Raw genomic sequence first — 56,743 nt, 5'->3', positions numbered from 1 at the left:
GGAACCACCGGCGGTGTACGACGGCTCGCGCGGGTTGCGGGCGACGCCGTCCGGATCGTCGCTGGTCGGGAAGGTGCACAGCTCGGGTACCCGCGTCAGCCCGACGATCACCGCGCCGGCCGCGCGCAGCCGGGTCGCGATGAGGCCGTCACTCGGAGCCGGGGTGCGTGGTCCCGCGGCCGAACCCCAGCCTGCGTACTCGCCCGCGACCTCGGTGACGTCCTTGACCGCCACCGGCACTCCGGCCAGCGGCAGTGATCCGAGGTCCGGGCGCGCGGCAACCTCAGCCGCCTCCGCCCTCGCCTCTTCGGCCCGCACCCGGCGGAACGCGCCCACGATGCCGTCCGCTGCCGCGATCCGGGCGAGCGCCTCTTCGGTGACCTGCACCGGGTCCAGTTCGCCGTCCCGCACTCCGCGGGCGATCTCCACCGCCGTCTGTGCCATGAATCAGGACCCTAGCCGGTTGATCAGATGGCGCCGGCTCGCAACGCGTAGGCGACCGCGTGGGCCCGGTTGTTCAGACCACAGCGCGTCATCAGGCCGTACAGCACGTTCTTCACGGTGCGCTCCGAGTAGCAGAGCTTCGTGGCGATCTCTTCCGTGCCGTAGCCCTCGGCGACCAGGCGCAGCACGTCGCACTCGCGCGAGGCGAGGCCGGACAGCGTGAGCCCGTTCGGCTCCAGCACGTCCCGGCGCATCCGCTGGACCTGGGCGAGCAGCGCGCCCTGCAGCCGCGGCGGCAGCGTGGCCGTGCCGTCCCCCGCCGCCAGCACGGCCGACACCAGTTCGGCGCCGCCGGTCTCGCGGCGCGGCAGGATCGCGACGACCCCGCATTCGACCGCGCTCATCAGGTCGCTCTCGCGGAAGTGGTCGACGACGATCACCAGATGCGGCCCGGCCGGACGCTCCGACTGCCTGCCGACGTCCCGGACCTGCGACAGCACCCGGTCGGTGACGTGCTCCTCCATCACCAGGACCACGTCGGCCTGCGCGGCCGCGTCCTGGGCGAGCAGTACCAGCTCCGGACGCGTGCCCAGCAGGCTCGACGCACCGGCCCTGGTGATCGGGTCCGATGCGAGCACTGCGACCTTGACCAGCTTCACGACTACTCCTACCGCCACTTCACGTTGCCGCGGCAAGTGTGCCGACCGAGACTTCACGTTTTCTCCCCGGCTTCCGCGCGGATCGCGACCGTCGTGAAGAACGTCGACGTCTGTGCAGGTCAGTGGCCTCTATCCGACTCCTCGGCAGCAATGTCGCAAAAAGCTTGCCGCGCTCGTTCGAGACATTCGGGCATCCGATGTACCGCGGCCGTCCACTCGTGCTTGGCCGCCCGGTAACGCGCTTTCGCGTCCGCCGGCCAGTGCTCGACGTCGGGTTCCACTGTGGACTCCAGCTCGGCCAGCACGGCGCCGATGTCGCTGGTGGTCTCCCGGATGCGGCCGAGGATTTCGTCGGCCTGCCGGAAATCGGGATCGCGGGTCATCGGGCACAAGTGCAGTCTTGCTCATTTGAGCGCTCACCTGAGCCGCCGGTGACCCGCAGCAGGTCGGTCAGGCTGCCCAGAATGCGGTCGAACTGCTGCTCCCAGTCGTTCATCGCCTGCCCGAAGCGCGCCGACGCCTCACCGCGCCACGAGGCCTGCAGTGCGGCCATTTCGGTGTTCACCTGGCCGAGACAGGCGTTCGCGGAATCGATCGCGTCCTCGAACCGGCCTGCCGCCTCGTGCGGATCGACGGATACCGAATCCACGGCTGCTCCTCACCGATGTTCCCCAGCCCGCGCGTGGGTTCCCGATCCGAGGCTGCCCCACCGGAATCCCCCGCGGGAACCGGGAATCGGGGCGGATGCCCCTTTTTCGTCGAGGACTGCCTGCGGACCCACGAGGCCCGGTTTCCCCGCCGTTCACGATTAGGCCGGACGGCCGAAAGGTGTCCACCGGACAACTCCCAGGACAAGACCGGCAAAAGCAACCTGGGGCGGCCCCCCGGCGTCACCTTTTCGGCGTAAGCTCACGAGTGGCATCCGGCGTGTGACGATCTGTCAGCGCGTGAAGGGAGACCGATGTCGGCATCCGGCGGCGTCACCACGCCGGAAATCCAGCTGCTCGGACCGGTGCGGGCTTGGCTCGGCGACCGGCAGCTCGACCTCGGCTCCGCTCATCGGCGCACCGTGTTCGCGCTGCTCGCGTTCGCCGCGAACCACACGGTCTCCCGCGAAGTGCTCATCGACGCAGTCTGGGGCGACGCGCCCCCGCCCAGCGCGCAGGGGAGCATCTACACCTACATCTCCGGCCTGCGCCGGGTCCTCGAGCCCGGACGGCCGAAGGGCGCCGGGTCGCGGCTGATCGCGTCCACCGGCTCCGGGTACTCGCTGTGCCTCGACCCCGAGCACATCGATCTGCACCGCTTCGAGGCCCTGCGCGAACAAGGCCACCGCCTGCTCAGCGAAGGGCGCCACAGCGAGGCGCGCGGCCGGTTCGACGAGGCGCTCGCCGGGTGGAAAGGCATGCCGCTGCAATGCCTGTCCGGACATTACGCCGTCGCGCAGCGGGCCCGGCTGGATGAAATTTGGCTGGCCACTGTCGAACGCCGAGCTGAACTTTCGATGGACACCGGGCATCACGCCGGCCTCGTCGCGCAGCTCACCGAGCTCGCCGCGGACAACCCGTTCCGCGAGCCGCTGCACGGCCTGCTCATGCGAGCACTCGACCACGCGGGGCGCCCGCACGAGGCCCTCACCGTGTACACCGAGCTGCGCGAACGGCTCATCGAAGCATCCGGCACCGAGCCAGGGCCGACGCTGCGCGAACGGTTCGAACAGCTGGTCGCCGGGCGCGCGGCGGATGTCGTGCTGGCCGCCCCGCCCGAGCCCGCCGCCCGGGTTCCCCGGTTCCCGCTGCCGGTGCTGCCGCCGCGGCCGGAGTCGTTCGCCGGGCGGGAGGACGAGCTGCGACTGCTGCGGGAGGCGGTCAGCACGCTCGGTGCCGGGCCGGGCCGTTCGGTGTGGGTCGAGGGCGAGCCGGGGATCGGGCGGACCGCGCTGCTCGCGGAAACCGTGGCGATCGCGCACGAAGCCGGGTACGCCGCGGTATTCGCCGCCGCCGACGCGCTCGACCAGGGTTTCGCGCTGCGTCCACTGCTGGACGCGCTGGGCGTGCACCCGCGGGCGTCGGACCTGCGGCGCGCGGAGCTGGCCGTGGCGCTGGCCGAAGACCCGGACCTGGATCCCGTCGACGGCGTGCTCGGACTGGTCCGGCAGCTGTGCGCGGACGGTCCGCTCGTGCTCGTGCTCGACGACCTGCAGTGGGCCGACGACACCACGCTGCAGGTGTGGCGGCACCTCGTCCGCGAAACGCGGCGGCTGCCGTTGCTGCTGGTCGGCGCCTGCCGCCCGATCCCGCGGCCGGTCGCGCTCGAAGCACTGCGCGCGGAACTCGCCGCCACCACCGTGCTGGAGCTGGAACCGTTGCCGGAGAGCGACCTCCGCCGGCTTGCGGCCGATCTCACCGGTGCCCCGCCGGACCGCATGTTCTCGACGCTGATCTCGTATGCGGCCGGAAATCCGCGCTACGCCAAGGAAATCGTCGAGACCCTGCTGGCCAATTCGATGATCCTGCTCGACGGTGCGCACGCGATCGTCGAAGCCAGCTCGTGCCGCACGATTCCGTCGCCGCTCGGGTCGCGGCTCACGCTGTACCTGATCTTCCTCTCCAGCGGAACGCGTGACCTGCTGCGCTGGGCGGCGTTGCTGGGCAAGGAATTCTCGCTGTCGGACATCGCGATCGCCACCGAACGGACCCCGACCGCGCTGGTCGGCGCGGTCGAGGAGGCGCTCGCCGCCGGGGTGCTCACCGAGTCCGGCGACCAGCTCACGTTCCGGCATCCGCTGCTGCGCCGCGTGCTGTACGAAAAGACGCCGGCCGCGATGCGGGTCGCGCTGCATCGGCAGCTGGCCGAAGCCCTGGACGGTGCCGGGGCGTCCGCGGAACGCGTCGCCGAGCAGCTGGCCGCCGCGCCGGCGCAGGTCGACCCGTGGGTGGCCGGCTGGCTGGTCGAGCACATCGGCACGGTCGCCGCGCAGTCGCCGCGGATGGCAGTGGACGTGCTCAAGCAGGTGGTCAAGCAGGCCGCACTGCCCGCCGACGCGCGGGAACCGCTCACCGCAACGCTCGCCCGGCTGCTCTTCTGGCTCGGCCGCGAGCCGGAGGCGGAAGCGCGTTCGGTGGTCGCGCGTACCGAAGACAGCAGGCAGGCCGCGGAAATGCGGTGGATTCTCGCGTACATCTACTACCGCCGTGGGGAATTCGCCGAAGCAAGCGCGGAAGTCCGGCGCACGCTGGCGGATCCGCACGTACCGGAGATGTGGCGGGGGCGGCACGAAACGCTGCGCGCCACCATCGAACGGCTCCGCCACGAGGCGGCCGAACCGGACCTGTCCGAGCTGGGCGTGCTGGACGGTCTCGACGACGACGCCGAGCTCAGCACCGCCCGCCGGCTCGCCGCCACCCGGGCGGTACCCGGGGAAATGCATCTCGCCGGTGCGGTGCACTACTACTGGCGCGGCCGCTGGACCGAAGCACTGTCCGAATTGGACACAGTGATCCGGGGCGGCGCGGAGACGGCGTCGTATGTGTTGCGCAGCCCCGGATCAGCGTTGCTGGTACACGGGGTCGGCGCGTTGATCGCGAGCCACCGGGACGAGCCGGAGGAGGCCCGCGGGCACCTCGACGCGGCGGCCCGGCACCAGTTCCCGCGCGGGCTGGAGCCCAACGGGGGCGACTACCTGCTCGCCGCCCGCGCCCAGCTCGCCGAGCTCGACGGCAAGCCGGAGGCCGCCCTGGCCGCGCTGCTGCCGCTGCTGGAGCAGAACTACCCGCCGTCGGCGCGGCAGCAATGGCTGCCCGAGCTCGCCCGGCTGGCCATGCAGATCGGCGACCAGCCGCACGCGTTCCAGGCGCTTCGGCTGATGGGCGACGCCGGCCGGTACGACACCCCGCCCGCGCACACCGCGGCGTCGGCGCACTGCCGCGGGCTGGTCACCGCGGACCCGGACGCGATCCTGGGTGCCGCCACGCACTACGAGGCCGCCGGCCGGATGCTCAAACACGCGCGGGCCAGCGAGGACGCGGCAATCCTGCTCGCCGAGTACCGCCGCCTCGACGAGGCCCGGTCGGCCTTCCTCGCCGCACTCACCAGCTACACGTCGCTCGGCGCGGCCTGGGACGTGCGGAGGGCCGAAACGCGGATGCAGCCGTACGGCATCCGGCGGGCCAGCCCCGTCCGGGCGCGAGCCGCGGGCGAGTGAACGGGACGAACCGGGCGGCTGCGGGATCCGGCGACCGTGATCAGCCCGGTAAGCTCGGCGGATCGGACGGGTACGTCGAACGGAACGGCATGCCAGGGGACTTGCGGGTGAACGTGCTCGGTCCGCTGCGGGCGTGGCGCGGGTCGGCCGAGATCTCCCTCGGACCTGCACGGCAGCGGGCCGTCTTCGCCATGCTCGCGGTCGCCGCCGGACGTCCGGTGCCGCGGGCCGAGCTGATTGCCGGGGTGTGGGGTGATTCGCCGCCGGCCAGCGTCGAAGGCAGTGTGCACACGTACATTTCCGGGTTGCGCCGCGCGCTCGAACCCGAACGCACCCGCTGGGCCGCGTCCACCGTGCTCGTGTCCGGTCCGGCGGGGTACTCGCTCGACCTGGCGCCGGACGCCCTCGACGCGGCGGAGTTCGAGCAGCATCGCGAAGCCGCCCGCCGCGCAGCCGACGCCGGAGCGCACGACCGGGCGGTCACCGAGCTTTCGGCCGCGATGGCGCTGTGGCACGGCGAAGCGCTGTCCGGGGTACCGGGCCAATTCGCCGAACGGCATCGTGCGCACCTGGCAGAACTGCAGCTGGACACGTACGAACGGGCCGCCCGCAGCGTCCTCGAGCTCGGCGGGCACCAGAGCGTCATCGCGGAGCTGACCGCGCTCACCGCCGACCACCCGCTGCGTGAATCGTTGCGGGAATCGCTGATGCTCGCGCTTTACCGCAGTGGCCGGCATTCCGACGCGCTGGATGTGTACCGCGACGCGCGCCGGACGATCCGCGCCGAGCTGGGCGTCGAACCCGGGCCTCGGCTGCGGGAGCTGCACCAGCGCGTGCTGGCCGAGGACCCGGCGCTCGATCTGCCGCGTGCCGAACCCGAGCCGGGCGCGCGCGCCCCGCGAACGCAGGTGACGCAGCTTCTCGGCAGGCAGAGCGAGGTCGGGCAGCTGCGTGACCTGCTCGGCCAGGTCCGCGAAGGCCGTGGCCGGGCGGTGTGGATCGAGGGCGAGGCCGGGATCGGGAAGTCGGAGCTGCTGGCGCAGGCGTTCGGCGAGGTCACCGGGGCGCAGCTGGCCTGGGTCGCGGCCGACGAGATGAGCATGCGGTTCCCGTTGCAGGTGATGCACGAGTGTCTCGCGATCGAACCGCATTCGCCCGATCCGCGCCGGGCCAGGGTCGCGCTGAGCGCCGACGAGCCGGTCCGCCGCATCGGCGGGATCAGCGATCCGGTGCTGGACTCGGTCGACCGGCTGCTGGCGCTCGTCGACGAGCTGTGTGCCGAATCGCCGCTGGTCCTCGTGGTCGACGACCTGCAGTGGGCCGACGAGTCGAGTGTGCTGGTGTGGCACCGGTTGTGCGCGGCCACGCGGCAGCTGCCGCTGTTGCTGGTGGCCGCCACGCGCCCGGTGGCGGACCGCGCGGAGGTCACCCAGCTGCGCCGCGGGGTCGAGGCCCGCGGCGGGCTTGTCCTGGACCTCGGGCCGCTCGAGGACGTGGACGTGATCCGGCTGGTGGAACGGCAGGTCGGCGCGGGTTCCGGGCCGGGGCTGCGCGACCTGACCGCGCGCGCCGGGGGAAATCCCTTGTACCTCAAGGAAATGCTGGACGCGCTCCTGCAGTCGGGCGCGGTCGAGCTGGAGGGCGGAATTGCCGACGTCCCCGATCCGCTGCGCTTCGAGCTGCCGGACTCGCTGGTCGCGGCGGTGAACCGGCGGCTGGAGTTCCTGCCTGACGAGACGCGGGACGTGCTCAGCGGCGGCGCGCTGCTCGGCATGGAGTTCGCGGTGGGCGACATCGCGGCGGTGCTCGGGCGGCGGCCGTCGGACCTGCTCGGCCCGCTCGAAGCCGCGGTGGCGGGGAACGTCCTGGTCGACACCGGTACCCAGCTCGCGTTCCGGCATCCCTTGCTGCGGCAGGCGTTGTACCACCGGCTCACGCCGGAGATGCGCGCGGCGAAGCACCGGCAGGCGGCCGAGGCGCTGGCCGGGATCGGGGCGCCGGTGAAGCGGGTCGCCGAGCAGCTCGTGGCCGTGCCCGCGACGGTGGACCCGTGGGTGCTGGACTGGCTGGTCGAGCACCAGAGCGCGGTGTCGAACCGGGCGCCGCTGATCGCGGTGGAACTCCTGGAACGGGCGCTGGCCGGGATCGAGCCGGGGGATTCGCGGCACGAGGCACTGCTGATCGCGCTGGTGCGGGTGTTGTTCCGGCTCGAGCGGAGGCCGGAAAAGCTTGCCCTGCAAGCACTCGAGCTGGCCGAGGACCCGCACAACGCCGCGGAGATGCGGCATCTGGTCGCGGCGCTGCGGTTCCGGCGGGGCGATGTGCAGCAAGCCGTCGAGACGCTCGGGGATTCGGCGGAGGACCCGGCGATGCCGGAGCTGTGGCGAGTACGGGGCAGGCACCTGCTCGCGAACTTCCGCCGCGGCGGCCTCGACGACCTCGACGTCGCCGAGGCGAATGCGCACGGAGCGCGCGCTTCGGCGAACGGCGACCGGTACCTGACGGCGCACGCTTTGCAGACCCTGTGGCTGGTCGATTCCGTCCGACGGCACCACCAAAGCGCGCTGTCCCACGTGGACGAGGCAATCGCGGCGGTCGGCGACGAGCACGAACTGGCTGACCTGCACCTCGACCTGCTGGACAACCGCGTCTTCACCTTGCAGAACCTCGATCTGCTCGACGAGGCGAACCACACCCTGCGGGTGGCAGGCGAGGTCACACGACGGCACAGTATGCCGATCGGGTTGCAGGTTTCCGTTGCAGTGCACCGGTATTGGGAAGGCCGGTGGGACGAAGCGCTGGTAGAGCTGGATACGGTTACCGAGGACGGACCGGCGATCACCTTTTTCGGGTTGCGCGAGCCGGGTGCTGCGGCGTTGCTGCTGCACGGGGTCTCGGCGCTCATCGCTGCGCGGCGAGGCGATCACGCGCAAGCGGCGTCGCTGCTGGACTCGGCCGAGGAGCACGCACCGGCGACCGGCGCGGAGCGGGAAAGTTTCGATTTTCTCCTTGCCGCCCATGCGTTGGTCGTGTACCAGCGGGGTGACCTGCCGGAGGCGATCCGGGTCCTGGAGCCGATCCTGAACCCGACGTACGCACAGATGATGTTGCGGCACCAGTGGTTGCCGCAGTTCGTGCAGATCGCCTTGGAGGCGGACGACCGAGCAGCGGCGGAGCGCGCGCTGGCGGTGTGCGAGGAGGAAGCAGCGAAGGAACTCAAGCCGGCGCGTGCTTTTGCGGCGGCGGAGTGGTGCCGGGGTCTGCTGTTCGAGGAACCCGCGCCGGTGCTGCGGACGGCGGAACATTTCCGGTCGGTCGGGCGGAAGCCTGAGCTGGCCAGTGCGTTGGAGGATGCTTCAGTGCTGCTCGCGCGGGTCGGCCGGTTGGATGCGGCGCACGCGGCTTTCGATGAGGCGGCTTCGCTGTACACGGATCTGGCGGCTGCTTGGAGCCTGGAGCGAGCGGAGTCGCGGCTGCGTGCGCTGGGGGTCCGTCGGGGGGCTTCGTTCTTGGCGCCGCGTCCGGAGCGTGGCTGGGAATCGTTGTCTACGCTGGAAGTGCAGATCGCAACGCTGGTCGCGTCGGGGCGGTCGAACCCGGAGATTGCCACGGAGTTGTGCCTCCCGCGCCGGACGGTGCAGGCGCATGTGGCTCGATTGCTGGGTAAGCTGGATGCGCCTTCGCGGAGCGAGTTGGCGGTTACGGTGGCGCGCCGGACCGGGTGAGAGTTGGGTTTCGGGTGGCGGCCGGCGCATGAAACTCATGCATAACCGTGAAACGGTGGCCGAGCAACTGCGCGACCTGCTGCCCCGGCGACGAGGATGAAATCGTTCCCTGCCCGGTATTCCGCTTCCGGCGCTGAAACCCACGCATGATCCGGAAGTCGGCCGAGCGGCCCTCGACGTGACGCAGGGCGGCGCCGCGGCAGAAGACGAAGCGGCCAAAGGACTCCACGGCAGCCGCAAACCAAACAACCTGACATCACCCACACCGGAGACTGAGGTTCGCCCGAGCAGTCCTCACCGAACCCGGCGCATCACTATAGTTGCGGATATGCGAAAGACTCACCTCGTCGGCACCTGGCCGGGCCTCTCCGCCCCCAATGCCATTGCCACGGCTCTCCAGCGGGTCGGCGCGCACCTTCTGCGCATGACCGACGGCGAGACCGGCGATCGATCATTGTGGGCTTCGCGCACCAGAGAATGGCTCCGGGTCAACCCGGATGTCGAACTGGTGCACGATGGCGTTTACACGGGTTACGGGACAGGACCGTTATTCCGCGTGCGGGACGGGCAAACATTGGACCCGGCGAATCTGCATCTCAACTATTTTCCCACGTTCGCAGAGAGCTTCCCGGCCTTCAAGTACCTGCGCGACCGGGCAGGCCATTCCGACATCCGGTTCCAGGTCGGCCTGCCTGCTCCGTTCGACCTGACCATGTTGTCCTTCGGGCTGGACGTCGCCACGTCCGACCGAGCCATCTCGGAGGCATGGGCCCAGGCGACTGTCGATCAGGTCAACCGCATTGTCCGCGAAGCGGACGAGCCGGTCGTGTTCCAGATCGAGACGCCCGCCAGCCTGGTGGCGATGGCCAGGGCACCCGAGGAGGCCAGGAAGGCGCTGGCAGAGCGGTTGGCGCAAGCCCTGCACGAGGTGGTGGCAGGCACACCCGACGGCACTCATTTCGGCGTCCATCTCTGCCTGGGCGATCTCAAACACCAGGCGCTGGCCGAACTATCCGATACACAGCCCCTGGTGCTGCTGGCCAATGCCGTGGCCACCGGCTTCCCACCGGGACGGATTCTGGACTACATCCATGCGCCGTTCGCCGCGGCGGAGAAACCAGGGTCGTTTGACGAGGGCTGGTACCGGCCGCTCGAAGCACTTGCGTTGCCCTCCGATGTGCGTTTCGTCGCGGGCTTCATTCACGAGAGCCTCACAATCGACGACCATCGCCGCCTGCTGGACATGATCGAGCGGTTCGCCCGGCGTGAAGTGGACGTGGCGGCTGCCTGCGGGCTGGGCCGGCGTCCCGATCCCGCACAGGCGTGGGACGCCATGGACAAGGCGGTCGCGCTGATCACCGGTACTTGACCTGCGGCTGAAACCACAGCCCCGCGACCCTCACCCGTGCATGAGGCCGCTCGACATGCTGCGCACCAGGTTTCGCCCCAGCAGCAGGAACAGCGCGATCACCGGGACCACCCCCAGGGTGGCGCCGGTCAGCATCAGGGCGTAGTCCGTGTAATAGCCGCTCGCCAGCTGGGACAGGACGACCTGCACCGTGGGCGTCGTCGTGGAGTCCAGGGCTACCAGGGGCCAGAAGTAGTCGTTCCAGGCGCCAAGGAAGGTCACCATGCCAAGGACTGCGGCTTGCGGGCGGACGGCCGGGACGGCGACATGCCAGAAGGTGCGTACCACCGACGCACCGTCCACAGTGGCCGCGTCCACCAGGTCCTGCTCGATGGCTCCTTCACACGCCTGCCGCATCCAGAATACCCCGAAAGCGCTCACCAGAGCGGGCACGATCACCGCTTCGAGACGGCCGTACCAGCCGAAGTCGCTCACGATCAGGTACAGCGGGATCACGCCGAGCTGGGCCGGGACCATTGCGGACCCGATCACCACCAGGAAAAGGCTGTTGCGGCCCCGGAATCGCATGCGCGCGAACGCGAACCCCGCCAGGCTGGACAGGAACACATTCGACACCGTCACCGTCGTCGCGACGATCAGGGAATTGCCGATGGCCAGCCAGAAATCCACGGTGTCGAAAACCCGTTGCACATTCTCGAAAAGGTGACCGCCGGGCAATAATACCGGGGAGCCCTCGCCGATTGCCGAATTGTCCCGGGTGGCCACCACAAAGGACCAGTACAGCGGGAACAGCGACGACGCCACCAATCCGACCAGTACCGCGTACACCCACGCACCTGCGCGCCGCTTGCCGATCATGGTGCGCTCACGAAGCGGCGGACCAGCCGGTAGTTGACGAACGCGAACAGCAGGCACACCACGAACATCACCCACGACAACGCGGCCGCGTACCCGGCGTCGAATTTGCCGAAACCCTTTTCGTACAGGTACATCGTGAGGGTCTGGAACTGCCGGTCGTTGCCGCCGCTGCCGCTCGTTCCGGTATTGTCGAACAATTGCGGTTCGGCGAAGAGCTGCAGCCCGTTCACCGTTCCGGCCACCGCGGTGAAAATGATCGTCGGACGGATGCCCGGCACCGTTACCGACCAGAAGGTGCGCCACCGTGATGCGCCGTCGATCGCGGCTGCCTCGTACAGATCCTGTGGTACCGCTTGCATTGCGGCCAAATAGATCAGCGCATTGTATCCGGTCCAGCGCCACATCACCATGCTCGCCACCGCGAAATGCGACGACCAGCGGTGCGCCTGCCACGGGATCGGCGGGATGCCGAACCACTCGAGGACCTCGTTCACGATGCCGTAGCCAGGGCTGTACAGCTGCGCGAAAACCAGGCCGACGGCGACCACGGACACCAGGTTCGGCAGCAGGATCCCGGCCCGCCACCAGGTTGCCGCGCGCAGGGTGCGGTTGAGCAGTGCGGCGATGGCGAGCGCGGCACTGAACTGCGGGACCGCGGCGACCACGAAAATGCTGACCGTATTGAAAAGCGCATTGTAGAACCGCGGATCACCGAACAGTGCCGCGTAATTGGCGAAACCGGGCCCGCCGTCCGGACCGGCCAGCAAATCCCAGTGGTGCAGCGAAACCCACGACGTGTACAGCAGCGGGAACGCGCCGAACAGTCCGAAAAGGACGAAGAACGGCAGGATGAACGCGAACGGCGTGACCTTCCGGTCCAGCCGGGCCCGGGCCGTCCGGCGCCGCTCCACCCGAGACCGGCCCCTGCCCGCCTCGGCCCCCACCAGCGCAGCATCGGCCCCGCGGCCGTCCCGCTGCCGGGAACGAGACCGCGCCGGACGGGTGCCGCGCGATGTCACGGGAGGGCTACTTGATCGCGTCCCGGCCCATCCGCACCGCGTCGCCCCACGCCTGGTCCACGTTCTGGGACCCGTCCTCGACGCGGCCGAGCGCATGCCCGAACTCGGGCCGGACGTCGGCGTCGTGCAGGCCGCGGTAGTTCGCCCGGAGCCGGTCCGCCGACGCCGCGTAGATCTGCCCGATCGGGGCGTTCGAGAAGTACTGGTCGGTGTGCGCGACCACCTGCGGATCGTGGTACACGCTCGGTTCGCTCGGCAGCATCCCGTCGGACAGGAAGATCTGCTTCTGCTGCTCCGGCGCGGTGAGCCACTGCGCGAGGTCGTACGCCTCTTTCTGATGCGCGCCCTGCTTCGGCACGGTGAGGAACGAGCCGCCCTGGTTACCGCTGTCGCCCGGCACCGTGGTGACGTCCCACTTGCCGCTGCCCGCGTCCCCGGCGGCTTCCTTGATCTGCTTGAGCATCCACGCCGGACACGCGATGGCCGCGAACGTGCCCTGCTTGATCGCCACGTTCCAGGCCTGGGAAAACGTGGTGGCCCCGGCGGTCAGCTTGTTCTGCGCGAGGTTGCCGGCGAGGTAGAAAGCCTTGCGGATGTTGGGGTTCTGCCCGGCGATGTAGGAATCGTCCTTGGCGGAGAAGTAGTTCTCCGGCGCCTGGTTCACCATCGCGGTGTACACCGTGCCCGCCGAATCGGCGAACTTCACGTTCGGCAGCTTCGCGCTGAACTGGGCGGCGACGTCGGCGTACCCCTGCCAGTCCGGCATCATCGCGGCCACGGCCTTGCGATCGGTGGGAAGCCCGGCCTGCTCGAAAAGGTCACGGCGGTAACACATCGCGAGGCTGCCCATGTCCGTGCCGAGGCCGAACACGTAGTCACCGGAGGTGCCCTGCGCCCATTTCCACGACGCCCACTGGTCCTTCAGCCGGTTCGCCCCGAAATCGGCGAGGTTGACGAACTTTTCCTTCGCCCGGATGTACTTCGGGACCTGCTGCTCCTCGACCGCGACGATGTCCGCTGCGCCGCGCCCGGCCGCCAGCTGCGTGGCCAGCGTCTTGAAATGCGTGTCGAAATCGGTGACCCGGCTGCGGATCTCGATCTCCGGATGGTCTTTCTGGTACCGGTCGAAGAGCGGCGCGTACCCGAATTCGCCGAACGTCGCGACCGTGAGCGTGATTTTTCCCGGCGCCGCGGCAGAACCGCACGCGGACGCCAGTAACAGGAACGAGGCGGCGAGTGCGGCTACGGCCGGACGCCGGGTCAGCTTTCGCACGTGGGGGGCATCCTTCAGATCACTCCTGCGCGCAAGGCGTAGGCAACGGCGTGCGGGCGGTTGCGGAGTTTGAGCCGGTTCGTCATGCCGTAGATGACATTCTTGACGGTCCGCTCCGAGTAACAGAGCTTGCTCGCGATCTCCGCGGTGTCCCAACCCTCGGCCATCAGCCGCAATACGTCGACCTCGCGCGGCGACAGCGTGGTGCCGTCCCCGTTCTGCCGCAGGTTCTCCGCCTGGCTCAGCAGATCGCGCATCGACGTTTCACGACCCGAAGCAGCCGCGAGAATGCTGCGCACCAGCTGGTCGCCACCGATCGCGTCGCGCGGCAGCACCGCGGACACGTGCCAGGCGGCCAGCTCGGCCAGCTCGTCGGCGTCGACGTACCCGGCGACGAACACAATGGCCGCCGGCGTCTCGGTTGCCGCTGCCCGCAGTGCCGCCTTCACCTCGCGGGTGACGCGGTTCGCGGCGAACACCAGCACAGCTGCCTCACCACGCTGCTGGCCCGGGAGCACCCGGACCTCGCGGCGCGTGCGGAGGTGGTCGATGACGCCCGCCAGAGTGATCGGGTCCGAAGCCCATGCCGCCACCTTGACCTGGTTCATCGTTTGCCTCCCCGGTGCGAAACACACTCGCCTGTGTCGTGTTCCGCCAGTGTGCCGACGGCGGCTTCACGAATTCTCTAGTCGGGACGCGCTCATTCTTCACACGGTGAAGCTGGGCTTCGCGCAGGGGTTCGGTTACCGTCGCGTAGACCTGTCCGAACTGCAAGAGGAATTCATGACGGCGCATGCTCGGCCACCCCGGTCCGCCGCCGGCGCCCTCACCGCGTTGTTGCTCATATGTGCACTTTCGGGGTGTGGCGGGGACCGTTCCGTTTCCGGAACAGCAGCCCCATCGGTGCACGATGCGCCGAGTGCGGGAAGTTCGCCACAGGCCTCGCCACCTGCGCGAACGCCGACCCCGGAAACGGGGCCGGAGACGTCGGAATGTGCCTCGGTGGTGTCCGCGATGGATGTCCGGGCCCGGGTGGCACAGCTCGTGGTCCCGGGAGTCGACGCGGGCAATCCGGATGCGGTCGCCGACCTCGTGCGGACCTATCAAGTCGGCGGAATCTTCGTGGGCGGCAATAAAACCACGCTGTTGCAGAATGACGCGCTCAGCGAGGTGCAACGCGCGGCGGAGGTCCCGGTCTCGGTGGCGGTCGACGAGGAGGGCGGGCGCGTGCAGCGCATCGACGACCTCGACGGGGCACTGCCGAGCGCACGGCAGCTCGCTGCCACCAAGTCCCCGGACGAGGTGCGCGCGCTCGGCGAGCAGCGCGGCAAGCAGCTGCGGGCGCGCGGCATCACGGTGGACTACGCGCCGGACGCGGACGTGAGCGACGAGCCCGACGACGCGGTGATCGGCGACCGGTCCTACAGCCCGGACCCGGAAAAGGTCCGTACCTACGCGATGGCGTTCGCCGAGGGCCTGCGCGCGGGCGGGGTGCAGCCGGTGCTCAAGCACTTCCCCGGCCACGGGCACGGTTCCGGCGATTCGCACCGCGGCACGGTCACCACGCCGCCGCTGGACCAGCTGCTCAAGGTCGACCTGGTGCCCTACCGCGAGCTGGCCCAGTACGGTCCCGTCGGGGTGATGGTCGGGCATCTCGAAGTACCCGGGCTCACCGACGGCACCCCGGCGTCCCTCTCCCCCGCGGCATACCGCCTGCTGCGCACCGAATTCCACTTCACCGGCCCGGTGATCACCGACGATCTCGGTGGCATGAAGGCGATTACCGACCGGTATCCGCTGCCCGAGGCGGTGCTGGACGCCCTGCAAGCAGGTGCCGACCAGGCACTGTTCTCGTCCGGCACCGTCGATGTGCGCGCGGTGCTGGACCGGCTGACGAAGGCCGCGGACAGCGGTGAGCTGCCCGCCGACCACGTCACAGCCTCGGTGGAGCGCGTGCTGGCGGCGAAGGGGTACTGCACGCCGTAGCGTCACCCCTCGGCTTGCAGCTCCTCCAACGTGGCAGCTGCCTTGCGCGTGTCCGGGTGCGCATCGCCGAGGGTGCGCCGGTAGCGCGGCAGGATGTCCTCGAGCACGGCCAGCGCGGCGGATCGATCCCCGAGCCGCCGGTGGATCGCTACGAGGTTGCTGGACGCGCGCAGCGCCCCCGGATCGTCGGGACCCAACGCGCGGCTGGTCCGGCGGATCACGTCCTTCGTCTGGTCGCGTGCCTTCTCGTACTCGTCCAGCCCCATGTGGACGACGCAGAGGTTGCTCGCGACGATCAGGGTCAGCCGGTGCTCCTCGCCGAGGACGCGGCTGAACCGGGGCAGCAGGTCGGACAGCAGGTCGCGCGCCTCCGGGTACTCGCGCATCCCGATCAGGCAGCCGGCGAGCCGGTTGGCGGCGGCGAGGGTGTCCGGATGGTCCTCGCCGAGCGCCTCGGCCCAGTCGTCGCGGATCCGGCGGCCGAGGATCGCGCCCGGACGGGACTGGCCGGACACGAAGAGGTAGCGCAGGACCCGCAGGAGCAGCTCGTCCGGCTGGTGGCGGAAGCCGGGCCGCGCGGCCAGCCTCCGGACACTCGTCGCGATCCGGCGGTACTCCGGCCAGGATTCGGGCAGGTCGGGGTCGGCCGTCGGCAGGGTGCCGCGGAGGACGTCCTCGGGATCCTCGTCGGCGATGGGCGCCGGCGCCGGGTAGAGCGGCAGCGGACCGGCGCCGTCCCACAGGGAAGCGGGCTGACCTGTGGCTTCGAGCAGCCCGGCCGGGCAGCCGCGTTCGTGGAAGAGGTCGCAGCCCGAGTTGAGCACCGAGTCGTCGCGGCCGTCGAAGAGCGCGGCCACCGGGTACACGCGGAACGGTTCGCCGTGGTTGTCGACGATCGTGGTGCCGCTGCGGCCCGCGCAGGTCCAGTCCAGCTCCAGGTGCCAGGCGATCTCGTGGGTGCGGGTGACCGGCTCGAACTGGAACTGCTCGACGTCGGTGGCGCTGACGGTGAACGGGAAGTCCGCGCCCTGTGCCTGCATCCGGAGCGGCTGCGCGTCGAAGTCGGTGGTGAAACGGCGGGGTTCGAGCGTCGCGCCGACCCGCACGAGCAGGCACGCCGGACGCGGCAGCGTGCGCGACACGATGACCGGCCGCGCGGAATGGAGTACGACGGCGCGGGTGGTCTTCGCCTCCACGGTGATGACGTGGACCGTGCCGCCGGGAACCGCCACCTGCGGCGGATCGGAATCGATCACGAGGTCCGCCAGCGTACCGCCGGGCACCAGCCGGACGGACGTGATGATGGGGTCGGCCAGGTCTTCCGGACGATCGCCGTAGCCGACGTTGACATCGCCGTGTACCGCGCCCGCCATCACGACTTTGTCGTAGGTACCCCCGGAGATGCGGTTGACGTAGGTGGTTTCGTCGCTGTCCTCGTCGGTCACCGCTCCCACCCTAGCCTTGTGCGGGCCGGTTAACTCAATGAACGAAAGGTTCTTCCTTGCACATCACAGGGTGACGATGGTCGCGTTCGCCCGTCGATCAAGGAGGATCGGATGTCCGGACGGTTTGCTGTGCTCATTGCTGTTCTCGCACTGTTCGGGTTGGTGCTCGCCGCTCCGGCGTCCGGGCAGCCGAGGGGGTGCGGGCAGGCGGTTTCCGGCGCCGGGACCACGACCGTCGAGCAGTTGACCTCGGGCGGGATCGAGCGGGAGTACCGGGTTCATGTTCCGGCGCATTACGATCCCGGGCGGCAGTATCCGGTTGTGCTTTCCTACCACGGACATGGACGTACCGCCGAGTATCAGGAGGAGCTGTCCGGCTTCTCCGCTTCTTCGGGCATCATTGCGGTGTATCCGCAAGGGGTGACCGGTACTGACGGGAAATCCGCTTGGACTGGCGCGCCGTATTCGGCACCGGTGGATGATGTTGCGTTCACCGGCGACCTCATTTCCTCACTGGAGCAACGGATGTGCGTGGATCCGGCGCGGATCTATGCCGCGGGCAAATCCAATGGCGGCGGGTTCGTGGGCGTGCTGGCTTGCCGGATGGCCGACCGGATCGCTGCGTTCGCCCCGGTTTCCGGCGCGTTTTATCCGCAGGGCGGGGAATGTCCTCCGGCTCGGCGCGTTGCCTTGATCGACTTCCACGGCACAGCCGACACCACCATTCCGTATGCCGGAAATCCCGCCAAGGGGCTACCGTCCATTCCGGACTGGCTGTCCGGCTGGGCCGTACGTGATCGTTGTTTCCCTTACCCGGTATCGGTTTCTGTCGTTCCGGACGTCGTAACCCAGTGGTGGCCGGGGTGTCCGCTGGTACATTTCCGGGTCGAGGGTGCCGGTCACGTCTGGCCCAGTACCCAGCCGAACAACGATTCCGCAACCCCGGCCGCCATTGACGCAACGCCGGTGATTCTCAAGTTCTTCCTGGCACACCGGCTTTTCAGGTCGGGCGCACCTGCAAGGTGACCGTCCGGTTGGCTTCCGGATCGGCGTGTACCGACGTGCTTTGGTCGGCGCTGGAGATCGCGAAGGTGGTCAACGGCAATCCGCTCGCCTCGGCCAAGATGCGGGCTGCTGATGCTGCGCGGGTCAAGGAGACCGTCGAACCTCCACTCGCCGGGCCGCCTGCGACGGGCACTCCGTGGCCGATCACCGTGACCGCAACCGGCTGTCCTTTGAGGACTTCGGCCCATTGGTCTAGTGCTTCCCGTCCTTGCTGGTTCGGGGTTGTCGCGTTCGGATTGAAGAGACCTTTCTCGAAGGTGATGGCTACCGCGTCTTCCTCCGCTTTTGCGGTGACGCCTGGTTTTGTCAGCCGTCGTGCCAGCTTTTCGAGTTCGGCTCGGTGATCTTGCCGTGTTTTGGCGTTGCTGGATTCCGCGCTGTGTAAGCGATCTAGTTCTTGCTTCAGGCCATCGTCGGGTTTTGCCGTCGTGACTGCGGGGGTGGGCCGGATGGTGAGTACTCCCGCGGTTGCTGCTGCCCCGATCAGCACCACCGCGCCTGCCGCCAGCAGGTACCGGCGGATCGGACGGCGGCGCAACCGTCCGGATCGGACTTTTGCGATGACCCGTCGTCCGGCCTCTGCGGCGGAATCGCCGGGACGGATTTGCAGTACCTCCGCCCAAGCTTCATCAGCTTTGTCCAGGTCGCCGGATTGGGCATACACGCGGGCGAGCAGGTCCAGCCGGGCCGGATCGTCCGCCGAACTCCGTTCCAGCACTGTGATTGCCGTCGCGTAATCGCCGTTCCGGGCCAGGTCGGCGGCTTCGGCGAGGTCGAGTTCTCGTTCCAGGGCCGCATTCATTCCCGGTCCCCACGAAGAATTCCGCCACCCGCCTGACCCGGATTGTCGTCCGGGAGAAGGCGCCTCAACCGGCGGTTGACGTCGGGCAGCGCGGGCCAGTTCGATGCCGCGATCACGCGTTCTCCTTCGCGGATGAGCTCCCGCGCGCGAGCCGGGTCGGACATGCTGTCCCGGGAAGCCCGCAGTGCGTTGAAAACCTCCAGATCCAGCGAACCGTCGCGGCGCAGCAACAACACCTGCAGGTCCAGAATCCGCTCCGACAACCGTTCCCCGGCCTCGACATCATGCGCCTCGGCGATGACGGCGTAGCGGCGTTCGATTTCCGCGAGTTCCGTCCGGTCCTCTTCGGACCCGACGCGGTCGACCAGCTCGCGGCAGTGGTCGATCTGATCGCGCAGCCGTTCCATCACCTCGGGAACGCGCAGCTCCGCCTCGATGTCGTCGAGGTCGGCCTGCACGTCGCGCATGCGCCGCTCCGCCGACACCGCGGCCCCCTCGTCCGCGGTGCCGGCGCGCACCTCCTCCCGCACGGCCACGACGCTGCCCTGGCCGTCCAGCCGGTTCAGCAGCCCGCGGGCCCGATCGGACCGGGTTCCCTCGACCTGCGACCGCACCTGCTCGTGCCGGGCCTCCAGCTCGTTCAGCAGCCGTCGCAGCGTCGGCGGGTCCGGGACGTGCTGCTGTTTGAGGTCGATCACCGCCTCGAATTCCGCGTCCAGCAACGGAACCTCGGCCACCACCGAAACGCGGCGCGATTCGTCCATTTCGAACGTCATCACGACCTCGCTGCCACGGGGCAGATCGAATCGCACGTCCTTGGCACGGATTTCGATCAGGCCCACCTGCTGATTTCGCTCACCACGGCGACGTTCGCCCTCCGCGACCGGAATCCGGATCACACTCGACGTGTCGCCGCGGTGCAATGTCGCGGTGGTGTAGAACGGCTGCCGTTTCGATGCTCTCAACGGCGTGTTCTTCATGAGCATGGGGGTGAAAGTGCCGTCCGCCTCGGTCAGGCCGACAGTGTTCACCACGGTCTGGCCCATCATTTCGTTGAGCTGGTGGGTGATCGTGAGCGTGTCCGGCCGCACCGGGACGCGCGATCCGGCCGGGTCGAGTAATTCCACCTCGAACCGGTTCGTGCTCAATTCGGCGAGCACCGCTTCGACGGTGAAAGTTCCGTCTGCGGAAAGGGAAACCTCGGCGGTCCGATAAACCGGCCTGCGTTGTGCCGCACTGAGCGCGATCCGGAACCGGGTCCAGTCGGCGGCGCCGTCGGTGGCGCAACGGCCGGACACCGGGACGACCGGCAGGCTCGTGGTGGCCGGGTAAGACAATTCCACTGTGTACTCACCGCGTTTCGGCGGCTGCACCGTTCGCGGCCGGGCGACCGTCCCGGCGTAAACCGCCGCACCTCGCGCGACCACGGTGCTCGGATCTTGGCTGTGGTCAAGGGGAATCCCGAGCCCAGCGGCCGGGTCGGCCAACAGTTCCCGCAGGCCGGGCGCGAGGGTGGGGCCGCCGACGAGCAGGAGCCGGTCGATGTCCGACGTACGCAGATTCGCCGATTCCAGTGCGTCGCGGCACAATTGGACCGCACGCAGGTAGAACGGCCTGGCCAGCTGGTCGACCTCCTCGCGCCGCAGGGTGTATTCGAAGAACTCGGTTTGCCCGTCGCCGCGATCGAGGTCGAGCATGACCTGCGTCTGGTCCACTTGGGACAATTGGATCTTCGCGACCTCGGCGGCACTGCGCAGCTTCGCGAAATTCGTGCGCCAGCGCGGGTTTTCGCGGGTGAAATCGGCCAGCCCCAGCTGTCGTCCGGCTTCCGGGGCGAGCACCCGGTCCAGGACAGCCTGGTCGATATTGCGCCCGCCGAGGTGCGTGTCACCGGCGTGGTGCAATACGCTCAACTCGCCCTCGATCGTACTGACCACCGCGGAATCGAAAGTGCCGCCACCGAAGTCGAAGACCATCCAGTGCGCGCCCTTGCCCTCATTCTGGAAGCCGAACGCAAATGCCGCCGCAGTCGGTTCCTGCAGCAACGGGCACGGCCCGGTGAACCCGGCCAGTTTTGCCGCCTCCTGCGTTGCTTCGGTCTGGTTGAGCAGGAAGGCGGCGGGGACGGTGATCACTGCTGCATCAGGCAATTCCCGGGGCGCGACGGATCCGCGCAACGTGCGCAACACTTCCGCGGACAGTTCCACCGGCGTCATCGAAACACCGGCCCTGGCGAATTCCCTTCGTGCATCAGGCAATCCCATGGACTGCTTGAATTCGATCTGCACGCTTTCCGGGTCGTCCTCGATCCGGCGGCGCGCACCGGCCCCGACCTCGATCACGCCTCGTTTGCGAATCCACACGGCCGACGGCGTGTAGTCCATCTGGTCGTTGTTCTTGATCACCGAAACCGCGCCGTTGTCGAGTACCGCAATGGCGCTGTTCGTGGTACCGAGGTCGATTCCGAAATCGATCGTGTCACGCATCCGCTTCCCCGTTCCCGTGGGCAGCCGGGCGCCCCACGATGACCTGTCCCATCTGGATCCGGCGCCCGGTCAGGTAAATCGACGGCCGGACGGTCTCCACCACCCGCTCGACGTCCAGCTCCGGTTCGTCCTGGAACAGCAGCACCTCGAGCGCCATCCCGGAACCGAACGGAATCCGGTCGTGGTCCTGCACCAGCACCCCGGCCGCGTCGAGCGCGTCCTGGCTCGCGCTGAGGAACCGGCCCGCCTGCCGGGCGAGCCGGTCCTCCGCACCGGCGAGCTTGCGTCTCGCACGCCACAGCGCGGTCGCCGCCTCCGCCAGGTCCGATTCGGACAGTTCCGGACCCGTCGGGCTCACGTGGTCGATCAGTTCCCGCAGCCGGGCCCGCTCGTCGGCCCCGACGCCGGGCTCGGCGATCCGGAATTCCTTGTGGTGCCTGCGCTGCCGCGCCTCGATCCGTCGTTTGCTCACCGGGAGCCCCTTCCCGCGCCGATGACCGGAGCGACGACCAGCAGTACCGCGACGATGCCGATGGCCACCCAGGCCGGGAGCTCGGTCTGGCCGAGCCCGAGGTACAGACCCGCGTCGATGCCGAGCAGCACCGGGTACCGCATGGGCCCGACCCGCGGATTGCCCGCGCCCGCGTAGGTCACCAGCAGTCCCGGCGCGCCGACGAGGAAGACCACCGGCAGCAGATCAGGTAGCTGTGCCACCAGGAACGCGATTCCGGCGGCGCCGTGCAGCAGGGCGTACAGAATGCGGCTGACCGGAACCGCCTGCCTGGTAGATTGCCTGAATACGGGGGTTTCCAGAGCCATTCTTTCATTGCGTCCCACCGCTTCCAGCGTTTCCGGATCGAGGGTGCAACGCCGGGCGAGCGCGAACACGTCGCGTAGCAGATCGCTTGGCGCGTCTCGAACGTCGGCCAACGCAACGCCGATGTTGTTGGCCACCACTGCGGTCGCTTCCGAAAGCGTTGCGGTACGGCGGAATTCGGTGCGCGGAACCAGGTCGTCGAGGCGGTCGAACAGCGGTGCGGCTTCCGTTACGGCACGTTCGGCCGCGGTCTCGGCCCGGTTCCCGTCGAGCTCGCTGCGGAGGCTTTTGAGCAGGCCTTCGAGGTGCCGGTAAGTGCCGTCGGCAATGGCTGTCCGAGCGTCCTCGACAGTATGCCGGTCCGCGCCGAACTCGTCGAGGTACCCCATGAGCCGCTGCGGTTCGGGTGACCGCAGCGCGACGTCGATCAAGGGAGCCAGCACCGCGCCGGGCAACGCCGTCCGTAGTCCGTCCACAGTGGATTCGTCGAGACGGCGGTCGCCGAGTTTTTCCACCCGGTAAGCCAAATGCTGCCAGAACGAATCACTGCGCAACACGACCGTCCAGCATCGCGCGGCTTCGGTCCACAGTGGAGTCGGATGGTCGTCGGTACGCTCCGCCTCGGCATCGAGCGCAGCCGCGTGCGCGGCGACCGCGTTGTCGTGCTTCTGGTGCAGCTGGTTCGGGCACCCGCAGCCGGTGGGCAGGCCCCAGAGCCAGAAGACCTCGTCGACGAAGCGGTGCTCGGTGTTGCCGAGCGCGTCGAAGGCCGCCCGCACGTCGTCGACGCTCGCGTCGGCAGGCACCCCGTCGGGCACGGCCCCGCCGACTTCGAGTACCCCCAGGACCCGAAGTCGCCGCTCCCGCACCTCCCGCCGCGTCGCACCCGCGGTGAGTCCGGTGATGCGGAATGGGTTGCGCCGGTACAGCTCGGGCGTGGCCACCGCGCGCACCCGCGCCTGCGCCGTTCGCCCGCGCCCCTCGTTCGCACCCATGCGGGAAAGGTATGCCGTGAGTGCCGGGAGGGGTCCCGGATCGGGTCAGGCGGGCAGAACGATGATGCTGACCACCAGGTACCAGAGCGTGGCGGCGGCGAGGATGACTCCGGTGAGCCGGGCCGCCTGAAGCCCGATACCTGCCGCGAGGACGAGCCCGGCGACGCCTTCTACGATCTTCACGGCCGTCGAACAGCAGGTAACCACCCTGCAGGCACGCGAGAATGACGGTGATCCACCGGAGAATCGTCACGCGCCGACAATCAGCGCTGGTCAAGCGGGTGCGCCGCCGAAGCCGATCTCGTTACCGTCCGGGTCGTGATAGACGGCTTTGCGCACGCCGTTCGAGTACGTCTCCACGTGCACCGGTTGCAATCCCCAGGCGGAGATCGCCTCGCGACGGGCGTCGAAGTCGTCGGTGAAGACCGTGACCTGGGTGTATCAAGCGTGGTCGGGTCGGCGTTCCACCGCGATGCACCGATGCTCGGCCAGCTCCCACACGGCCTCGGTGTCGCCCGCGATGAACGTCGGCGGGGAGCCGAAGAGACGCTCGTACCACGTCAGCGCGGCTGGATAGTCGGCCACGGCGACTACGGCATACAGGTCAACGGTCATTTCAGGATGATACGGACATCCCTTTGGCACTGATCAACTCTTCTTAGGCCTTGTCGGGCGGTGATTCACCGTCTGGACAACGCGGTATCGAGGGAGTGTCTTTTTCTCGCCGTTTTCCGCGTCACAGCTGGGGATCGGGGACGTCGGACCATCGGCGGGGCGCGGAGGAAACTGAGACTGGAGCTTCCGATGGTGGTGCAGAGCCAGGTCTGCGACGAGGTCAGCGCATGGCTGTCCGGAGAATTCTCCGGCCGCCTACCGGCGGGCACGGTAGCGGCGGTCGTACGGGCGACCCATGATGATCTCGACGGCCGAATCGTCCCGGACGATCACGGTGAGCTGCTGTACCGAGTGGCGCGAGCACGGTTGCAGCGGGTGGTTGCGGCGCCACCTTCGCCTCGTACTCGCAGGTAGGTCGGGGTGCGGCTGCTGCCGAGGATGGCGCCGTTGTTGTCAGGTACTCGCGAGTAGGGCCGGGGGTGGGGCTGATCGCGACGCTACCGGCGTCAGGTACTCGCGAGTTGCGGTCGGCGTGGTGCGCGGCCGATTGCGATGCCACCGTCACCTCGTACTCGCGAGTTGGGGTCCCACGGTTGCTGCGGCTGATCGCGTCGGCGGCATGTACTCGTAGGTAGGTCGGGCGTGGCCCACACGGCCATAGTGGCTGATCACGGCGCCACCTTCGCCTCGTACTCTCACGTCGCTCGGGCGTGGCCCACGCGGCCGCTGCGGCTGATCGCGCCGGCGCCATGTACTCGTAGGTAGGTCGGACGTGGCCCACACCGCCGAAGTGGCTGATCACGGCGCCGTCCTCATGTACTCGCAGGTAGGGTCGGAGCGTGGACCGCACACCGGTGGAGATTGTGGCGCTGCTCGTGTCACCGGTGCATGCGTTCGAGGGGCGTCCGCAAGACGGGCCGCGGCCGGAACCGCCGGGGGTGGCGCGCGAGGAGGTCGCCGTGCGGGCCGGGCTCGGGCTGGTCGGCGACCGGTACTTCAATCACGCCGCGCACCGGAACGCGGCGGTCACCGTCTTCGACGCGGCGACGCTGGACGTTTTCGGCCCGCTCGACCCACATCGCACCCGGCGCAACATCGCGATCCGCGGTTACCCGGTCGACGACCTCGCCGGCGGCCGGAACCGCATCGGAGCCGTGTTCAGCCTCGATTCCGGCGCCGGACCGGTGCGGCTGCAAGCGTTCCGCCCGGCGAACCCGTGCGCCTGGATGGACGTATCGGTTACGCCAGGCGCATTCCGCGGCCTACGCGGCCGGGGCGGCATCCGATGCCACCCACTCGACGACGGCGTACTCCGTTTGGGCGCAGCGATACTCACCGTACTCGAACCGCCACACACGGCTGAATAACGGCTACGCCCGGGTTTCTCAGCCCGACGGCGCCTCGGGGGACTCACCTGCAGAACCTGACGGCCAGGACCCCGGCGGCCCGAGCCACGCAACTCCATAGCTACGACCCGGCAGCCCAGCCGCACAACCCGACGGCCAACGATCCAAGCCACACAACCCGATGGCTATGACCCAGGCGACCAACGCGACAACCTGCGAGCCCAGCCGCACAACGTGACGACCTGCGAGCCCAGCCACACAACCCGGCCGCCAACGATCCAAGCCACACAACCCGACGGCTAACGATCCCCGCCACACAACCCGACGGCTATAGCCTCGGCGGCCCCAGCCACCCGACCTTGCGGCTACGACCCCGGCAACACCCGGCTGCTCAGCGGGGCGTGCGTGCGCTCCGGCGGCCACCAGACCTGCGCGGGCGGCGGCGGGACGTCGTCGTCGGGGAGTTCGAGTGCGTCCGCGCCGCTCTGCCAGCGGTTCCAGTGCACCGAACACAACCCGCGCCACAACGGCGGCTCCGCACAATCCTGCCGACGGCACGTGCGTGCCTGTTGCCCGCTATCCACCACGTCCACGACTCCAACCCAGCGACTCGGCTTCCCGGCCGGTTCCAGTCTGCCCCGGTTCCGGCGGGAACACCCCGTACTCGCGCGAACACAACCCTTGTGCAGCAACGGAACGAGGAAACCCACCCTACTCCAGCCGCTCACCCGCGCAGCGCGCGACCGCAGTGCACTCGTTCAGCGGTTGACGCCGCCGGGTGCGGTGATCGTACGGAATACCCCGCGTGGCAACGGAGAGTCAGCGCGCGACGGCGGACTGTGTTGTCCACAGTGGATAGTCAACGGTCCGGATGGGACGCGTCGTACTCGCGGGCGGCGGCGCGCTGGGTACGCGTGCGCAGGAGTTGTTCGTCCGGGGAATCGTCCACTTCGCTCAGTCCCAATGCGACAGCGCGGCGGATCTGCTCGCGATTGTCGCGGACGACGGCGGAAAAGAAATCGTCGATGCGCGGGTCGAGGAGGACTTCGAGGAGCACCCGGAAGGAAGTGTCGACGGTGGCGCGCACGATTTCGTCGTGAAAGGGAAGCCGGCGGAGTTTGCCGAGCTGCGGGTCGGCGGAGATCTTTTCGGTGATGATGGCGCGGAGCTCGTCCTTGTTCTCGCTGAGCGATTTCGCGAGGTTCTCAGGGTAGTTCCCGGTTTCGAGCACCTTGACGACCTCGTCGAGCACGGCAATGGTGACGGGTTTCTTGATGGCGCGCACGATAGGTTCGGACAACTTGTCGACGAGCCGGTAAGTGAACTGCTCGCCGACCGCCCGATCCGCGGCCCGCCCGAGCCGCACGAGCAGCAGGACCACGCCGAGCACGTGATGGTTGGCGGTGAATGCGACGTTCGCGACGGGGATCATCGCGAACACCTCGTACCAGGTCCGCGCGAGAAACGAGCCACGCCACCCGCGGCGGCGCCAGCGCCACAGGAGTTCGAGAAGGAAGATCCCGCAGATCACGCAGTCGGCAATGAACACCGACCGACCGACCGCCGCGGGCGGCGGACTGATCAGCAACCAGCCGAGCAACCCGGTCGACACGAGCGCGAGGCCGAGCATGACCCAGTCGTCGACCCGCACATTGCCGGGCAGAATGCCACTGTTGAGCTCAGCCTCCGACGAACGGCCGCTGGTCATTGCCGACTCCAAGATCTCGACTGGTTGTCATGGGGCCTGATGATCGCACGGGTGAGGGGCGAGGTCGGGGAGGAACCACCGGTGGGGGCTGGGTGGGCGGGCGCTTGCGGGCTTTGCCGGGTGGGGGTGAGGGGTCTGCCGGGCATTTGCTGGCTGGAGTGAAGGGGCCGTTCGCGCCGTCCCGGCTGGGGTGAAGGGGCCGTTCGCGCCACCGCGGCTGGGGTGAAGGGGCCGTTCGCGCCATCGCGGCTGGGGTGAAGGGGCCGTTCGCGCCGTCCCGGCTGGGGTGAAGGGGCCGTTCGCGTATGCGGGTCGGGGCGATGGGGCCACTCACGCATTGCTGGCCGGTGCGAACGGGACACTCGCGCGCCCGGGTCGGAGTGAAAGGACCACTCGTGCGCCCGGACCGGAGCGAAGGGACCCCTCACGCCACCCAGGCCGGAGCGAATGGCCCCCTCACACGTCCGCACCGACGCGAAGGGGCCCCTCGTGCAGCCCTGGCCGGAGCGAAAGGACCCCTCGCGCGTCCGGCCCGACGCGAACGGACGCCTCGTGTCGCTCGCGCTGGAGAGAAAGGGCCGCTCGCGCATCCGCACCGACGCGAAGGGGCCTCTCGTGGCACCCCGCCGGAGCGAAAGGACCCCTCGCGCGTCCGGACCGGCGCGAAGGGATCCCCTCGCGCCGCAGCGGCTGCGCGAAAGGACCCTTCGCGCGGGCCACCGCAGGTAGAGGCGCCAAAGAGGGCAAGGAAGCCGCCGAGACCGAAGAGACCAAGAACCCCAAGGAGCGAGACGGCACCCCAAGACAAACCCAAGGAGCGAAACACCAGCCCACGAGGACCCCAAGGAACGAAACACCAGCCCACGAGAATCCCACGGGGCGAAACGCCAGCCCGAGAGAAGGCCCGGCCAGAGGCACCCATCACCCAAGAACCGGACAAAGCAGACACCAACCCCCTTCGGAACCGGTACACCTCCACCCGGCCCCCGGCAAACCTTGACACGCGCCACCCCGCCCGGGAAGCTTCCACTCAACGCCGCCTAGTTAGGAAAGTTTACTAACAAGGAGACCTAGCATGCGTGCTCCCCGGAAGGTGGCTCTCTTTGCTGCCGCTTCGGTTTCTCTCTCGCTGGTGGGGGCTGGGCCGGCGGTTGCGGATGCCGTTGCTCGGCCGTTTCCTTCGCATGTCACCTATCGGGTCGGGGTGATGCCGTCGGCCGGTGCAGATGCGCGGGATGCGGCCGTGACGAAGCATTACGAATCCTGGAAAAAATCCTACCTGCGCAAAGCCTGCGGCGGCTACCTCGTGCACGCCACCGACGACGCGCCCAACCAAGGTACCGTTTCCGAGGCCCAGGGCTACGGCATGAACATCATCCCCCTCATGGCCGGCTACGACCCCGACGCCAAGGCGATTTTCGACGGCCTCTGGAAGGTCGTCCGCGAGCATCGGGACAGCCAGGGCATGTTCCAGTGGCAGATCGACGGCAAAACGTGCAAATACGCGGACGGCGGCGAGCCCGATTCGGCGACCGACGGGGACCTCGACGTCGGGTACGGCCTTATTCTCGCCGACAAACAATGGGGCGGCTATACCTCGGCCGCAAAAGACTGGCTCGCCAAGCTCTGGAAGGCTGACATCGCCTCCGATGGGCACCTCAAGGTCGAGGACGACGGGCCCGGTAATGACACGCGGCCGTCCGACTTCATGCTCGACCATCTCCGCGCATTCGCCAAATACGATCCCGCGCACGACTGGAACAAGGTCGTCACCCGTACCGAAACGCTGATCACGCAATTCACTGCCAAATACTCTCCCGAGGCCAATCTGCTTTCCGACTTCGTCGTCGGCGCGGATACCAACAGCCCCAAGCCGGCGAAGGCGGATTACCAGGAGAATCAGCCGGACAACATTGTCGGCTACAACTCGGTCCGCGTGCCGTGGCATATGGGTACCGATGCCTTGCTGTACGGCGGTAGCGTTGCCACAACTGTCGCCAAGAAAGAATCGGCCAGCTACCAGAGTCACGCCGGTGGCAATCCGGCCAAGATCTATCCGCACACCAAACTCGACGGCACTCCCACGCAGACCGGTGACCAGTCCGAGGTCGCGAACAATCCGGTCGGCGTCGCGGCCATGGCGGCGGGCGATCAGGCCTGGACTGACGCGCTGTGGAAGTTCATGGCCGGTAACCCGTACGGCGACACCTACTACGGCGAGACCGTCAAAATGCTCGTCTACCTGGTGATGTCCGGCAATTACTGGGCCCCGTGAAACCCGGACGCTAGCTCAAGGCATCCGCACGGGTGGGTGGGCACTGGCCGCCGGGCGTGGTGAGCAGTTCGAAATGCCACAGCTCATTCGCATAAACCTGGCACAAACCGTAGTTCGAACCATGCTGGATCAGCCAATCGGCGGCGCGCGTGGGGCCGATGTCCACCGCTGTGCCGGAGACATGCTTCGAATTCTCCGGGGTCGCCACGTATCTGCTCGCATTCTCCAGGCTGCCGTATTTGACGACCCCGTCGTCGAGCAGCCGCCGCTGGTACGCCTCAGTCCGCCAGCCCGAATTGACGCGCATTTCCACGTTGCTTTTCCGCGCCCGAGTAGCCGCCTGCTGCAACGCTTTCCGCAATGCCGGATCCAGTTTGCCGACGGCCGGATAGTTCGTGTCGAATGGCGTGAGCGTGACCCCCTCCGGGATTCCGCCCTCGGCGGGATCGTAGTTCGGGTCACCTCGGCCAGGTTGCGCCGGAGCGGCACACCCGGCTACCAGCAGCAACGCGAGAAACGCGATCCGGTTCAGCACAGACCCAGGTTCGCGAACGAATGTCGCCACCGGGTCCGGCAAATGTCCGCGCGAGGTAACAACCCCGCATGATCACGTCACGGCGCCGGACGAACGCTCAGGCGATCAGCCCGATGCCCGCCTCCGCAGTGTTGACCAGGAAGGTCAGCGTTTCGTAGAAGTACAGCTCCACAGTGGACGCGTCGTGGCCGGAGTAGCCGATGGACAGGTCCTGTCCGAAGTGGAGCTCGTAGTCGCCGCCGCGGGTGGACAGGACGCAGGCGCCGCTGATCGCGGGCGTGCGGATGAGATCGCCGTCGACGATCTGCTTGAGGTGTTCCAGCACCGGGTACCCGTGGTCGGCCGCCTCGATTGCCGCCGTGTGCGCTTCGTCGCTCAGCAGCACCGTGTACGGTCCGGCCACGCCCGCGTCCCGCAGTTCGGCCAGCGCGTCGCCGATTGCCTTCGGGTATGCCCTGGCTTCGGCAGGCAGCGCAATGGGGTCCAATGTGGACGCGGGGCGAATACCCGTGATCCCGGCCTCGGCGAAACCGTCGAGCACGATCCGGTCCTCGGCGTACGCGATCTGCTGCGCCGCATCCTTCACCGGCTGCCAATCGGCGTCTTTCGCGCCCCATTCCACCGAATCGACGTCCTCGCGCGACACCGTGAACGGCACCCGGAGGTCCACGATCCGCTGCGCCGTACGCAGGCTCGCCGAAACGCCGTCGAACGGGCCGCCGACGCGTTCCCGGTGGCCGGTGCCGATCGCGGCGAGTGCCGGGTCGCCGGAGACGACCACGTCGACCACCCGCCGCGCCGCGGCGAACTCGGCGAACGTGCGCTTGGCCTCCTCCTCCAGGTCCGCCCAGGCGGCCTCGGAGATCGGGGCGAGTTCGCGGTGCAGGTTGTTCATGACCGAGGGCTCCTTCGCAGGCTTCCGATGCCCAGCGACGACCCGGTGGGCGTCGCGGCAGCCGGGGTCTCCGGCTCGGGCGGGGCGGCCGGTGGCTCCTCGAGGAAGTCCACCGTCGGGACGTAGAACAATGCGCCGGTATGCGGCGTCGAAAAGTCGAGAATGCGGTCGTAATTGCCCGGCGGCGACCCGACGAACATATTCGACAGCATGCGCTCGAGCACCGCGGGTGATTTGGCGTAACCGATGAAATAGGTGCCGAACTCGTCGTGCGCCGGACGGCCGAACGGCATGTTGTCGCGCAGGATTTCCATTTCGTTGCCGTCGTCGTCGGTGATCACGTTGAGCGCGATGTGCGAGTTCGCCGGTTTGTCCTCATCGGACAACTCCACATCGGACAGTTTGCGCCGTCCGATCACGAGCTCCTGCTGTTCGGTGGTGAGCGCATTCCAGGATGCCATGTCGTGCAAGTACTTCTGCACCACCACGTAGCTGCCGCCGTCGAACGGCTCGTCGTCGTCCACCAGCACCGCCGCCGCGATGCCGCGGCCGGTGGGATTTTCCGTACCGTCGACGAAACCGAGTACATCGCGCGCGTCGAAATAGCGGAACCCCGGCACCTCGTCGACCACGGTGACCGAGCCACGCAATCGATTCATGATCAGGGTTTCCAGCTCGAAACACAGATCCATCCGCTCGGCGCGGAGGTGGAACAACAGGTCGGCCTTCGTGGTGACGCTGACGTGCCGCGCGCCCTCGAACACCGGCAGCTCGTGCAATCCGGCAGGCCGCGGACCGCCGTAAAGCCGATCCCACGCCCCCGACGAAATCCCGGCAACGCAGGTGAGACCGTCGCCGAGACCGCGGAAACCGACTGTGCGCTGCAGCCCCGGCAGGTCCGCGAGCAGGTCCTTCACGGTCTGCTCGGCGCCGGCGTCGACCCGGACCAGCAGGAAGATCGCCGCCTTGGTCAGTGGCCCGGACACCGCCTGAAGCTCCGGCAGTTCGGTCTCCCCCGCTTGCCCGCCCACGCATCCTCCCGCTGCTCGCCCCGTCCCCGCGCATCCTAACCAGGCCGGGTGGAACCGGCAGAGCCGTTCACGAGGACAGGTGCAAGAGGGCCGCGACGTCGGCTTCCAGCGCCTCGGCCACCCCGTCGCGACCGGCCAGCTGCTGCAGCAAGGCCCGCTGGAACAGGCCGTCGAAAGTCGCGTACGCAACGTCTGCCGACACTCGCGCCGGACGACCGGTGAACTCGACGTAGCGCTGCACGACCCGCCAGACCATGGCTTGCCGCTGCTCGTCGATGTCGAGCACGTCGGCGCGGAAGGACTCGTCGAACAGGCTCTGGTTGCGCAGGTCGTACCAGAGGCGGTGCATCGCGGCGTCGGACCGGAGCGTGGCGGCCATGGCGGCCCCGAATCCGCGCTCGAGCTCCTCGGCCGAGCCCGCTTCGGCCACCACGTCGTCGTAGCGGGTCACGCAGACCTCTTCGAACTTGCGGACCGCGTACGTGAGCAGCTCGACCTTGTCGGCGAAGTAGTAGTGCAGCACGCCGTGGGAAAAATCGGACTTCTGGGCGATTTCGCGCAGGCTCGTGCGGGCGTACCCCAGCTCCGCCAGCGCCTGCAGGGCGGACTCGGCCAGCTGCTCGCGCCGCTGGGCGAACTTGTCCACGGCGCGGCGGGAGATGCGCTCCTTCGCCTGTGTCACGTCCGGCAGTCTAGCGCGACCCGGATTCTTGACGAGTGTCCAAGAAAATCTTGACGATCGTCCAAAGATTGCTACCGTGTGACCTACGCCGCACTTCGGGCGCGTCCCAAGGCACGTGGCCGGGCGCGTCCCGAGGGCACGTCTCAAGGAGGAGATGTCGATGGGTTCGTACGACCTGACCGGGCGCACCGCGCTGGTCACGGGTGGTGCGCAGGGGCTCGGCGCCGGCATGGCCGAGGCGCTCGCGCGGGCCGGCGCGGCGGTGGTGATCGGCGACGTCCAGGAGGACCTCGGCCGGCAGACCGCCGACGCGATCAAGCAGAGCGGGGCCAGCGCCGGGTTCGTCCGGCTGGACGTGACCGACGACGACAACTGGGCGCAGGCGGTCGCCGCGGTGGCCAGTGAGCACGGCGGCCTCGACGTCGTGGTGAACAACGCGGGCATCGAGATCACCGGGCTGGTCGCCGACCTGAACCCGGCCGACGTACGGAAGATGCTCGACGTCAACGTGCTCGGCACGGCACTCGGCGTGAAGCACGCGCTGCGCGCGATGCGGCCCGGCGGGGTCGCCGGACGGGGCGGCTCGGTGATCAACATCGCCTCGGTCGCCGCGACCATCGCTTTTCCCGGCATCGCGGGGTACTCGGCCACGAAATCCGCAGTCGACCGGCTCACCCGCGTAGCCGCGATGGAGGCCGGGAAACTCGGTTACGGCGTCCGGGTGAATTGTGTCTACCCGGGTCTCGTCCCGACGCAGATGGGCAACCAGCTCGCGAACGACGTCGTCGAAGTCGGGCTGTTCCCCAGCGTCGAGGAGGCCATCGGCGCCGTCATCGCGCAGACCCCGGCCGGACGGCTCGGCGAGGTCACCGACATGGCCGACGCCGTGGTGTTCCTCGCCTCCGACGCCGCCCGCTTCATCACCGGCGCCGGCCTGCCGGTCGACGGCGGCATGGGCATGTGAATTCCCGCCAGCGAAAGGAAAATCAGTGACCAAGCCCGTTGTCGTCTACGGCGCCTCCGGCTACACCGGACGGCTGATCTGCGAATACCTGCGTGAATACAATGTTCCCTTCACGGCCGCCGGTCGCGACAAAGCACGGTTGCAGGAAGCACTCGACCACATTCCGGGGCTGGACACCGTCGAGCACGAGGTCGTCGAGGTTTCGCACGAAACCGGTCCGCTCACCGAGCTTTTCCGCGACGCTTCGGTGGTGTGCAACACCGTCGGGCCATTCAGTGAATACGGCCACGAAGTGGTACAGGCCTGTCTCGAAACCGGCACGCATTACCTCGATACCACCGGCGAGCAGGACTGGCTGATCTCGGCCGAGGAACGCTACGGCGCCGCCATGGCCGAGCGGGGATTGCTGCTGTCACCGGGAATTGCGCAGATGTACACCACTGGCGAGATCGCCGCGAACCTGTGCCTGGAGACCCCCGGTCTGGACACTTTGGACATCCTGGTGTTCTGGAAGGGTTACCCCACAGTCGCTTCCACTCGCACGATTCTCGTGAACGCCGCACTGTCGTCGGCGTATTACCTGGAGCAGAACGCTTATGCGGCGTGGCCCGCGGACGGCGGGCTGCAGGAAGTGGCCGTACCCGGTTATCACGAGATCGGTCTTGCGCTGCCGTGGGGCGGCACGTCGCATCCGGTGTGGTTCAAGAACGACCCCCGGGTCGCGAATGTGAAAGCCGTCGGGGGCGTTTTCGACCGGGCGTTGATGCAGGGCGTACCGCAGATTGTCGCGGCCGTGCTGGAGCAGGTGAAAGACCTGCCGCTGGAGGAAAAGCTCAAGGTGCTGCACGACCAGGCGGCGGCAGTGCGGGACGAAATGCCGCCGCGGGAGAATCAGCGGCTCAACACGTCGCTGGATTCGGTACACGCATCCGGACCGCTCGGCCGTGCGCATTGCGTGATCCACGGAACCTGCAATTACAAGCAAACCGGGCTGTTACAGGCATATGCGGCTTACTCGTTGTTGCAGCAACCGCCGCGGCGGGCCGGGTTCGCGTCGGCTTGCCAGGCATTCGGGCATCGCGAACTGCTCGGGGTGCTGCGGTCGTTCGGGCTGGTCTCGAATCCGGTGCTGACAGTGCAAGCCTGAGGCAATCCTGATGCTGTCCTGATGCAGTCCTCAAGGGAGACGAGCGGTGCGACTGACCGACTATCTCGACAAAGGTGCGTCGCTGGGCCTCTCGGCGCCATGTCTGACGACAGACGGCGTTTCGCTGAGCTACGGCGAGGTCCAGGAGTTGTCCTGGCAGGTCGCCCGGGCGCTGGCGCGCTCCGGCGTACGGCCGGGCGACAAGGTGGCAATTCTCTCCGCGAACGACCCGGTGTCGTTCGGGTGCGTATTCGGGATCAGCCGCGCAGGGGCGGTCTGGTGCCCGATCAACCCGCGCAACGAAGCCGCGGAGAACCGGGAATTACTGGACCTTTTCGACTGTACGTGCCTGCTCGTGCAGGAGTCGTTCGCACCGCTCGTCACCCGCATTGCCGGAGAGCTGCCGAAACTGACCACCGTGGTGTGTCTCGACGGTTCTTTTCCCGGTGCAGTCCCGTTTTCCGAATGGCTCGACAGCGTTTCCGCCGAACCGTGGCAAGCCGAACCGCCGGACGACGTGGTCATGCTCGTCGGTACCGGCGGCACCACCGGGCGGCCGAAAGGGGTGATGCTGACCGGGCACAACGTCGAAACCATGTCCGCATTGACGTTGATGAGCTACCCGTTCCGGCCGCGTCCGCGGTACCTCGCGCTGGCGCCGCTCACCCATGCCGCCGGGGTGCTGTGTTTTCCGGTCATGGCGCTCGGCGGCGAGATCGTGGTAATGCCCGCTCCCGATCTCGGGCAGTTCCTGACCCTGCTGGAACGACATCGGATCACGCACACTTTCCTGCCCCCGACCCTGATTTACCTGCTGCTCGACCATCCCGCACTGTCCACAACGGACTTCAGTGCACTGGAGTGTCTCTGGTACGGGGCCGCGCCGATGTCGGCCGCCCGGCTCGAAGAGGCGATCGAACGGATCGGCCCGGTGCTCGGGCAATTGTTCGGGCAAAGCGAAGCGCCGATGATGATTTCGACGCTCTCCCCGGCCGACCATTTCCATTCCGACGGCACCCTCGCCCGCGAACGGCTCACCTCGGCAGGGCGGCCGACCCCGCTCACCCAGGTCGCGATCATGGCCGACGACGGAAAGCTGCTGCCACCAGGGGAACGCGGCGAAATCGTGGTACGCGGACCGCTGGTGATGCCCGGGTACTACCGCAATCCGGAGGCAACCGCGGAAGTGCGCAAGCACGGCTGGCACCACACCGGGGACATCGGATACCTCGACGAGGAGAATTTCCTGTACGTCGTGGACCGGGCCAAGGACATGATCATCACCGGCGGGTTCAACGTCTATTCGGCCGAAGTGGAACAGGCCCTGATGACGCATCCCGCGGTGCAGGACTGTGCGGTGGTCGGCCTGCCCCACGAAAAATGGGGCGAACAGGTCACCGCGGTCGTCCAGCTCCACAAAGGACGGACCGCCTCCGCGGCGGAATTGCGGGCGACGGTGAAGGAACGGCTCGGCTCGGTGAAGACGCCGAAGGAAGTGCTGATCTGGCCGGATCTGCCGCGGTCGAAAGTGGGTAAGGTGCTGAAAACCGACGTGCGGGCACAACTACTGACCGCAATTCAGAATTGACCGCCGCCCGCGTGCAACGTCTGCCCGGTCACCCAGCGAGACTCGTCCGACGCCAGAAAGCCCACGATATCGGCGATGTCGCCGGGTTCGCCGATCCGGCCGAGCGGTGACTGGCGCGCGCTGTACTCGGCAACTCCCGGCGGACCGTCGGCAGCGAGCGCTTCAGTGCGGACGGCGCCGGGAAGTACGCTGTTCACCGTGATGCCACGCGGGCCGAGCTCCTTTGCCAGCACGCGAACCAGCTGATCACCGGCCGCCTTGCCGGCGCCGTAAATTCCGGTGGTGGCCCGGGCGGTCACCACGACGCCGCTGGAGATCACGACGATCCGCCCGCCGTCGCGCACCCGCCGAGCCGCCTCACGCAACGCGACGAACGTGGCGCGCAGGTTGGTCCTGAAGACCAGGTCGAACAGCTCGTCGGTGGTCTCGGCAAGCGGTGAGAACCGGGCGATCCCGACATTGGCGACCACCACGTCGAGGCCGCCGAATTCCTGTTCGGCGCGGTCGAAGAGACCGCGGAGCGCAGCGTCGTCGGTGACGTCCGCGCACATGGCCACGGCTTTCCCGCCGCCCGCCTGGATCTTGGCGACAACGGCGTCGGCGGCGGCCTCGTCGGCGCGGTAGTTGACCGCGACGGCCAGCCCGTCGGCACCCAGCCGTTCCGCGATCGCCCGCCCGATGCCCCGCGAACTCCCGGTGACCAGCGCGACCCCCAGCGCGACCCCCACTGCCGCCTCCTTCCGCCGGTGCGTCACTTTAGTGCGACCGGCAGCGACGTCAATGGGGTCCGCGTACCGCCCTCCCGGACAGGACGAGGGGCACCCGGGCCCGGACCGCCAGGCCCAGCAACGCGACTCCGGCGCCGACCGCGAAACCGGCCAGGACGTCGTGCGGGTAATGCGCTCCGACATACACCCGCGAAATTCCCATCAACACCGCGAAAAACAGCGCCCACCAACCCCACTTGCGGTGTACCAGCAGAAGCGCCACCGCGAAGGCCGCGACGATCACCGTGTGGTTGCTCGGGAACGCATAGTCCGTCGGCGGGTCACACGGCAGCAAGGTGTGCACCCCGGGGACCACGCGGCACGGCCGGATTTCGGCGAACAACTGCTTCAGCACCGTGTCGACGGCGAGCGCCAGCGCGATCGCGGCCGGCACCCACAGCGCGGCCACGAGCTCCGCCGCGCCTCGGCCGCGGGCCCGCCACACCAGCGCGAGGATCACCGGGACCACGAGAAACACGCCGTACTCGCTGAACCCGGTCACGATCCCGGCCAGCCACTGCTGCGACCAGGCGAAGTCGGTGATGTCGCGGTAAAGCCCGGCGTCGAACACGCGGTCACCTCCATCTACTACAACTCTGTCGAAATTCTACAGGAACGTAGTACAAGCGATTCGACGAGCGGGTAGAATTCCGCCATGCGCAAAGGGCGAGAGACCCGGCGGGCACCCGGTGAGCTGGAGGCCGAGGTGCTGGCGGTGCTGTGGGAAGCGGACGAGCCGATGTCGGCCACCGGGGTACAGGAGCGGCTCGGCGGCGGACTAGCTTACACCACGGTGGTCACGATTCTGTCGAGGCTGTTCGAAAAGGGCGTCGCCACCCGGGAGAAACAGGGCCGCTCGTTCACTTACCGCGCGGCGGACGACGAGCCCGGCCTTGCCGCCCGCCGGATGACCAAGGTGCTCGACGCCGAACCGGACCGCTCCGGCGTGCTGGCCAAGTTCGTGTCCGGCCTGTCCGCTGCCGACGAGCGAGTGTTACGCGACCTGCTGCGCGAAAACGGCGGCTGACGTGCGCCCGGATCTGCTCGCCCCGCTGTTGCTGCCGCTGGCGTCCTGGCCGGTGGCGCGATGGGTTGCCCCACGGTTGTCACCGCGGCTGGGCAGCTGGCTGCTCACCGGCTCCGCTCTGGTACTGGCCGTCGGGAGCACGGCGACGCTCGCGGTACTGGCAGCCGCCGGTCTCGCACAGCTGCCGGTGGTCGGCGATCTGGGTGACTTCTCGGTGGCTGCCTTCCGTGGCGCGGACGCAGTGAATCTGCCGCTGGCAATCGGTTGCGGCGTCGCGCTGCTGATTATCGCGATTGCGTTGGCGCGCGCCACAATTCAGTACGTCCGCTGGCATCGAAAGGTGCACGCCGAGCTCAATGTGTTCGCCCGGGACCCCGGTATCGTATTGTTACCCGGCGAAGAACCGGTTGCCTTTGCGGTAGCGGGTAACGGGGGCCGAATCGCAGTATCCAGGGGAATGCTTGCCGCGCTGGAACCGGCGGAGCGCCGTGCCTTGCTCGCCCACGAAAAAGCGCACCTTCTTCTCCGACACCACTTTTTCGCCGCGATTGCCACCGTTGCAACCACGGTCAACCCGCTGCTGCGGCCACTCGGCTCGGCGGCCCGCTTCGCGCTGGAACGGTGGGCCGACGAAGTGGCGGCAAACCAGGTCGGCGATCGGAAACTCGTTGCCACCGCGGTCGCAAAAGCAGCGCTGGCAAGCAGTTCTCCGCCGTCGCTCGCGCTTGCGGCGACTGGCGGACCGGTACCTCGACGCGTGCGGGCCTTGCTTTCCGCACCGTCACCGCGACGGCCCTTGGCTGCGATCGCCGTCGCCGCGGTGCTCGGTGCCTGCGGGTGGTCGGCGGCCTGCGCCCTCGATGCGGCCACCGACCTGCACACCGGAATCGAAACTGCGCAGGCGGCCTGCGTGCTCGCGCAAGGGTCCCACAGTGAGCCCGCGCCTTCGGCATTCCGCCACGAGCACCGGAAGTGCGCCGAGAGCTGAGCGCCACGCGTCCGGTGCGGCCGCGAGGTCGGAATCATGCAGCAGGATCGTGCCGCCGCCGGACAGCTTCCGGCACACTGTGCGGACGACCGAATGCGGAGTGGCACGACTGGTCCAGTCGAATCCCCACGTACTCCACAAGACGGGTCGGAGGCCGAGTTTTCGCGCGGAAAGCAATGCACCGCCGGTGAATACGCCGTACGGCGCGCGCAACCACTGTGGCCGCGTTCCGGTGCCGAGCTCGATCAAGTCGGTGGTGTGGGAGAGTTCTTCGTGCAGTGCTTTCGGGGAACGACGCAGGAAACACCGGTGATCCCAGCCGTGTACCGCGATCTCGTGTCCCGCTTCGGCAAGTGACCGGCCGAGTTCCGGATGCTCGGCCAGTTCCCGGCCGAGCACGAAGAAGGTCGCGCGAACGTCCAGAGATTCGAGGACAGTCAGGAAATCCGGGGTGGACTCCGGGTTCGGACCGTCGTCGAAAGTGAGCGCCACGTGACCGGGATCGCCCATTCCGGAAAGCCGTGGTGATCTCAGCTGTGGCACGAACAATGCCGCCGGGGCAGCGTGGAAAACGGCCGCCGCGGCCAGTGCGCGAATCATCCGGCCGCCTCGACCGGACTGCGCAGCACCCATTCCAGCGCCGTCGCCAATTCAGCAGGCGAACGCACCCACGGCACCGTTCCGTCGTCGTGCAGGACCGCGGCATTAGCCCGTCCGTGGCCCGGCAGACAGCGGTAAGTGAGCACCGGCAGGCCGGTCGCCAGCGCTTCCGACGTGGTCAGCCCGCCCGCATTCTGGACGACGACGTCGCACGCGCGCATCAGCTCCGGCATCCGGTCGACCCAGCCGAAAACGTGCTGGTACCCGGCTTTGCGCAGGCGCTGCACCAGCGCGTCGTTCCGGCCGCCCACGACCACCGGCTCGACCAGCCCGGTCGCCCTCAGGTCGGCCGCAGTGTGCCCGACCTGCCCGATCCCCCAGGACCCGGCCACGACCAGCGCGAGTGATCGGTCGCGCGGCAGGCCGAGTTCGAGCCGCAGCCGCAGCCGTTCGGCGATCCCGGCGGCCGGGTGGAAACCGGGCGCCACCAACGGACGCGAGACGATCGTGCGGCCTGCGCCGAGCGCTCGCGCCTGGCGAGCGGCGGTTTCGTTGGGGGCGACGGTGAGGGTCGCGTCCGGGCTGACGCAGAGCCGGTGCACCGACGGGTCGGTGAGGTAGCCGACGAGCGGCGCGGTCAGCTCGTGCGAACGCCGGAGCCGGGCGACCGCGTGTGTCGCAAGTGGATAGGTCGACACGACGATATCCGTGTCGTCACCCAGTAATTCCCGCAAGCGCGGCGCGGCGAGAGCGGTGAAACGGCGGGTCATACCGGCCAGCGCGGGGGTGCCCAGCGCGCCGAGCAGCCAGTCCCAGCTGCGCGGGACCGTGCTGAGCTGCCGATGGTAGGCGGAGCACAGCAGCTCACCGAGCCGCCCGGGCAGCAGGTCGAGGAAATCGGCCCGGACCACGTGCGCACCGCGGCGGGTGAACCACCGGTCCAGTTCCCGTGCGGCACCGTCGTGTCCCGCACCGACGCGCGCGGACACGATCACTACTCGGGTCATCCACTCCGCTCCCAACTACTACACGACTGTAGTAAAACTACAACTATGTAGAATCAGTGTCGAGCCCCCCTTCCGGGAAGCGGTCACCCGACCGGGTGAGACGCCCGCTACCGTGGGTCCTTCAAGTGGCGGACGTGGCAGGAAGAGGAACCCATGCGTCGTAAGACCTCCGGCGCGGTCCGCGTCGGCCAGGTGCTGCTGGTCGTGACCTCGCTGCTGGTCCTCGGCGGCACCGGATATGCCTGGTCGACGCTTCGCCAGCTCACCGACGGTCTGACCAGGGCCGATGTGATCGGTCCCGGCGCGAGCGCACCGCTTGGCGAGCAGAACATCCTCGTCGTCGGCCTCGACACGCGGACGGATGCGCAGGGCAATCCGCTGCCGCCCGACGTGCTGGACCAGCTGCACGCCGGCGGCGCGGAGGACGGCGGCGACACCACGGACACGATGATCGTCGTGCACATTCCGGCCGGCGGCGGGAACGCGACCGCATTCTCCCTTCCCCGCGATTCCTACGTGCAGCTTTCCGGCGGTTTCGGCAAGCACAAGATCAATTCCGCGTACACCTATGGTCAGCTCGCGGCGAAGAACCGGCTGAAAGCACAGGGCGAATCGGGCGCACAGCTGGAAACGGACTCGGCGCAGGCCGGGGCGAAAACCGCGATCGACACCGTGCAGCAATTCACCGGGCTCACCATCACGCACTACGCCGCGGTGAACCTCGCCGGGTTCTACTACGTGAGCCAGGCGGTCGGCGGCATCCCCGTATGCCTCACCAAAGCAACGCGCGATTCGTACTCTGGCGCGAACTTCCCGGCCGGTGCACAGTCGGTGTCCGGCGCGGAGGCACTGCAGTTCGTGCGGCAGCGGCACGGGTTGCCGAACGGCGACCTCGACCGGATCAAGCGGCAGCAGGTGTTCATGGCCAGTATGGCCAAGACGATTCTCTCCGCGGGTACGCTCGGTGATCCGGCCAAACTGGACGCATTGATCGGCGCGGTCAAGAAGGCCGTGGTGGTCGACACGAACTGGGACCTGCTCGGGTTCGCCCGGCAGCTGCACGGAATGAGCGCGGGCAACATCAGTTTCGAGACGGTGCCGATCGTGAACATCACGCTCAAGACGCCGTCCGACGGTGATGCTGTACAGGTGGACCCGCAGGCGGTGCAGCAGTTCATCCGGCAGCAGATCGGCGGCACTCCGGCGCCGCCTTCTTCCACCGGCGGGGACCCGGCGCTGGCGTCCTATGTGGTCGATGTGCGCAACACGTCCGGAGTGGACGGTCTGGCGAACCAGGTGGCGGAGAAGCTCACCACTGCCGGGTACCAGCGCGGCGAGGTGGGCAACGGAAGCATGCGCAAGACGTCGACTGTCTATTATGGACACAGCCAGCGCAGCGCCGCCCAGCACATTGCCGAGACCTTGGGCGGAATTGCGGTCGCGCCGGACAACTCATTGGCGCAGAACCATTTCCTCGTGTCGCTCGGCCGCGATTACCCGGACGACTCCGGCGTACACCCGGCTGCCGCACCGGCCGAACCGCAAATCACCGCGGACGGCGTTACCTGCGTCAACTGAAACGAAAAAGGCGGGCCGGGTTCGAAACCCGGCCCGCCTTTTTCGTCAGTGGATCAGACGTTGCCGCGGCGGCGGCGAACCACCAGCAGCATCCCGCCGCCCGCGATCACCAGTGCGGCGCCGATGCCGATCGGCAGCGCGGCGTTGACGCCGGTGTTCGCCAGCGGGGTCTGACCCGAGTTGTTGCCGCCACCCACCGGGGCCGCCGGGGTGGTGGCCGGTGCGCTGGTCACCGGGGCCGACTCGGCCCAGGTACCGGTGGCGGTGGCCTGGACCGCGCTCTTCTGCGACTGCGCGACGATCAGCGACTGCGCCGGGTGCTGCGCGTAGTCCTTCGCGACGAACAGGCGGCCGGTCTCGAGGTCGCCCGCGGCCTTGATCGCCAGCTCGGCGGTACCGGGCTTGGCGTCCTTCGGGACGTCGAGGAACAGCTTGCTGCCGTTCTTCACCGCCGAGGACTTGACCTCTTTGCCATCTGCGTCGACGAGTTTGACGCCCTCGGGCAGCTTGCTCGTGACCGAGGTGATGCTGCCGGTGGTGCTGACGGTGAACGGGCCGATCTTCTCGCCCGCCGCGCCGGTCGCCTTGGCCGGGGTGATGCTCAGGGCCGGCTTGGTCTCGCCGATGCCGGTGTTGTCGGCGCCGGTGAGGTAGTCGTAGAGGGCGAGCACATCGGCCGCGTCGTCGGCGGGCGCGTCGTGGCCGGCCAGCGGGTTCTTGCGGTCGAGGTCACGGCCGTCGCTGTAGTGCCAGACCGCGGCCTGGGTCGCGGTGAGCGCCTCGATGTCGGACAGGCCGTCGTGCAGCGTGGCGCCCTTGCCCGCCACCGCCTTGGCAAGGTCCTCGGTCCCCTGCGACGGGTAACCGTGGTGCAGGACCCAGTTGATGTTCTTGTTGTTCTTGCGGAACGGCGATTTCGCGTCGGGGTAGTCGTTCCACGCGTGCTCGACCATGTCCTCGCCAGTCCTCGTGGCGACCTCGATCTGCACGCAGTACATCTTCAGAATGGTGCCGTCGGCCAGTTTGAGGTTGAACAGAGTGGTCTGAACCACCTTGTTCTGGCCGACGTTGACGGAGTACCCGCTCTTCCCGCCGTGCACCACCGTGCCGGTGGCCGCACCGGCGTGCGCCACCGGATTGTCGTCCGCAAGAGCCGCGGGCGAGGCAACCATGAGCGCCGCAGCCGCAGCCACCGCCGCGACGCCTCCCCGCACCAGAACCGACCTGCCGTGCATGCTTTCTCCCATCAAGTCCCGAACCCAGAACGACGGACCGCGTGAGACACATCTCCCCGATCACGGCGGTCACCAATTCGGGTGAAGAATCCACCCAGCCAAGCGAGGGCGAAGCATACACAGGGTTCATACCTGCACTGTGAGTGGTCCCCTGATTGCTCTTTTGTACCCCTTACGTGGCCCGTTCGTCCCGAGGGTTGCGCTGGGTGTATGCGATTTGGGCATGGAAAGGGCGGCGATTCCGGGGGTCTGCCGGGGGTTGGTGAGGGTGGGGGGTGTTGTCCGGGCAGCGGGGGTTGGCGGGAGGTGCAGAGTTCGCAGGGGGTCGGCGAACACGGCGAGAGTCGGCGGGGTTGACCAATTGCGCACGCTTCGGGTGAGGCAAACGAACTCGCGAGAGTGAGCAGCGGTGGTGCGGGTGGCGGGGAAGGGGGTGGCGACCGAGCGCTGGTGCGGGTGGCGGGGAAAGGCGGTGGCGACCGAGCATTGGTGAGGGGCGCGGGAAAAGGCGTGGCGAGCAAGCACCGGTGAAGGCCACAGCAAAGGCGTGGCGAACGAGCGCTGGTGCGGGTGGCGGTGAAAGAGGCGTGGCGAACGAGGATTGGTCAGGGGCGCGGGAAAGGGACGCGGCGAACAAGCACCAGTGAAGGCCACGGCCAAAGAGGCGCGGCGAACGAGCATTGGTGAGGCGCGCATCGGCGCGAGTCGGGGCGGCGGCGGTCGTGAGAGGGCCGGGACCGGCCTCGCGGAGCACGCCAGTCCTAGCTCACCACGGCTTGGCTCACCACGGCTTGGCTCACCACGGCTTGGCTCACCACGGCTTGGCTCACCAGGTCCTAGCACCAGGACCTAGTTCACCAGGTTCACCAGGTTCTCCAATGGCTCCCCCTTGGCGAAGCGGGTCAGTTGCTGTTCTGCCAAGCGTTTGGCCCGCGGGTAGAACGAATCCGAACCTCCGGCGACGTGCGGGGTGATGATCGCGCCGTCTAGGGGCCACAGGGGGTGGTCGGGTGGGAGGGGTTCCGGGTCGGTCACGTCGAGTGCGGTGCGGAGGCGGCCGGAGCTCACCTCGGCGGTCAGGGCGGTCAGGTTTATTGCCGTGCCGCGGCCGACGTTCACCACCAGAGCCGCGTCCGGGAGCAGCGCCAGTTCGGGCGCGCCCAACAAGCCTCGGGTGGCGGGGGTGTCCGGGAGGACCAGGATCACGATGTCGGCCGTCGGGAGGAGGGTGGGGAGTTCGGCGATGCCGTGGATGCCGGGGCGGGCGGTGCTCGCGACGCGCACCACCTCGGCTTCGCCCGCTGCCAGGTACCGCTCGATGGCGCGGCCGATCGAGCCGTAGCCGACGATCAGTACCCGGCTGTCGGCCAGCGACTTCGTGTGCGCGCGGTCCCACGTACCGGTGCGTTGCTGCGCGAACCAGCGCGGCAGGAACCGCTGCGCGGCCAGGATCAGCGCCAGCGTGTGCTCGGCGACGCTCAAGTCGTGCAAGCCCCGGCCGTTCGCCAGTTGCACGCCGGGGGGCAGGAGCGGGAGGAGATTGTCGTAGCCCGCGGTCAGGGTTTGCACCGCCCGCAGCGACGGCAGCCGCGGGATGAGGTTCACGGGTTCGGCGCCCTGGTCGTAGGGCAGGACGTAGAACTCCACGTCGTCGAGGTCGTCCGGTGGGGTGCCGTTGCCGTCCCACACCGCTGCGGTCAGCTCGGCGGGGATGGCCATCTCCGCCCAGGGCACCAGTACTCGCGCCGTCATGCTCACCCATCCTCCGCCGAAGCCGGACCCGAAACCGGAGCCGGAACCGCGGGTACCAGCCCCGCGGCTGCCGTCATTGTCCCGGCAAACAGGCGGAAACGGCAGTTGCGCTGCCCACACCAACCAGCTACCCCGCGGACCCGATCTGCTGCTGGATCCACGGCACGATCTGGTCTACCCGCGCCGCGGTCTCGAGACCCGGACTGGGGCAGGACGGGCCGAAGTTCTCGACCGCGACGAGCACGTTTCCGCCCTTGCCCGGCACGAAGAACGGCGACCCGGAATCGTCCGGGCACGGGCTGTTCTCCACCGTCCGCGTCTCCAGCGGCTCGAGGATGATTTCGTTCTTGCGCACCGTGTGCACGGCGAAGTCACCGCGCTTGATGCGGTCGGTCTGCACGATCACGGTGGCCGACAGCGCACCCCAGCCGACGAACGTCGTGTGCTGACCCTTTTCCGGCGGGCCGTCCGGCAGTTCCAGCGGGCGGATATCGGTGACCGGGGCGGAAAGCCGGGCCAGCGCGAGGTCGTTGACCGGCGACTGCCGTGACTCCACGACCTCCAGCACGTGCCCGCGCGGGTCGGAGTCGGTGAGCTTGCCCAGCGCGACCTTCATCTTGTAATCCGGTTTGCCGCTGGTGCGCTTGCCGTTGATGTCGTGAAAACAGTGCCCGGCGGTGACGATCCACTCCGGCGCGACGAGTGCGCCGCTGCATCCTCCGCTACGGACGCCGCCGTCCTTCTCCGGAACGTCCGTGGACGACAGCTTGGCGCTGAACGGCGTGGTCGACTCGGGTAACGGTGGCGCCGACACGCGCGCGGTCGCCGGTGCCGCTCCCCCGCTGACCCCGCGGGAGACCGCGAGGTCGGACGTCGGAGGTTTCACCGGCTCGGCGTCCGCGGTGCGCTGCATGCCGACATAGCCTCCGGCCAGTACTGCCCCGACGACGAGACCCATCGCCAGGGCGCCCGGTCTCAGGCCCGTCCGTCGAGCCGGACGTGACTTCGCGTGCATCACGGCGACCAAGATAGCGAAGTTGTTCACCCGGAAGGGTGACGGTGCCCGGTTGGTCCGGTAACTGTGGGAGAAATAGGTGAAGTCGATACAGGGGGTTCGGACGCGGTCACCGACGGCAAAGTTTCCGCGCCTCCCGGAGGTGCCCTTCGGCAGTATCGAGGGGGCTATCCGGGCGTATCCCGGTGCAATTGCCTTTCCGGACACCGCGGGATGACTGATGGTGCCGTTTCCCGCAACCGTCAACCGGCAATCAAGGACGGTCGCGTTGTTCCCAGGCATCCCAGCGGCGGCCCACGGCGTCGCGGTCCAGGCGGCTCTCCGCCGGGGCGGGCTTCTCGGGTGGCGGTTCGACCGGTTCCTCCTTGACCAGGCTCACGGCGTGTTTGCCCAGCACAGCCCAGCCGGAACCGTGCCCGGTGAACCCCGGCTCGCGGACCGCGATCCACGCACACCAGCCGGCGAACAGGCCGCCGCCGAAAATGCCGATCGGCAACGTGACGTCCGTGACCGCCGAACCCAGCCCCGCAACAGTCGGGATGACCACGCCGCCCGCCATGATCGCGACCCCGAGAACCGCGCCCAGCCAGCGCAGCGTCCGTCGCCAGCGCGCCGCCGCGACGGTGTACACGGTGTACGTCAAGAGCCTGCCGCACCGCGAACACTCGACAGACCACCGGCGACGGCCTTTTCCGGCCGCACGACCACATATTGCGCGCCCGCGTACTCGACGTAACGCCGGCCGCCGTAGTCGACCCCGTCGCGCATCCGGTGCGCCACCAGTACCCGCTGGTCCCGCTTGGTCGCAAACGCCACGCGGCCAGCGTAGAAGATCAGTCCAGGAGCGCGAGCCGTCGAACGAGGTCGTCCGGGACTCCGTCCGCCCAGGGGAACATCGGGGCGGCCGGGCGGAGTTCCGCGTACCCGTGCAGACCGGCCCACAACGTGGTGGCATCGGAGAACGGCGCCGTGCTGCGGGAGACGCCGGCGTCCGCGCAATCCTGCACGGCTTGTACCAGTAGCTGGAACACGTCCTGCCCGATCTTCGCCGCCGCCGGGGCCATCTCCGGGTTTTCCGCGGCCCGCGCGGCATCCCAGACCCCACCGAACAGGACGCGGTAGCGCTTGGGCCGCTCGAGCGCGAAATCCAGGTACGCCGAGCAGATGCCGCGCAGCCGCTGCTCGGGATCGGCCTGCGCCGCGACCGTCTCCTCGATCCGGTCTTTCAGCTCGGCGAACGCCTCCTCCACGACGGCCAGGAGGATCTCGTCGCGATCGGCGAAGTGCCGGTAAATCGACGGCGCCGCAATGCCGATCCGCCGCGCGACCGCGCGCAGGGTCACGGCGTCTTCGCTACCGCCGTCGTCGAGGATTCCGGCCGCCGCCTGCACGATCTCGTCCCGCAGCCGCGTGCCCTCGCCGCGCCGGTTCCGCGCGCGCCCCGCTTCCGGATTCACGGCCGCAAGGTTACAGCCGTTAGGCGAAAAGGGCAGGGTTACAGATTTAAGTTTACAGATGTAAGTCCATGGCTCTATGGTTACACCTGTTACCCCACCGAAGGAGCAGACCATGAAGACCATCCGGACCGCCGTCGGCACCGGGCTCGCCGCCGTTCTCGTCGGGCTCACCGCCGCCACCGCCCTCCCGCAGGACACCGCGCAGGCCTCGCAATCCACCGTCAGCACGCGCTACCCGCACGTCGTCACGGCGTGGGCGAACGCCTGGAACACCGGCGACGCGGCGAGAATGGCCGAGCTGTTCACCGCCGACGGCACCTACCGGGACAACGCTTTCCAGGTCTCGATGAGCGGCCGCGACGGCGTCGCGAACTGGGTCACCATCACCGGCAAGAGCATCGGCTCGCCGCAGGTCGACCTGATCGACGCCTTCCGGTCCGGCGACCGGATCGCGGTGCGCTGGACGTTCTCCGGTACCGACGTCGGCGCCTTCGACCGGACCCGGCCGGCCAGCGGCAAGCGGTTCCACGTCCCGGTGACCACGATCATCGACCTGCGCGGATCGAGGATCCGGCAAGTGACCGACTACTACAACCTCGCCGACGTCTTCCGCCAGATCGGCCTGCCCGCCGGACCCTGGACCCCGCCGGGCAACTGAGCGGGACGGGTCCCCGGCGATCCGGCTACGGTTTGCGGATGAGCCGGATCGTCGGGGCCGTTCTTGCCGTCGTGGCGTTCGTCGTGGTGCTGGTGGTCGTCGGGCAGGGCAGCTCCCCGGCCCCGCCGCAAGCGTCGTCGTTCTGCCCGCCCGCCGCCGACAACGGCCGGCCGCCGGAGCACTCACAGCTCGACGGACGCACCGCACCGCGGACCGGCCCCGCGCCGTACCGGATCGAGCTCTCCGGCGACGGCGGCACCAGCGGCCTCCGCGACCAGCTCACGAAATACCAGCCCGCCTGGATCGCGCCGGACCGGAAGGTGCAGGTGGTGGTGTGCCAGTACCAGACCGAGCTGACCGGCGGCACCAACACCTGCGGGGCGTACTTCGGCTCGGGTGCGCCGGTCACGGCCCGCGTCATCGACACCCGGTACGACTACCGGGTCTACGAGGCCGATTCCCGGCGGCTGCTCGGGACTTTCGACCTCAAGGGCTACCCGGACTGCCCGGACCAGATCCACTACTCGCAGGGCGAGAGCCCGACCGTGGTCGCCAAGCCCAATTACTCGGACTTCGTCGAGAAGGTGCGCCGGTACGTCGAAAGCACGTGACTACGCGCCGATCCACACCTTTTCGGTCGTGACCTCTTCGAGCAGCTCCGGCACCGGCGTCACGCCGAGTCCCGGCCCCGTCGGCACCGGCAGGTACCCGTTCTCCAGCACGAACGGCTCGGTGATATCGGTGCGGTAGAAGCGATCCGACGCCGACGTGTCACCGGGCAGCGTGAAGCCCGGCAGCGAGGCCAGCGCGACGTTCGCCGCCCGGCCGAGGCCGGTCTCGACCATCCCGCCGCACCACACCGGAACCGCGTGCGCCGTGCACACGTCGTGCACCCGGCGGGCTTCCAGGTACCCGCCGACGCGGCCGGGCTTGATGTTCACGATCTGGCAGGCGCCGAGCTTGATCGCGTCCGCCGCGGCGCGCGCCGACACGATCGTCTCGTCGAGGCAGATCGGCGTGGCGATACGGCGGGCCAGCTCGGCGTGCCCGAGCACGTCTTCCTCCTCCAGCGGCTGCTCGATCAGCAGCAGGCCGAACGGGTCGAGCCGGGCCAGCTGGGGTGCGTCGCCCAAGGTGTACGCGGTGTTCGCGTCGACCTGCAGCAGCACGTCGTCGCCGAACCGCTCGCGGACCGCGCGCACCGGCTCGACGTCCCAGCCCGGTTCGATCTTCAGCTTGATGCGTACGTAGCCGTCGTCGAGGTATCCGCCGACGGCGTCGAGCAGCTGGGGGATGGTGTCCATGATCCCGACCGACACGCCGCACGGCACGGAATCGCGCACCGACCCGAGTTCCGCGGCAAATGACCGGTCGTGCGCGCGGAGCTCGACGTCGAGCACCGCCATCTCCAGTGCGCCCTTGGCCATCCGGTGGCCCTTGAACTTCGCCAGCAGCGGCGTCACCTTCGCCGCGGTGAGATCGTCGGCCGCGAGCAGCGCCGGGACCAGGTGGTGGCGCAGCACGTGCTCGGCGCCGTCGTTGTACTCCGCCGAATACAGCGGACCGGGCATCGTGACGCATTCGCCCCAGCCCTCGCCGGCCGGCGTCACCGCCCGCAGGAGCAGGAGCTCGCGTTCGAACTGGGTACCGAACGAAGTCCGGAACGGGGCCACGAGCGGCATCCGCACCCGGCGCACTTCCACACCGCTGAGTTTCACTGGTCCTCCTTGGCAATCACGTACCAGCCGGCCCGGTCGAACCCGGTGACCCGGCCCCCGGCGGCCATCCGCCCGCCGAGCACTTCGCGCAGCGCGGCCCGCCACGCCGCGGCGCGGCGGGGATCGGTGCGGCGCAAGCTTTCGATGTCCGGTGGGACGGCGATGCGTACCACCGGCGCGTCCGTGGACGCGATGAGCGGGCCGCCGTCCGCGTCCACCGAGAGCGCCGCGGCGGCGCTCTCGGGCACGTCCATCCGCACCGTTTTCCCGGCGGCCGCCGCACAGACCGCCGGGCTCGTGAGGTCCCAGGTCACCATCAGCCGGTCGGTGTCGCCTGCCCCGTTGATGCCGTCGTCCATCGGTCCGTAGAAGTCACGCACGTACGCCGCCGGAACCGCGCCGAGTTTGCCGAGGTTGAAATACGCATTGCGGCGGACGAGCGGATCGAACGTCCAGCCGATTGCCGAAACCCCCTGCGCCAATGCCCAGGCGCGCTGATGCAGTTTCAGGGCAGAGCCGATTCCGCGGCCCGCACCCGTCTTCGAAACACCCGCGATGTGACTGTGCAGGCTGCCTTTTCCGGGGTTTCCGAAGAACCCGACGCACGCACCCAGCAATTCCCCGCCGGCAAACGCACCGGCGACATAATTCCCGGCGGCCTGCAACGCCCGCAGCATTTCCCTGGTGACCGGTCCGATGGCGGACTGCCAGATCGAGTCGAAAAGCTGCGCGACGGCGGCAAGTTCGGCGATCTCGGAGATCTCCCGGACCTCGACCTGCGAGGCAGCGGCTGCGGCCAGCGCCGCCGCCACCGCCTCGGCACGCATTTCCGGCGCGACCGGCCGTCCCGTGTTCATCGCAAGATTCGTCACGGGACAATTCTTTCGCGGCTCACCGGTGGAGTCATGGTCGCGCTCGACCAGAAACACCCGCCGGATTCGTCGGGCCGGACGGATTTTCCAGTACGTTTTCCACGAGCGCGGCCAGCAATGCCGTCCGCCGCGGCAATTCTTCGACGAGCACGTGTTCGTGATCCGCATGGGCCCCGCCACCGACCGCGCCGAGACCGTCGAGGGTCGGAATTCCCATTCCCGCGGTGTAATTGCCGTCCGAAGCACCGCCGACCGACGCTGAGGACAAAGCGGGAAGACCGAGTTCCGCCGACAATTCCTGGGCCAGCTCGAACAATGCCGCGGACGATTCGCCGTCCAGCGGAGCCCGGTTGATCCCGCCGGCGATCCGGATTTCCGCGCCGGGCAGCACCGGTTGCAACGCGCGGACCGCGCGGTCGACGCGAAGCTGCTCCTCCTCGTCCCACAGCCGGGCATTGACCTCGACCGCGGCGGCTGCGGGCACGGTGTTGATCGTGGTCCCGGCCTGCGCCAGGGTGGGCACGACCGAGGTCCCCCGCTCGGCGTCGGCGAGCGCGGCCACGGCGAGGATCTGGTGCGAGAGCTCGATTCCGGCGTTGATCCCCTTCTCGGGTTCGAGCCCGGCGTGCGCGGCGCGGCCGAGCACCTCGATCCGGTAGTGCGAAACGCCTTTGCGGCGAGTTTTGATCGCGCCGCCGTCGGCCGAGGCCTCCAGCACGAACGTCGCGGCGCACCCGCGGGCCGTCTCCTCGATCAGTTCCCGCGACGACGGCGAGCCGAGCTCCTCGTCTCCGGTGACCAAAATGGACACTCCACTGCGGTCGGTCAGCGACGCGGCAGCGTGCAGCGCCATCACGACCCCGGCCTTCATGTCGAAGCAACCCGGACCGCGTAAGACGCCGTCCTGCACCGAAAACGGGTGCGTCGCAAGCGATCCCATGGGCCAGACCGTGTCGTGGTGGCCGAGCAGCAGTACGCGCGCCGGTCCGTCGCCGAATCGCCAGCGCAGGTGGGTACGGCCGTCGAGGACGATTCGTTCCGGCTCGACGCCGAGCAGCGACCGGCCGAGTTCGGCCAGGACGTCGGCGCTGTGCGCGACCGCAGCCAGGTCGGCTGATGGGGATTCGCAGGTCACCAGTGTTTCGATGTCGCGGACCAGTGCGTGCACGTCGAATTCGGTCACCGCGGCTCACCCCGCAGCGGACGGCCCGGGAACGCGTCGGTGAGCAGCTGCCCGTCGCGCACCACCGGGGTGCCCGAGACGAACAGGTGCCGGACGCCGGCCGAGGGCCGGGTCGAGTCGAAGTACGTGGCGGTGTCGGTGATGGTGGCCGGGTCGAGGACGACGATGTCGGCGTCCGCACCCACGTCCAGCCGGCCTTTCGTGCGTGCGCCGGGTGCGACCTCGTCGAGGACCCGCGCGGGCAGGTACGAGCAGCGGCGGAACGCTTCCAGCCAGGTCCAGGCCCCGCTTTCGCGCACCATCAGCCGCAGCGCCTTGGCGAATGTCCCGGCGGTACGCGGATGCGTTGCGCCACCGGGTGGTAATGGCCAGACGGTGGATTCGTTGGCGCCATCACGCCAGTACACCGGCATGGCGTCGCTCGCGACGATCGAATCGGGGAACGCGAGCGCCCGGTGCAATAGGGCGATGTCCTTCGGGTTTCCCTCGTCGAGGAACTCGAGAATGCATGGCGCGCCCGGGTTCTCGGCGCGTACTTGCTGCAGACGGCCTTCGTCGGCAATGCGTTCCCCGGTTTCGAGCAGCAGTACGCGCGTCGCGTCGAGGCCCTTCATCTTGAGCCGCTCGGGCGAAAGGAAGGCCGCGCCGACCGCGGTGCTGCCCGCGCCGTACGGATACGCCTCGACGGTGACCCGCGACCCGGCGGAACGACCGGCGTCCAGCGCGGCGAGCACCCGGTCGACGTGCTGGCCGGACGTGCTGTTGACGTGACAGTGGTGCATCGCGGCGCCGGTCTCGGCCGCGGCGATCGCGATTTCCTGCGACCCGTCGACCGGGATGGCCGGGTCGACCTCGACGAGCTCGCGGACGTGCGTGTACGTCGGCGCGCCGGCCTCCTTCGCCAGCCGGGACAGCGCCAGGAACTCGGCCGGGTCGCTGAATGGGGCGTACCCGAGCAGCACGCCGATGCCGAGCGCAGCCGCCGCCAGCTCCCCTTCGAGCAGCGACAGCCAGGCAGTCAGCTCGGCCTTCGACGACGACCGCTGCCACTCCGGGTTGCCGAGCACGGCGAGCCCGCTGTCGATGTCGGCGTCCGGCTCGATCCCGGCGAGCACCTTGGCCCGCGCCGAACCCCAGGACGCCGAAAAGCCGTAGTGCAGCGGACGCCCGGCCGCGGCAGCCTCGGCGTACGCGCGTTCGAGCGGCATCAGACCGGCTTCGAGGTCGAGTGCCGTGGTGACGCCGTCCATCGCCTGCAGCCGCTGACCCGCGATGGTGTGGACGTGGCTGTGCAGATCGACGAACCCCGGCCCGACGACGTACCCCGAAACGTCGATCTCCACCTGGTCCGGCGCGGCAGGCAGCCCCGGCCCGACGGCGGCGACCTTGCCCCCGGAAACGTCCCCGGAAATCAGCACGTCGGCCGGTCCGTCGAACCCGGTCGCCGGGTCGACGACCCGGCCGCCCCGCAGCAGTGTCGGCATTGCTTTCCCTCCTCGCCTCGCTCCTGGCGACCCTAGGAGGTTTCGGGGGCGGTCCGTTCGTACCGGCCGACGAATCCGGGGCGGCCGGTCCATCCGCCCGGACAAAGCGCCGGTCGGAGAATCACCCGCGGGCGCCTCATCAGCCACGATTCCGCCGCGCGCACTGCCGCCTGCTGCTGAGCGACCTCGCTGCGATGAGGGAAGCGCATTACGGCGGCGGTTTCGGGCCGGAACCGGTACCGGTGTCGTAGGGTCGCGGACATGGCCTGCCGGATCACCGAACTCGTCCTCGACTGCGCCGACCCGGCCCGGCTGGGGGCTTTCTGGTGTGCGGTACTCGGCTACGTCGAGCTCGGCTGGGACGGCGACGACCTGGAGATCGGCCCGCCGGACGCCGGTTTCGGCGGCCCCCAGCCGACCCTGATCCTCAGCCGCAGCACCGATCCGAAACCGGCGAAACTGCCGTTGCACCTCGACGTGAATCCCACCGACCGGGACCAGGACGCGGAGCTGGCACGGCTGCTCGCGGCCGGAGCCACGCCAGCGGACGTCGGCCAGACGGGCGACGAATCATGGCACGTTCTCGCCGACCCGGAGGGGAACGTATTCTGCCTGCTGCGGCGACGGGTCGACCCCGCCTGACGCCGACCAGGTCCGGGAAGATTCCGGGACCTCGCGCCGCGGGGTCGGGCTGCGGAAGACGTCGGACAATTTGCCCGGCAGGATGTCGGCCAGTGGCGAACCCGCCGCCCCGGATCTGCCACGGTGGCCGCGATTCGACAGCGCCCACCCGTCGGCCATGCTCCTCCGTAGTGGGAACTGCCGGGTCGAGCCGGTACCGGAACGCCGGTACCTCGCCTTCTGGGACCGGTTCTACGAATCGGCGTCCCGCTCCCGGGGCAGGATTTCCCGGCTCGGTCCGTAGGACATGACATGGTCGCGCACCAGGCGGCCCACCGCGGGGTCCTGGCGGCGGAAGGCGTCGATGATGGGTTCGTGGTCGTCGGCGTTCACCCGGAGGTCGACGCGGAACAAGCGCAGGGACAAGGTGGTCCACACTTCGACGCTCAGGGCGTCCCACAGATCAAGGGCGAGCTCGTTGTCCGAGGCCTCCATGATGGCGCGGTGGAAGGCGATCCCGTGCCCGATCTGCGCGGCGAGGTCGGCGTGGTCGGCGTCGGCGCGCATGGCCGCGTGGTGGGTTTCCAGTGAGCTGACGTCTCCGCCGAGGCGGACCACCGCCTGGTCGGCGGCGAGCCCTTCCAGCGCGGCGCGGACCGAGTAGTACTCGAAGACGTCCTTGAGGTCGAGTTCGCGGACCCGGGCGCCCTTGTTCGGCGCGGACGTGACGAGATGCAGTGTCTCGAGCTCGCGCAGTGCCTCGCGGACCGGCGCCTGGCTGACGTCGAGCTCGGCGGCGACCTGGCGCTCGACGATGCGGTCTCCCGGCCGCCAGCGACCCGAGATCAAGCCGTCGAGCAGGTGCTGGCGGATCTGGTCACGCAGGGGTGCCCGCATCAGCGGAGACGAGTGCTGGGCCATGCACCGAGCGTAAACCGTGGGACCCGGAAGCGCAATGATCGAACAAAACTGCCACTATGAGCGATCATTGTTCAGCGTTACGATCGGACGGATGGGGGCCGGGCGCTGGATCGTCAGCCGGGCAGATCGCGGAGGCCAGTCAATGAAGACACCCGTCACCGTTTCGGAGATTCTCGAGGCCGATTGGCTACGCCGATGGCGACCGGAGGTCATTGTCGGCAGTGACTCGATCCGGCGCGCCGTGCGCTGGCTGCAGGTCGTGGAGACTTTCGACGGTGCGGCGGCGACGAGGCGCGGCGACGTCGTGCTGTCGACCGGCAGCATGCTCGACAGCGATTGTGACGGCGCGCGACGCCTGGCACGTGTGCTGGGCGAGTGCGGGGCCCTTGCCCTGTTCGCGGCGGTGGTACCGGCGTCGCCGGAGGCTGCCCGCGCGCTGGCCGAGGAGTGCCGGGCCCAGCGGCTGGCGTTGGTCACGCTCCACCCGTCGCTGTGCGTCACCGAGCTGGCCGAGCGGGTCCAGCGGATGCTGGCCGACCGGGACGTCGACAACCTGGCGCTGTCCGACGAGCTGCGGACCCGGTTCGCCAAAGCCCTGCGCAGCCGTGCCCGGGTGGGTGAACTCCTTGCCGTGGCGGCGGAGTACGGCGGGTGCCCGGTCGTACTGGAAAGTCCGGCGGGGAAACTGCTGGCCGCGGAGAGCGGTCCGTGGCGGCGAGCCGATGCCGTGCAGTTCTGGTATCGCACCCGGGGGCCGGCGCTGCGCGATGGTTCCGCGAAGGAGCGCGCGGGTTCGGTGGCCGCGGAGGTGGGCAGTCCGGAAGGAATGTGGGGACGGCTCGTCCTGTGCGGCTACACCGGCCCGCGTCAGCGTGGCGTCCTGCTGGCGGAGCGTGCGGCGGAGGCAGTGTCAGTGCGCCGGATGCTGGCTCCCGGGAAAGACCAGTCCGACGATTCCAGCGCCGACCTGCTCCACGCGTTGATCGCCGGGCAGCTCGAGCCGGACGAAGCCGCGATCCGGCTGCAGCAGGCCGGTCTGGATGTCGGACGTCGTAGTTGCCCTTTCCCTGCGCCGCACCGGTGGCGGGACTCCGGGTCCCCGCGCCGACTCGCTGAATGCAGTCGCGGCAAAGCTGGTGTACGACCTCGATCTCCGCAGCCTGGCGCTCGGGAACCGGAAAGACACGGCGACGATGCTGCTGGCGGTACGAGACACCGAGGCAGTCGGCGAACTGCGTACGCGAATTGCCGAATGGGTGGCCGACGTGGCGCCGTATCCCGTGTCGGTGGGGATGTGCGACCGGGTCGTCGAGCCTGCCGAACTCGGTGAGGTGATCCGCGAGGCGGAGCTCGTCGCCAAGGCCGGGCATGGACTGATCCCGTTGAGTGCCCAGCGTTTGGTCGACATCCGCCTCCGGGTCCTCCTGACCCAGCTGGGGACAACGCCTGCCCTGCACCGTTTTCTCGGCGCCATGCTCGGCCCGCTCACCACGGCAGGCTCCGAATCGCATCTGCAGGAACTGCTGTGGACGTATCTTTCGACGGACGGCAACAAGAGCATTACCGCGCAACGACATCAGATCAGCCGACCCGCGCTGTATCGGCGGCTCCACCGGATCGAGACTCTGCTCGGGGTCGATCTGTCGAGTGCGGAAGACCAGGTCTCGTTGTACGTCGCATTGCTCGCGGATCGGCTCACTGCGGGAGCTTCGGTATCGGCTGAATAACTGCATTCCCGTGACTGCCGCGCGGCTCTTGCCGCCGCGGCAGTTCGGCATGCCGTCATTTACGTTGGCGGCTCATTTTCCTTTTCCGTCGGAGGGGTGCGGTGGTGTCACGTTGTCGGGTGGGGGTGTTACGGGGTGATACGGGCAGCGGTTGTCGCTGTTGTGATGTGATCGATCGTTGCGCATTGTGGAGGGAGTTG

Annotated in this window: 54 protein-coding genes and 1 pseudogene (1 of these 55 cut by a window edge); 19 read left to right on the top strand and 36 right to left on the bottom strand. The window is 68.5% G+C overall.

Going from position 1 to position 56,743, the window contains the following annotated elements; translation table 11 throughout:
* The 4 genes from OO71_RS32205 to OO71_RS32190 form a co-directional block, all read right to left on the bottom strand.
* Window positions 1-444: the 5' portion of an amidase family protein gene (locus tag OO71_RS32205; protein ID WP_084145438.1), read on the bottom strand. The gene continues 915 nt to the left of window position 1, outside the view; only the first 444 of its 1,359 coding nucleotides appear in the window; it begins with the start codon at window positions 442-444; its stop codon lies beyond the left edge, outside the window.
* Window positions 445-467: 23 nt separating this feature from the next.
* The gene (locus OO71_RS32200) at window positions 468-1,103 is read right to left on the bottom strand and encodes a response regulator transcription factor (RefSeq protein WP_033293733.1); all 636 of its coding nucleotides are present in this window, start codon (window positions 1,101-1,103) and stop codon (window positions 468-470) included.
* A 119-nt stretch (window positions 1,104-1,222) separates the two neighbouring features.
* Window positions 1,223-1,486: a WXG100 family type VII secretion target gene (locus OO71_RS32195; RefSeq protein WP_033293732.1), complete on the bottom strand. Its 264-nt coding sequence runs from the start codon at window positions 1,484-1,486 to the stop codon at window positions 1,223-1,225.
* Entirely contained in the window at window positions 1,483-1,752 is a 270-nt protein-coding gene (locus OO71_RS32190) for a WXG100 family type VII secretion target (RefSeq protein ID WP_033293731.1), read from the bottom strand. Before OO71_RS32190 ends, OO71_RS32195 begins: the two co-directional genes overlap by 4 nt.
* 312 nt (window positions 1,753-2,064) lie before the next feature.
* Here OO71_RS32190 and OO71_RS32185 point away from each other — a divergent pair, with 312 nt between their 5' ends.
* The 3 genes from OO71_RS32185 to OO71_RS32170 all read left to right on the top strand — a co-directional run bounded on the left by OO71_RS32185 (window position 2,065) and on the right by OO71_RS32170 (window position 10,401).
* Window positions 2,065-5,307, top strand: a complete 3,243-nt coding sequence (locus OO71_RS32185; RefSeq protein ID WP_033293730.1) for an ATP-binding protein — start codon at window positions 2,065-2,067, stop codon at window positions 5,305-5,307.
* Window positions 5,308-5,396: 89 nt separating this feature from the next.
* Window positions 5,397-9,032, top strand: a complete 3,636-nt coding sequence (locus OO71_RS32180; protein WP_033293915.1) for an ATP-binding protein — start codon at window positions 5,397-5,399, stop codon at window positions 9,030-9,032.
* A gap of 328 nt (window positions 9,033-9,360) precedes the next feature.
* Complete coding sequence (locus OO71_RS32170) at window positions 9,361-10,401, top strand: hypothetical protein (RefSeq protein ID WP_051792517.1); 1,041 nt, start codon at window positions 9,361-9,363, stop codon at window positions 10,399-10,401.
* A 30-nt stretch (window positions 10,402-10,431) separates the two neighbouring features.
* On the opposite strand, the gene OO71_RS32165 is transcribed toward OO71_RS32170, so the two are convergent.
* The 4 genes from OO71_RS32165 to OO71_RS32150 all read right to left on the bottom strand — a co-directional run bounded on the left by OO71_RS32165 (window position 10,432) and on the right by OO71_RS32150 (window position 14,159).
* A complete protein-coding gene (locus tag OO71_RS32165; protein WP_033293728.1) occupies window positions 10,432-11,259 on the bottom strand; it encodes a carbohydrate ABC transporter permease in 828 nt (275 codons plus the stop codon).
* The gene (locus OO71_RS32160) at window positions 11,256-12,203 is read right to left on the bottom strand and encodes a carbohydrate ABC transporter permease (protein WP_169776597.1); all 948 of its coding nucleotides are present in this window, start codon (window positions 12,201-12,203) and stop codon (window positions 11,256-11,258) included. Before OO71_RS32160 ends, OO71_RS32165 begins: the two co-directional genes overlap by 4 nt.
* A gap of 82 nt (window positions 12,204-12,285) precedes the next feature.
* Window positions 12,286-13,551, bottom strand: a complete 1,266-nt coding sequence (locus OO71_RS32155) for an ABC transporter substrate-binding protein (protein WP_033293726.1) — start codon at window positions 13,549-13,551, stop codon at window positions 12,286-12,288.
* 14 nt (window positions 13,552-13,565) lie between these two features.
* Window positions 13,566-14,159, bottom strand: a complete 594-nt coding sequence (locus tag OO71_RS32150; protein ID WP_033293725.1) for a helix-turn-helix transcriptional regulator — start codon at window positions 14,157-14,159, stop codon at window positions 13,566-13,568.
* A 406-nt stretch (window positions 14,160-14,565) separates the two neighbouring features.
* Here OO71_RS32150 and OO71_RS32145 point away from each other — a divergent pair, with 406 nt between their 5' ends.
* Window positions 14,566-15,537 (top strand): glycoside hydrolase family 3 N-terminal domain-containing protein, encoded by a 972-nt coding sequence (locus tag OO71_RS32145; RefSeq protein ID WP_156096654.1) that lies wholly within the window; start codon window positions 14,566-14,568, stop codon window positions 15,535-15,537.
* A gap of 2 nt (window positions 15,538-15,539) precedes the next feature.
* On the opposite strand, the gene OO71_RS50490 is transcribed toward OO71_RS32145, so the two are convergent.
* Window positions 15,540-16,982, bottom strand: a complete 1,443-nt coding sequence (locus OO71_RS50490) for a tetratricopeptide repeat protein (RefSeq protein ID WP_211260682.1) — start codon at window positions 16,980-16,982, stop codon at window positions 15,540-15,542.
* A 243-nt stretch (window positions 16,983-17,225) separates the two neighbouring features.
* On the opposite strand from OO71_RS50490, the gene OO71_RS32135 reads away from it, so the two are divergent.
* On the top strand, window positions 17,226-18,008 hold the full coding sequence (locus tag OO71_RS32135) for a CE1 family esterase (RefSeq protein WP_245633858.1): 783 nt from the start codon (window positions 17,226-17,228) through the stop codon (window positions 18,006-18,008).
* Here the strand turns inward: OO71_RS32135 and OO71_RS32130 are convergent.
* From OO71_RS32130 to OO71_RS52540, 6 genes are all read right to left on the bottom strand, one after another.
* The gene (locus tag OO71_RS32130) at window positions 17,983-18,849 is read right to left on the bottom strand and encodes a tetratricopeptide repeat protein (protein ID WP_033293723.1); all 867 of its coding nucleotides are present in this window, start codon (window positions 18,847-18,849) and stop codon (window positions 17,983-17,985) included. The genes OO71_RS32135 and OO71_RS32130 overlap by 26 nt on opposite strands.
* Complete coding sequence (locus tag OO71_RS32125) at window positions 18,846-21,335, bottom strand: Hsp70 family protein (RefSeq protein WP_033293722.1); 2,490 nt, start codon at window positions 21,333-21,335, stop codon at window positions 18,846-18,848. The genes OO71_RS32130 and OO71_RS32125 overlap by 4 nt, the downstream gene beginning before the upstream one ends.
* Window positions 21,328-21,807: a hypothetical protein gene (locus OO71_RS32120; RefSeq protein WP_051792516.1), complete on the bottom strand. Its 480-nt coding sequence runs from the start codon at window positions 21,805-21,807 to the stop codon at window positions 21,328-21,330. Before OO71_RS32120 ends, OO71_RS32125 begins: the two co-directional genes overlap by 8 nt.
* The gene (locus tag OO71_RS32115) at window positions 21,804-23,147 is read right to left on the bottom strand and encodes a hypothetical protein (protein WP_033293721.1); all 1,344 of its coding nucleotides are present in this window, start codon (window positions 23,145-23,147) and stop codon (window positions 21,804-21,806) included. The genes OO71_RS32120 and OO71_RS32115 overlap by 4 nt, the downstream gene beginning before the upstream one ends.
* A gap of 45 nt (window positions 23,148-23,192) precedes the next feature.
* The gene (locus tag OO71_RS50485) at window positions 23,193-23,330 is read right to left on the bottom strand and encodes a hypothetical protein (RefSeq protein WP_156096653.1); all 138 of its coding nucleotides are present in this window, start codon (window positions 23,328-23,330) and stop codon (window positions 23,193-23,195) included.
* 258 nt (window positions 23,331-23,588) lie between these two features.
* The gene (locus OO71_RS52540) at window positions 23,589-23,762 is read right to left on the bottom strand and encodes a hypothetical protein (RefSeq protein ID WP_245633857.1); all 174 of its coding nucleotides are present in this window, start codon (window positions 23,760-23,762) and stop codon (window positions 23,589-23,591) included.
* 189 nt (window positions 23,763-23,951) lie between these two features.
* Here OO71_RS52540 and OO71_RS49450 point away from each other — a divergent pair, with 189 nt between their 5' ends.
* Together OO71_RS49450 and OO71_RS32105 are read left to right on the top strand one after the other, a co-directional pair.
* Window positions 23,952-24,176 carry a hypothetical protein gene (locus tag OO71_RS49450; protein ID WP_084145437.1) on the top strand — a complete coding sequence of 75 codons (225 nt, stop codon included), beginning with the start codon at window positions 23,952-23,954 and terminating at the stop codon, window positions 24,174-24,176.
* Window positions 24,177-24,601: 425 nt separating this feature from the next.
* Window positions 24,602-25,129, top strand: coding sequence for a molybdenum cofactor biosysynthesis protein (locus tag OO71_RS32105; RefSeq protein WP_033293720.1), 528 nt, complete (start codon window positions 24,602-24,604; stop codon window positions 25,127-25,129).
* A 344-nt stretch (window positions 25,130-25,473) separates the two neighbouring features.
* Here the strand turns inward: OO71_RS32105 and OO71_RS50480 are convergent, their stop codons facing one another.
* Together OO71_RS50480 and OO71_RS32095 are read right to left on the bottom strand one after the other, a co-directional pair.
* On the bottom strand, window positions 25,474-25,701 hold the full coding sequence (locus OO71_RS50480; protein WP_033293719.1) for a hypothetical protein: 228 nt from the start codon (window positions 25,699-25,701) through the stop codon (window positions 25,474-25,476).
* 266 nt (window positions 25,702-25,967) lie between these two features.
* Window positions 25,968-26,816 carry a hypothetical protein gene (locus OO71_RS32095; protein WP_033293718.1) on the bottom strand — a complete coding sequence of 283 codons (849 nt, stop codon included), beginning with the start codon at window positions 26,814-26,816 and terminating at the stop codon, window positions 25,968-25,970.
* 1,075 nt (window positions 26,817-27,891) lie between these two features.
* On the opposite strand from OO71_RS32095, the gene OO71_RS32090 reads away from it, so the two are divergent.
* Window positions 27,892-29,091: a glycosyl hydrolase family 8 gene (locus OO71_RS32090; protein WP_033293717.1), complete on the top strand. Its 1,200-nt coding sequence runs from the start codon at window positions 27,892-27,894 to the stop codon at window positions 29,089-29,091.
* Window positions 29,092-29,101: 10 nt separating this feature from the next.
* Here OO71_RS32090 and OO71_RS32085 read toward each other — a convergent pair whose 3' ends face one another.
* The 4 genes from OO71_RS32085 to OO71_RS32070 all read right to left on the bottom strand — a co-directional run bounded on the left by OO71_RS32085 (window position 29,102) and on the right by OO71_RS32070 (window position 32,234).
* Window positions 29,102-29,626: a M15 family metallopeptidase gene (locus tag OO71_RS32085; protein WP_033293716.1), complete on the bottom strand. Its 525-nt coding sequence runs from the start codon at window positions 29,624-29,626 to the stop codon at window positions 29,102-29,104.
* Window positions 29,627-29,723: 97 nt separating this feature from the next.
* Window positions 29,724-30,521: a family 1 encapsulin nanocompartment shell protein gene (locus OO71_RS32080; protein ID WP_033293715.1), complete on the bottom strand. Its 798-nt coding sequence runs from the start codon at window positions 30,519-30,521 to the stop codon at window positions 29,724-29,726.
* Window positions 30,518-31,552: a Dyp-type peroxidase gene (locus tag OO71_RS32075; RefSeq protein ID WP_156096651.1), complete on the bottom strand. Its 1,035-nt coding sequence runs from the start codon at window positions 31,550-31,552 to the stop codon at window positions 30,518-30,520. Before OO71_RS32075 ends, OO71_RS32080 begins: the two co-directional genes overlap by 4 nt.
* A gap of 67 nt (window positions 31,553-31,619) precedes the next feature.
* Window positions 31,620-32,234, bottom strand: coding sequence for a TetR/AcrR family transcriptional regulator (locus OO71_RS32070; RefSeq protein ID WP_033293714.1), 615 nt, complete (start codon window positions 32,232-32,234; stop codon window positions 31,620-31,622).
* A gap of 160 nt (window positions 32,235-32,394) precedes the next feature.
* On the opposite strand from OO71_RS32070, the gene OO71_RS32065 reads away from it, so the two are divergent.
* The 3 genes from OO71_RS32065 to OO71_RS32055 are packed head-to-tail and all read left to right on the top strand — an operon-like array spanning window position 32,395 to window position 35,933.
* A complete protein-coding gene (locus tag OO71_RS32065; RefSeq protein ID WP_033293713.1) occupies window positions 32,395-33,198 on the top strand; it encodes an SDR family NAD(P)-dependent oxidoreductase in 804 nt (267 codons plus the stop codon).
* A 25-nt stretch (window positions 33,199-33,223) separates the two neighbouring features.
* Complete coding sequence (locus OO71_RS32060) at window positions 33,224-34,345, top strand: DUF5938 domain-containing protein (RefSeq protein WP_033293712.1); 1,122 nt, start codon at window positions 33,224-33,226, stop codon at window positions 34,343-34,345.
* A 46-nt stretch (window positions 34,346-34,391) separates the two neighbouring features.
* Window positions 34,392-35,933 carry an acyl-CoA synthetase gene (locus OO71_RS32055; protein WP_033293711.1) on the top strand — a complete coding sequence of 514 codons (1,542 nt, stop codon included), beginning with the start codon at window positions 34,392-34,394 and terminating at the stop codon, window positions 35,931-35,933.
* Here the strand turns inward: OO71_RS32055 and OO71_RS32050 are convergent.
* Window positions 35,924-36,661 (bottom strand): SDR family oxidoreductase, encoded by a 738-nt coding sequence (locus OO71_RS32050; protein WP_169776591.1) that lies wholly within the window; start codon window positions 36,659-36,661, stop codon window positions 35,924-35,926. The two genes, OO71_RS32055 and OO71_RS32050, sit on opposite strands and share 10 nt — an antisense overlap.
* A 49-nt stretch (window positions 36,662-36,710) precedes the next feature.
* Window positions 36,711-37,271, bottom strand: coding sequence for a phosphatase PAP2 family protein (locus OO71_RS32045; protein ID WP_051792514.1), 561 nt, complete (start codon window positions 37,269-37,271; stop codon window positions 36,711-36,713).
* A gap of 84 nt (window positions 37,272-37,355) precedes the next feature.
* On the opposite strand from OO71_RS32045, the gene OO71_RS32040 reads away from it, so the two are divergent.
* Window positions 37,356-37,727, top strand: coding sequence for a BlaI/MecI/CopY family transcriptional regulator (locus tag OO71_RS32040; RefSeq protein WP_033293710.1), 372 nt, complete (start codon window positions 37,356-37,358; stop codon window positions 37,725-37,727).
* Window position 37,728: 1 nt separating this feature from the next.
* Window positions 37,729-38,268: pseudogene (locus tag OO71_RS53150) on the top strand (M48 family metalloprotease); the annotation flags it as partial.
* A gap of 240 nt (window positions 38,269-38,508) precedes the next feature.
* On the opposite strand, the gene OO71_RS52530 reads toward OO71_RS53150, so the two are convergent.
* Together OO71_RS52530 and OO71_RS32025 are read right to left on the bottom strand one after the other, a co-directional pair.
* On the bottom strand, window positions 38,509-39,315 hold the full coding sequence (locus OO71_RS52530; protein ID WP_245633856.1) for a polysaccharide deacetylase family protein: 807 nt from the start codon (window positions 39,313-39,315) through the stop codon (window positions 38,509-38,511).
* Window positions 39,312-40,322 (bottom strand): glycosyltransferase, encoded by a 1,011-nt coding sequence (locus tag OO71_RS32025; protein WP_051792513.1) that lies wholly within the window; start codon window positions 40,320-40,322, stop codon window positions 39,312-39,314. The genes OO71_RS52530 and OO71_RS32025 overlap by 4 nt, the downstream gene beginning before the upstream one ends.
* Window positions 40,323-40,475: 153 nt before the next feature.
* On the opposite strand from OO71_RS32025, the gene OO71_RS32020 reads away from it, so the two are divergent.
* A complete protein-coding gene (locus OO71_RS32020; protein WP_033293707.1) occupies window positions 40,476-41,900 on the top strand; it encodes an LCP family protein in 1,425 nt (474 codons plus the stop codon).
* Window positions 41,901-41,953: 53 nt separating this feature from the next.
* On the opposite strand, the gene OO71_RS32015 is transcribed toward OO71_RS32020, so the two are convergent.
* The 6 genes from OO71_RS32015 to OO71_RS31995 form a co-directional block, all read right to left on the bottom strand.
* A complete protein-coding gene (locus OO71_RS32015; protein ID WP_033293706.1) occupies window positions 41,954-43,135 on the bottom strand; it encodes a thioester domain-containing protein in 1,182 nt (393 codons plus the stop codon).
* Window positions 43,136-43,984: 849 nt separating this feature from the next.
* Window positions 43,985-44,887 (bottom strand): 2-hydroxyacid dehydrogenase, encoded by a 903-nt coding sequence (locus tag OO71_RS32010; RefSeq protein ID WP_033293705.1) that lies wholly within the window; start codon window positions 44,885-44,887, stop codon window positions 43,985-43,987.
* 127 nt (window positions 44,888-45,014) lie between these two features.
* Window positions 45,015-45,902 carry a S1 family peptidase gene (locus OO71_RS32005; RefSeq protein ID WP_245633865.1) on the bottom strand — a complete coding sequence of 296 codons (888 nt, stop codon included), beginning with the start codon at window positions 45,900-45,902 and terminating at the stop codon, window positions 45,015-45,017.
* 253 nt (window positions 45,903-46,155) lie between these two features.
* Window positions 46,156-46,545 carry a hypothetical protein gene (locus OO71_RS32000; RefSeq protein WP_033293704.1) on the bottom strand — a complete coding sequence of 130 codons (390 nt, stop codon included), beginning with the start codon at window positions 46,543-46,545 and terminating at the stop codon, window positions 46,156-46,158.
* Window positions 46,542-46,718, bottom strand: a complete 177-nt coding sequence (locus OO71_RS50475) for a hypothetical protein (protein ID WP_156096650.1) — start codon at window positions 46,716-46,718, stop codon at window positions 46,542-46,544. Before OO71_RS50475 ends, OO71_RS32000 begins: the two co-directional genes overlap by 4 nt.
* Before the next feature lie 17 nt (window positions 46,719-46,735).
* On the bottom strand, window positions 46,736-47,359 hold the full coding sequence (locus tag OO71_RS31995) for a TetR/AcrR family transcriptional regulator (protein WP_033293703.1): 624 nt from the start codon (window positions 47,357-47,359) through the stop codon (window positions 46,736-46,738).
* A gap of 112 nt (window positions 47,360-47,471) precedes the next feature.
* Here OO71_RS31995 and OO71_RS31990 point away from each other — a divergent pair, with 112 nt between their 5' ends.
* Both OO71_RS31990 and OO71_RS31985 read left to right on the top strand, forming a co-directional pair.
* On the top strand, window positions 47,472-48,017 hold the full coding sequence (locus OO71_RS31990; RefSeq protein ID WP_033293702.1) for a nuclear transport factor 2 family protein: 546 nt from the start codon (window positions 47,472-47,474) through the stop codon (window positions 48,015-48,017).
* A gap of 38 nt (window positions 48,018-48,055) precedes the next feature.
* Window positions 48,056-48,628 (top strand): hypothetical protein, encoded by a 573-nt coding sequence (locus OO71_RS31985; RefSeq protein WP_033293701.1) that lies wholly within the window; start codon window positions 48,056-48,058, stop codon window positions 48,626-48,628.
* Here the strand turns inward: OO71_RS31985 and menC are convergent, their stop codons facing one another.
* Genes menC through OO71_RS31965 form a run of 4 tightly spaced genes read right to left on the bottom strand, consistent with a single transcriptional unit; the run spans window position 48,629 to window position 53,274 of the window.
* Window positions 48,629-49,735, bottom strand: a complete 1,107-nt coding sequence (gene menC, locus OO71_RS31980) for an o-succinylbenzoate synthase (RefSeq protein ID WP_033293700.1) — start codon at window positions 49,733-49,735, stop codon at window positions 48,629-48,631.
* Window positions 49,732-50,592: a GNAT family N-acetyltransferase gene (locus OO71_RS31975; protein ID WP_156096673.1), complete on the bottom strand. Its 861-nt coding sequence runs from the start codon at window positions 50,590-50,592 to the stop codon at window positions 49,732-49,734. Before OO71_RS31975 ends, menC begins: the two co-directional genes overlap by 4 nt.
* Before the next feature lie 46 nt (window positions 50,593-50,638).
* The gene (locus tag OO71_RS31970; RefSeq protein ID WP_033293905.1) at window positions 50,639-51,766 is read right to left on the bottom strand and encodes a M20 family metallopeptidase; all 1,128 of its coding nucleotides are present in this window, start codon (window positions 51,764-51,766) and stop codon (window positions 50,639-50,641) included.
* Window positions 51,767-51,786: 20 nt separating this feature from the next.
* Window positions 51,787-53,274, bottom strand: a complete 1,488-nt coding sequence (locus tag OO71_RS31965; protein WP_033293698.1) for an amidohydrolase family protein — start codon at window positions 53,272-53,274, stop codon at window positions 51,787-51,789.
* 261 nt (window positions 53,275-53,535) lie between these two features.
* Here OO71_RS31965 and OO71_RS31955 point away from each other — a divergent pair, with 261 nt between their 5' ends.
* The gene (locus OO71_RS31955; protein WP_033293696.1) at window positions 53,536-53,916 is read left to right on the top strand and encodes a VOC family protein; all 381 of its coding nucleotides are present in this window, start codon (window positions 53,536-53,538) and stop codon (window positions 53,914-53,916) included.
* 231 nt (window positions 53,917-54,147) lie between these two features.
* Here the strand turns inward: OO71_RS31955 and OO71_RS31950 are convergent, their stop codons facing one another.
* On the bottom strand, window positions 54,148-54,816 hold the full coding sequence (locus tag OO71_RS31950) for a GntR family transcriptional regulator (RefSeq protein ID WP_051792512.1): 669 nt from the start codon (window positions 54,814-54,816) through the stop codon (window positions 54,148-54,150).
* 142 nt (window positions 54,817-54,958) lie between these two features.
* On the opposite strand from OO71_RS31950, the gene OO71_RS31945 reads away from it, so the two are divergent.
* Both OO71_RS31945 and OO71_RS51775 read left to right on the top strand, forming a co-directional pair.
* On the top strand, window positions 54,959-56,146 hold the full coding sequence (locus OO71_RS31945) for a PucR family transcriptional regulator ligand-binding domain-containing protein (protein WP_033293695.1): 1,188 nt from the start codon (window positions 54,959-54,961) through the stop codon (window positions 56,144-56,146).
* On the top strand, window positions 56,082-56,543 hold the full coding sequence (locus tag OO71_RS51775) for a PucR family transcriptional regulator (RefSeq protein ID WP_211260680.1): 462 nt from the start codon (window positions 56,082-56,084) through the stop codon (window positions 56,541-56,543). The genes OO71_RS31945 and OO71_RS51775 overlap by 65 nt, the downstream gene beginning before the upstream one ends.
* The last annotated feature ends 200 nt before the right edge of the window (window positions 56,544-56,743 follow it).

This window comes from Amycolatopsis jejuensis, from assembly GCF_000717335.1.
Taxonomy (GTDB): Bacteria; Actinomycetota; Actinomycetes; order Mycobacteriales; family Pseudonocardiaceae; genus Amycolatopsis; species Amycolatopsis jejuensis.
This window is presented reverse-complemented; position numbering and strand designations above follow the sequence as displayed.

Bases quoted from the DNA above. Each gene is read 5' to 3' on its own strand.
- OO71_RS32195 (WP_033293732.1), bottom strand. From the start codon at position 1,486: ATGACCCGCGATCCCGATTTCCGGCAGGCCGACGAAATCCTCGGCCGC.
- OO71_RS32185 (WP_033293730.1), top strand. From the start codon at position 2,065: ATGTCGGCATCCGGCGGCGTCACCACGCCGGAAATCCAGCTGCTCGGA.
- OO71_RS32180 (WP_033293915.1), top strand. From the start codon at position 5,397: ATGCCAGGGGACTTGCGGGTGAACGTGCTCGGTCCGCTGCGGGCGTGG.
- OO71_RS32170 (WP_051792517.1), top strand. From the start codon at position 9,361: ATGCGAAAGACTCACCTCGTCGGCACCTGGCCGGGCCTCTCCGCCCCC.
- OO71_RS32165 (WP_033293728.1), bottom strand. From the start codon at position 11,259: ATGATCGGCAAGCGGCGCGCAGGTGCGTGGGTGTACGCGGTACTGGTC.
- OO71_RS32150 (WP_033293725.1), bottom strand. From the start codon at position 14,159: ATGAACCAGGTCAAGGTGGCGGCATGGGCTTCGGACCCGATCACTCTG.
- OO71_RS32145 (WP_156096654.1), top strand. From the start codon at position 14,566: ATGGATGTCCGGGCCCGGGTGGCACAGCTCGTGGTCCCGGGAGTCGAC.
- OO71_RS32130 (WP_033293723.1), bottom strand. From the start codon at position 18,849: ATGAATGCGGCCCTGGAACGAGAACTCGACCTCGCCGAAGCCGCCGAC.
- OO71_RS32125 (WP_033293722.1), bottom strand. From the start codon at position 21,335: ATGCGTGACACGATCGATTTCGGAATCGACCTCGGTACCACGAACAGC.
- OO71_RS32115 (WP_033293721.1), bottom strand. From the start codon at position 23,147: ATGGGTGCGAACGAGGGGCGCGGGCGAACGGCGCAGGCGCGGGTGCGC.
- OO71_RS52540 (WP_245633857.1), bottom strand. From the start codon at position 23,762: ATGACCGTTGACCTGTATGCCGTAGTCGCCGTGGCCGACTATCCAGCC.
- OO71_RS49450 (WP_084145437.1), top strand. From the start codon at position 23,952: ATGGTGGTGCAGAGCCAGGTCTGCGACGAGGTCAGCGCATGGCTGTCC.
- OO71_RS32095 (WP_033293718.1), bottom strand. From the start codon at position 26,816: ATGACCAGCGGCCGTTCGTCGGAGGCTGAGCTCAACAGTGGCATTCTG.
- OO71_RS32090 (WP_033293717.1), top strand. From the start codon at position 27,892: ATGCGTGCTCCCCGGAAGGTGGCTCTCTTTGCTGCCGCTTCGGTTTCT.
- OO71_RS32080 (WP_033293715.1), bottom strand. From the start codon at position 30,521: ATGAACAACCTGCACCGCGAACTCGCCCCGATCTCCGAGGCCGCCTGG.
- OO71_RS32065 (WP_033293713.1), top strand. From the start codon at position 32,395: ATGGGTTCGTACGACCTGACCGGGCGCACCGCGCTGGTCACGGGTGGT.
- OO71_RS32040 (WP_033293710.1), top strand. From the start codon at position 37,356: ATGCGCAAAGGGCGAGAGACCCGGCGGGCACCCGGTGAGCTGGAGGCC.
- OO71_RS52530 (WP_245633856.1), bottom strand. From the start codon at position 39,315: ATGATTCGCGCACTGGCCGCGGCGGCCGTTTTCCACGCTGCCCCGGCG.
- OO71_RS32025 (WP_051792513.1), bottom strand. From the start codon at position 40,322: ATGACCCGAGTAGTGATCGTGTCCGCGCGCGTCGGTGCGGGACACGAC.
- OO71_RS32020 (WP_033293707.1), top strand. From the start codon at position 40,476: ATGCGTCGTAAGACCTCCGGCGCGGTCCGCGTCGGCCAGGTGCTGCTG.
- OO71_RS32015 (WP_033293706.1), bottom strand. From the start codon at position 43,135: ATGCACGGCAGGTCGGTTCTGGTGCGGGGAGGCGTCGCGGCGGTGGCT.
- OO71_RS32010 (WP_033293705.1), bottom strand. From the start codon at position 44,887: ATGACGGCGCGAGTACTGGTGCCCTGGGCGGAGATGGCCATCCCCGCC.
- OO71_RS32005 (WP_245633865.1), bottom strand. From the start codon at position 45,902: ATGCACGCGAAGTCACGTCCGGCTCGACGGACGGGCCTGAGACCGGGC.
- OO71_RS31990 (WP_033293702.1), top strand. From the start codon at position 47,472: ATGAAGACCATCCGGACCGCCGTCGGCACCGGGCTCGCCGCCGTTCTC.
- OO71_RS31985 (WP_033293701.1), top strand. From the start codon at position 48,056: ATGAGCCGGATCGTCGGGGCCGTTCTTGCCGTCGTGGCGTTCGTCGTG.
- OO71_RS31975 (WP_156096673.1), bottom strand. From the start codon at position 50,592: ATGAACACGGGACGGCCGGTCGCGCCGGAAATGCGTGCCGAGGCGGTG.
- OO71_RS31965 (WP_033293698.1), bottom strand. From the start codon at position 53,274: ATGCCGACACTGCTGCGGGGCGGCCGGGTCGTCGACCCGGCGACCGGG.
- OO71_RS31955 (WP_033293696.1), top strand. From the start codon at position 53,536: ATGGCCTGCCGGATCACCGAACTCGTCCTCGACTGCGCCGACCCGGCC.
- OO71_RS31950 (WP_051792512.1), bottom strand. From the start codon at position 54,816: ATGGCCCAGCACTCGTCTCCGCTGATGCGGGCACCCCTGCGTGACCAG.
- OO71_RS31945 (WP_033293695.1), top strand. From the start codon at position 54,959: ATGAAGACACCCGTCACCGTTTCGGAGATTCTCGAGGCCGATTGGCTA.